General features: G+C 37.7%; 40 protein-coding genes (2 of these 40 running past the window's edge). 23 read left to right on the top strand and 17 right to left on the bottom strand.

The window, feature by feature from the left end; genetic code table 11:
- The 4 genes from ACST15_RS09835 to ACST15_RS09820 all read left to right on the top strand — a co-directional run.
- A protein-coding gene (locus tag ACST15_RS09835; RefSeq protein WP_459454485.1) for a SusC/RagA family TonB-linked outer membrane protein crosses the window boundary here: on the top strand, positions 1-3021 show its 3' portion. 159 nt of this gene lie to the left of the window's left edge; only the last 3021 of its 3180 coding nucleotides appear in the window; its start codon lies off the left edge, out of view; it ends in the stop codon at positions 3019-3021.
- A 4-nt stretch (positions 3022-3025) separates the two neighbouring features.
- Positions 3026-4579 (top strand): RagB/SusD family nutrient uptake outer membrane protein, encoded by a 1554-nt coding sequence (locus ACST15_RS09830; RefSeq protein WP_459454484.1) that lies wholly within the window; start codon positions 3026-3028, stop codon positions 4577-4579.
- 167 nt (positions 4580-4746) lie between these two features.
- Positions 4747-6087, top strand: a complete 1341-nt coding sequence (locus tag ACST15_RS09825; protein WP_459454483.1) for a sulfatase family protein — start codon at positions 4747-4749, stop codon at positions 6085-6087.
- A 12-nt stretch (positions 6088-6099) separates the two neighbouring features.
- On the top strand, positions 6100-7485 hold the full coding sequence (locus ACST15_RS09820; protein ID WP_459454482.1) for a sulfatase family protein: 1386 nt from the start codon (positions 6100-6102) through the stop codon (positions 7483-7485).
- 474 nt (positions 7486-7959) lie between these two features.
- Here the strand turns inward: ACST15_RS09820 and ACST15_RS09815 are convergent, their stop codons facing one another.
- Both ACST15_RS09815 and ACST15_RS09810 read right to left on the bottom strand, forming a co-directional pair.
- Positions 7960-8220 (bottom strand): 4a-hydroxytetrahydrobiopterin dehydratase, encoded by a 261-nt coding sequence (locus tag ACST15_RS09815; RefSeq protein WP_459454481.1) that lies wholly within the window; start codon positions 8218-8220, stop codon positions 7960-7962.
- Positions 8221-8278: 58 nt separating this feature from the next.
- Positions 8279-10213 carry a helix-turn-helix domain-containing protein gene (locus tag ACST15_RS09810; protein WP_459454480.1) on the bottom strand — a complete coding sequence of 645 codons (1935 nt, stop codon included), beginning with the start codon at positions 10211-10213 and terminating at the stop codon, positions 8279-8281.
- Between the two features lie 203 nt (positions 10214-10416).
- Between ACST15_RS09810 and ACST15_RS09805 the strand changes: the two genes are divergently transcribed.
- From ACST15_RS09805 to ACST15_RS09780, 6 genes are all read left to right on the top strand, one after another.
- A complete protein-coding gene (locus ACST15_RS09805) occupies positions 10417-13377 on the top strand; it encodes a SusC/RagA family TonB-linked outer membrane protein (protein ID WP_459454479.1) in 2961 nt (986 codons plus the stop codon).
- Positions 13378-13395: 18 nt separating this feature from the next.
- The gene (locus ACST15_RS09800) at positions 13396-14979 is read left to right on the top strand and encodes a RagB/SusD family nutrient uptake outer membrane protein (protein WP_459454478.1); all 1584 of its coding nucleotides are present in this window, start codon (positions 13396-13398) and stop codon (positions 14977-14979) included.
- A gap of 30 nt (positions 14980-15009) precedes the next feature.
- On the top strand, positions 15010-16326 hold the full coding sequence (locus ACST15_RS09795) for a SusE domain-containing protein (RefSeq protein ID WP_459454477.1): 1317 nt from the start codon (positions 15010-15012) through the stop codon (positions 16324-16326).
- Between the two features lie 216 nt (positions 16327-16542).
- Positions 16543-18387 (top strand): glycoside hydrolase family 13 protein, encoded by a 1845-nt coding sequence (locus tag ACST15_RS09790; RefSeq protein WP_459454476.1) that lies wholly within the window; start codon positions 16543-16545, stop codon positions 18385-18387.
- Positions 18387-21173 (top strand): alpha-amylase family glycosyl hydrolase, encoded by a 2787-nt coding sequence (locus tag ACST15_RS09785; RefSeq protein ID WP_459454475.1) that lies wholly within the window; start codon positions 18387-18389, stop codon positions 21171-21173. The genes ACST15_RS09790 and ACST15_RS09785 overlap by 1 nt, the downstream gene beginning before the upstream one ends.
- A gap of 157 nt (positions 21174-21330) precedes the next feature.
- Entirely contained in the window at positions 21331-23202 is a 1872-nt protein-coding gene (locus ACST15_RS09780; protein ID WP_459454474.1) for an FAD-dependent oxidoreductase, read from the top strand.
- A 109-nt stretch (positions 23203-23311) separates the two neighbouring features.
- Here ACST15_RS09780 and ACST15_RS09775 read toward each other — a convergent pair whose 3' ends face one another.
- From ACST15_RS09775 to ACST15_RS09755, 5 genes are all read right to left on the bottom strand, one after another.
- Positions 23312-25780 (bottom strand): hypothetical protein, encoded by a 2469-nt coding sequence (locus tag ACST15_RS09775; protein WP_459454473.1) that lies wholly within the window; start codon positions 25778-25780, stop codon positions 23312-23314.
- A gap of 65 nt (positions 25781-25845) precedes the next feature.
- Entirely contained in the window at positions 25846-27777 is a 1932-nt protein-coding gene (locus ACST15_RS09770) for an FAD-dependent oxidoreductase (RefSeq protein ID WP_459454472.1), read from the bottom strand.
- Between the two features lie 133 nt (positions 27778-27910).
- A complete protein-coding gene (locus ACST15_RS09765) occupies positions 27911-28861 on the bottom strand; it encodes an L-threonylcarbamoyladenylate synthase (RefSeq protein WP_459454471.1) in 951 nt (316 codons plus the stop codon).
- 2 nt (positions 28862-28863) lie between these two features.
- Complete coding sequence (locus ACST15_RS09760) at positions 28864-30783, bottom strand: alpha/beta hydrolase-fold protein (protein WP_459454470.1); 1920 nt, start codon at positions 30781-30783, stop codon at positions 28864-28866.
- A 203-nt stretch (positions 30784-30986) separates the two neighbouring features.
- Positions 30987-31499 (bottom strand): fasciclin domain-containing protein, encoded by a 513-nt coding sequence (locus tag ACST15_RS09755; protein WP_459454469.1) that lies wholly within the window; start codon positions 31497-31499, stop codon positions 30987-30989.
- Positions 31500-31706: 207 nt separating this feature from the next.
- Here ACST15_RS09755 and ACST15_RS09750 point away from each other — a divergent pair, with 207 nt between their 5' ends.
- The 5 genes from ACST15_RS09750 to ACST15_RS09730 all read left to right on the top strand — a co-directional run bounded on the left by ACST15_RS09750 (position 31707) and on the right by ACST15_RS09730 (position 37899).
- Positions 31707-32834, top strand: a complete 1128-nt coding sequence (locus tag ACST15_RS09750; RefSeq protein ID WP_459454468.1) for a lycopene cyclase family protein — start codon at positions 31707-31709, stop codon at positions 32832-32834.
- Entirely contained in the window at positions 32825-33688 is an 864-nt protein-coding gene (locus tag ACST15_RS09745) for a beta-carotene 15,15'-dioxygenase, Brp/Blh family (protein ID WP_459454467.1), read from the top strand. Before ACST15_RS09750 ends, ACST15_RS09745 begins: the two co-directional genes overlap by 10 nt.
- Positions 33689-33786: 98 nt before the next feature.
- Entirely contained in the window at positions 33787-34533 is a 747-nt protein-coding gene (locus ACST15_RS09740) for a bacteriorhodopsin-like (RefSeq protein WP_459454466.1), read from the top strand.
- A 183-nt stretch (positions 34534-34716) separates the two neighbouring features.
- Positions 34717-36258: an arylsulfatase gene (locus ACST15_RS09735; protein WP_459454465.1), complete on the top strand. Its 1542-nt coding sequence runs from the start codon at positions 34717-34719 to the stop codon at positions 36256-36258.
- Between the two features lie 159 nt (positions 36259-36417).
- A complete protein-coding gene (locus tag ACST15_RS09730) occupies positions 36418-37899 on the top strand; it encodes a cryptochrome/deoxyribodipyrimidine photo-lyase family protein (protein WP_459454464.1) in 1482 nt (493 codons plus the stop codon).
- A gap of 35 nt (positions 37900-37934) precedes the next feature.
- Here ACST15_RS09730 and ACST15_RS09725 read toward each other — a convergent pair whose 3' ends face one another.
- On the bottom strand, positions 37935-39653 hold the full coding sequence (locus ACST15_RS09725) for a GMC oxidoreductase (RefSeq protein WP_459454463.1): 1719 nt from the start codon (positions 39651-39653) through the stop codon (positions 37935-37937).
- Between the two features lie 110 nt (positions 39654-39763).
- Positions 39764-41224, bottom strand: a complete 1461-nt coding sequence (locus tag ACST15_RS09720) for a sulfatase (RefSeq protein WP_459454462.1) — start codon at positions 41222-41224, stop codon at positions 39764-39766.
- Between the two features lie 494 nt (positions 41225-41718).
- Between ACST15_RS09720 and ACST15_RS09715 the strand changes: the two genes are divergently transcribed.
- The gene (locus tag ACST15_RS09715; RefSeq protein ID WP_459454461.1) at positions 41719-42756 is read left to right on the top strand and encodes an endo-1,4-beta-xylanase; all 1038 of its coding nucleotides are present in this window, start codon (positions 41719-41721) and stop codon (positions 42754-42756) included.
- Between the two features lie 5 nt (positions 42757-42761).
- Positions 42762-42959 carry a hypothetical protein gene (locus tag ACST15_RS09710; protein ID WP_459454460.1) on the top strand — a complete coding sequence of 66 codons (198 nt, stop codon included), beginning with the start codon at positions 42762-42764 and terminating at the stop codon, positions 42957-42959.
- A 1-nt stretch (position 42960) separates the two neighbouring features.
- Here ACST15_RS09710 and ACST15_RS09705 read toward each other — a convergent pair whose 3' ends face one another.
- Positions 42961-44151, bottom strand: a complete 1191-nt coding sequence (locus ACST15_RS09705; protein ID WP_459454459.1) for a helix-turn-helix domain-containing protein — start codon at positions 44149-44151, stop codon at positions 42961-42963.
- 136 nt (positions 44152-44287) lie between these two features.
- Between ACST15_RS09705 and ACST15_RS09700 the strand changes: the two genes are divergently transcribed.
- The 3 genes from ACST15_RS09700 (at position 44288) to ACST15_RS09690 (ending at position 47188) form a co-directional block, all read left to right on the top strand.
- Positions 44288-44797: a hypothetical protein gene (locus ACST15_RS09700; RefSeq protein ID WP_459454458.1), complete on the top strand. Its 510-nt coding sequence runs from the start codon at positions 44288-44290 to the stop codon at positions 44795-44797.
- Between the two features lie 20 nt (positions 44798-44817).
- Entirely contained in the window at positions 44818-45543 is a 726-nt protein-coding gene (locus ACST15_RS09695; RefSeq protein ID WP_459454457.1) for a hypothetical protein, read from the top strand.
- Positions 45544-45691: 148 nt separating this feature from the next.
- Positions 45692-47188 carry a cryptochrome/photolyase family protein gene (locus ACST15_RS09690; protein ID WP_459454456.1) on the top strand — a complete coding sequence of 499 codons (1497 nt, stop codon included), beginning with the start codon at positions 45692-45694 and terminating at the stop codon, positions 47186-47188.
- On the opposite strand, the gene ACST15_RS09685 is transcribed toward ACST15_RS09690, so the two are convergent.
- The 4 genes from ACST15_RS09685 to ACST15_RS09670 are packed head-to-tail and all read right to left on the bottom strand — an operon-like array spanning position 47136 to position 49122.
- Complete coding sequence (locus ACST15_RS09685; RefSeq protein ID WP_459454455.1) at positions 47136-48221, bottom strand: FAD-binding domain-containing protein; 1086 nt, start codon at positions 48219-48221, stop codon at positions 47136-47138. The genes ACST15_RS09690 and ACST15_RS09685 overlap by 53 nt on opposite strands.
- Positions 48218-48469 carry a TIGR03643 family protein gene (locus tag ACST15_RS09680; protein WP_459454498.1) on the bottom strand — a complete coding sequence of 84 codons (252 nt, stop codon included), beginning with the start codon at positions 48467-48469 and terminating at the stop codon, positions 48218-48220. Before ACST15_RS09680 ends, ACST15_RS09685 begins: the two co-directional genes overlap by 4 nt.
- Before the next feature lie 16 nt (positions 48470-48485).
- Positions 48486-48623 carry a DUF2256 domain-containing protein gene (locus tag ACST15_RS09675; protein ID WP_459454454.1) on the bottom strand — a complete coding sequence of 46 codons (138 nt, stop codon included), beginning with the start codon at positions 48621-48623 and terminating at the stop codon, positions 48486-48488.
- A 55-nt stretch (positions 48624-48678) separates the two neighbouring features.
- The gene (locus ACST15_RS09670) at positions 48679-49122 is read right to left on the bottom strand and encodes a nuclear transport factor 2 family protein (protein ID WP_459454453.1); all 444 of its coding nucleotides are present in this window, start codon (positions 49120-49122) and stop codon (positions 48679-48681) included.
- A gap of 188 nt (positions 49123-49310) precedes the next feature.
- On the opposite strand from ACST15_RS09670, the gene ACST15_RS09665 reads away from it, so the two are divergent.
- From ACST15_RS09665 to ACST15_RS09655, 3 genes are all read left to right on the top strand, one after another.
- Positions 49311-50588 (top strand): alpha/beta hydrolase-fold protein, encoded by a 1278-nt coding sequence (locus ACST15_RS09665; RefSeq protein WP_459454452.1) that lies wholly within the window; start codon positions 49311-49313, stop codon positions 50586-50588.
- Between the two features lie 391 nt (positions 50589-50979).
- The gene (locus ACST15_RS09660) at positions 50980-52380 is read left to right on the top strand and encodes a S8 family peptidase (RefSeq protein WP_459454451.1); all 1401 of its coding nucleotides are present in this window, start codon (positions 50980-50982) and stop codon (positions 52378-52380) included.
- A 192-nt stretch (positions 52381-52572) separates the two neighbouring features.
- Positions 52573-55149 (top strand): zinc-dependent metalloprotease, encoded by a 2577-nt coding sequence (locus ACST15_RS09655; RefSeq protein WP_459454450.1) that lies wholly within the window; start codon positions 52573-52575, stop codon positions 55147-55149.
- 64 nt (positions 55150-55213) lie between these two features.
- Here the strand turns inward: ACST15_RS09655 and ACST15_RS09650 are convergent, their stop codons facing one another.
- The 3 genes from ACST15_RS09650 to ACST15_RS09640 form a co-directional block, all read right to left on the bottom strand.
- Positions 55214-56266, bottom strand: a complete 1053-nt coding sequence (locus ACST15_RS09650) for a DUF4407 domain-containing protein (RefSeq protein WP_459454449.1) — start codon at positions 56264-56266, stop codon at positions 55214-55216.
- Between the two features lie 4 nt (positions 56267-56270).
- Positions 56271-56828 (bottom strand): hypothetical protein, encoded by a 558-nt coding sequence (locus ACST15_RS09645; protein WP_459454448.1) that lies wholly within the window; start codon positions 56826-56828, stop codon positions 56271-56273.
- Between the two features lie 305 nt (positions 56829-57133).
- On the bottom strand, positions 57134-57671 hold the 3' portion of the coding sequence (locus ACST15_RS09640) for a PIG-L family deacetylase (protein WP_459454447.1). The gene runs 359 nt beyond the window's last position; 538 of the gene's 897 nt are visible here — the last part of the coding sequence; its start codon lies off the right edge, out of view; it ends in the stop codon at positions 57134-57136.

The following is a 57671-nucleotide window of genomic DNA, read 5'->3' as shown; positions in this document are numbered from 1 at the left end:
GTACAAGTTGATGAGAGAACCATATCTGGAAAGGTCAAAGATGAAACAGGCCTAGGAATGCCCGGCGTAAACATTAGCCTAAAAGGTACTACTAAAGGTACTCAAACGGATGGAAATGGAAATTTTAGCATTTCGGTTCCTAATGAAAATGCTGTTCTCTTGATTTCATTTGTAGGCTATGCTAGTCAAGAAATAGGCGTTAGGGATAAAAATCAAATTGAGATTTCGCTCAAGCCTGATGTGACAGCACTAGATGAAGTAGTAGTGGTAGGCTATGGAAGTACCCAAAAGGTTAACTTAACCGGCTCTATTTCAACTATAAAATTTGATGAAAAAATCAATAACAGACCTTTAACCAATTCTTCGCAAGCATTGGGAGGAACTGCTTCAGGAGTTTGGGTAAGTCAAAATTCAGGAAAACCAGGAAGTGATGGTTCTCAAATTAGAGTTCGCGGTTGGGGAACACTAAATAACGCCAATCCTTTAATCATTGTGGATGGCGTGGAAGGCACATTTGAACAATTGAACCCTTCGGATATTGAATCAATTTCTGTATTGAAAGATGCAGCTAGTGCTGCAATTTTTGGTTCAAAAGCTGCTAATGGTGTTGTTTTGATTACTACCAAAATGGGCAAAAATAATGAGAAAATGCAAGTCAATGTCAATTCTTATGTGGGTGTCCAGACTTTAGGTATGCGATATAAGACCATCAATAATAGTGCTGATAACATGGAATTGAGCAATAGAGCATTAGTTAATGACGGAGCAAGCCCATTATATTCAACTGATTTAATCAATGCGTTCAGGACTGGGACAGATAACTTTAAATATCCTAACACCAATTGGTTTTCAGAATTATTCAAACCTGCGAAAATTCAAGAACATAATGTGTCCGTTCGCGGTGGTTCTGCACAAACGTCCACTTTTTTATCATTCAACTATTTAAATCAAGAGGGAATGGTTGCCAATACCAACTCTCAGCGATTTAGTTTGAGAGCAAACCTAGATTCTAAAATAAATAATTGGTTGAAAATTAGTGGCCGAGTTAGTTACATTAACCGTCTATCCAAAGAGCCTTATGCGGATATCACCTATGGCTCATTGGGACGTGTTTTTGATATGTTGAGTGGAGCTGCCCCCTTTATTGCTCCCTTTACTAGAGATGGACGTTTTGGTTCTGTTCAAGCGACGGATAAGAATGGAGCTTTATTATATGACAATAGAAATCCTTTAATTGATGCAGCAAACGGACAAACATCGACTCAGGAGAATTTATTGTCAATCAATGCTACTGCCGAAGTGAATTTCACAAAACATTTATCTGTGAAAACAACCTTCGCGGCCAATGGCACCTGGAATTTAGTGGATCGCTACAATAAGAGTGTTTTTGGATACACAGATGCTGGAATAGAAACAATCACCAAAAATTTTAATAGAGAGGGATTAGAAATCAATCGAGGAACAATTTCTGGATTCAATACGAATCTTTTTACGACTATAAATTATAGTAATACTTTCAATAAAGTTCATGAAGTTTCAGCTATTGCAGGTACACAAATAGAATCAAATAAAATTCAAACTCTATATGCTAGAAGAAGCAGTCCACCCAAGGAGGGTTTAACCCAAGTAGATGCTGGGACCTCAGGTATTCAAGGATCAGGAAATATGAATGCATTACGAATTTTATCATACTTCGGTAGGGTAAACTATGCATTTAATCAAAAATATTTGTTTGAAGCTAATTTTAGAGCAGATGCTTCTTCTCGTTTCAAAGAAGGAAATCGCTGGGGATATTTTCCAGGTTTTTCAGCAGGTTGGAGGGTTTCTGACGAAGATTTCTTGAAAAATTCAGATGTCATTTCCAATTTAAAACTTAGGGCTTCTTGGGGAAGATTGGGTAACCAAAACATATCAGATTATTGGCCCTATCTAACCATCATCAACCAAAATAACGCTTTGAGTTATAATTATGGGGGCAAGTTGGCACCAGGTGCTGCAATCACCAATTTAATTGATGAAAACATTACTTGGGAAAAAACTGCTACGACAGATTTTGGTATTGAGATGTCATTTTTTAGAAATAAAATTTCGATTGAAGCAGATTATTTCAGAAAGAAAACAGATGACATCTTAGTTCAATTACCCATTCCGTTGGTATTAGGGGGATTGAATTCGCCATTTGAAAATAAAGGTGAAATGACTAATAATGGAGTTGAAGTTATCTTGAATTATAACAATCAAGTTTCTGACCCCAATAAACTAGGTTTTAGCATTGGATTAAATGCGACCTACATAGATAATATGGTTACTAAATTCGGCACCTCTAGGTCTCCCGATCAATTATACCTTATAAGAGAAGGATATTCTTTTAGAGAATTGTACGGATATAAAGTAGTTGGTATTTACCAATCTGATCGAGAAGCAACGGAGCATATGTTTGCTAATGGATTTAAACCTAAAGCGGGTAATTTGAAATTTGAGGATGTGAATAACGATGGCAAATTGGGCTTTGAAGATAAGCAGTCAATTGGAAATACCATTCCTAAGGTGACTTTCGGCATATCTCCTTCCTTTAAGTTTAAAGGATTTGATTTGAATATTTTGATGCAGGGAATTCTAGGCGTCAATATGTTTAATCAAAATAACTTCACCAATCTAACTTATGAAAATAGAGTTATTGGGGAAAGGTGGTTAAACTCATGGACTCCAACCAATACCAATACGAATATTCCTATGGCTAGATTTGATAACTCGTGGAATAGTTCTCAATCATCTTTTTGGGTAAATAAAGTAGATTTTGTCAAGCTGAAAAATATTCAGTTAGGATATAGTGTACCCGAAAAAATTTCAACTAAATATGGTTTGAAAAAAGCATATATATACGTCAATGCCCAAAACATGTATACCCTTGTGAACAATGATTTTGACGGCTATGATCCAGAAAAGAACACCTTTGATTCCAGTACCAATCAATATCCAGTTCCAAGAATTGTGACATTAGGCATTAATTTAAACTTCTAAGATCATGAAAAAAATATATAACTACCTATTCATATTTTTATTAAGCTTTTGTATTAGTTGTTCTGACCAGTATTTGGAGATTTTTCCGGAGGATAAAATTACTACTGCAAATTTTCCACAAAATGAAGCTGATATTAAGCTTGCATTAAATGGGGTATATTCTTTGCTAAGAGAGTCCTCTATTTACAATGAGGGTTTATTTGGCTTTGGAGTATTGGATGGAGCGACTCCCAATGCTTTTAATTGGGGAAATTTCCCCATCACTAAAATGGGTAACGGGCAACTGTCATCCACAGATGCCGACATTATTACTTTCCGATGGACTAGATGCTACGCCATTATTTTTAGAGCTAATTATTTATTGAAAGCTTTGGATCAAGTTAAATTATCGGATGCAGCTAAAAATACATATAAAGGTGAAGCTCATTTTTTAAGGGGCTTAGCTTATTCATTATTAGCTGATGCATATGGTGGAGTACCTATCGCGAACAGTGCCCTGACTACGGATGAGGCACGTGTTATTGCTAGAGCCTCCAAAGAAGCCACTTGGAACCAGGTGATTGCCGATTATGACGTAGCCATTCAAAATTTGGGCATCAAAGCTCCAGAGGTGGGCAGAGCAGATAAGGGTGCTGCCTTGGGGTTGAAGATGAGAGCTTATTTGTATCAAAATATGTATGATAAAGTTCTTGAAGTAGCACAGCAAATTGAAGCACTAAATAAGTACTCTTTATTTCCAAGCTATGAAGGACTTTTTAAGCAGGAAAATGAAAATAACTCGGAGGTAATATTTGATGTACAATATATTTCTGGTGAAAATTCTCAAGGTTCATTTCATGATCAATTTTGCGGAACAGGAACAGGTAGTTTTACCCGTGGTTCTCGATATGTTCCAACAGATAATTTAGTTGATGCTTATGAGACTATTGACGGAAGTCCGGTTAATCCAAATGATAAATTCAAAAATCGTGATCCTCGTTTGGAGTTTACAATCGTAATTCCTGGTTCATATATTTTAGGTTTTCGCTTCCCTAATTACATTTACCCGGGTGGGGCATTTAATCATCCAGGAAACAGATTAAAACACCTCAGCGCACGTAAATACAGAGAAAGCCAAATGGCCAACTTACCTACTTCAGGTCAATCTGCTATTAATAATATTGTCATGCGATACGCAGATGTTCTATTAGCCAAGGCTGAGGCAATGATTGAATTAAATAAAAATATTGATGAAGCTATAGCAATCATAAACAGAATCAGAACGGAAAGAAAAGATGTTAAAATCTCACTAATCCCAACAGGATTATCCCAACAAGAAGCCAGAATTAGATTAAGAAAAGAACGTAGAATTGAATTTGCTTTGGAGGGTCTGTATTGGTCCGATATTAGACGCTGGAATATTGGTAAAGATATTTATCCAGTAGTAGTTAAAGATCATTTGGGCGGTGTAATTGAAACTAAATTCCCAACGGGTTATTTAGATTATTACAACTTATTGCCTATACCTGTAAATGAGTTATCTCTAAATCCGAACTTAGTTCAAAATCCCAAATGGTAAAACATCAATCAGAAAAAATCTTATTATAAGTACAAGTTGATAGTTAAATTTATCGGGAGGAGTCAATCTGACCCTCCCGATTTTTGTTCAAATTTCTATGGTTTATTTTGAAGTACCATTAGAAACTATTTGATACAATCTGTTTTGTTTATTTAAATTTAAAACAAATGAAAAAGAGCGTTTTTACTGTTTTGGTTTGGTGTTTGAGTGGATGTTTGTTACTGGCACAAAATAAAAAGCCTAATATTTTAATTATACTAACTGACGACCTCGGTTATCATGATGTTTCTTATTACGACAATAAAGACGTAAAAACACCCAATATTGACAACTTAAGGAAAGACGGAATGAAGTTTGATTATTTCTATTCAAATTCTCCCGTTTGCGCTCCTACTAGAGCCTCACTTATGTCTGGTCGTTATCCAGATTTTGTTGGAGTGCCTGGCTTAATTAGATATAATAAAGAGAATAATTGGGGCTATTTGAATCCAAGTACGATATTACTACCTAAGGTTTTAAAAAAAGCAGGGTATCAGACCGCACACATTGGTAAGTGGAATTTAGGTTTAGAATCACCCAATCTACCCAATGAAAAAGGCTTTGATTATTTCCATGGCTGGTTAGAAGATATGATGGAAGATTATTGGACTCACCTTCGCCACGGTATAAACTTCATGCGTTTAAACAATAAAAAAATTGAACCTGAAGGACATGCAACAGATTTATTTACCCAATGGTCTGTAGAATATATTCAAAAACAAAGTCAAAGTAAAAATCCATTTTTCCTCTATCTTGCTTATAATGCTCCTCATTTTCCGGTACAACCATCTCAAGCATGGTTAGATAAAGTTATTGCAAGAAACCCTGGTATAAATGAAAAGAGAGCTAAGTTGGTTGCATTAATTGAACATTTGGATGATGGAATTGGCCAAGTAATTGATGCGCTTAAGAAATCAGGTCAATATGAAAACACCATCATTATTTTCACTTCTGACAATGGAGGACATCTACCAGATTTGGCCAATAACGGAGAATTAAGAGATGGAAAGCAGAGTATGTATGAAGGTGGAATCCGAGTACCGACAGTCATAACTTGGCCTAAAAAAATTGAAAAAGCTTCCAGTTCTGTTCAAGTAAATTTGACGATGGATATTTTTCCAACAATGTTAGAATTAGTAGGCATACCTATGCCCCATAAAGTCGAAGGAAGGAGTTTTGCTTCAGTTCTTTTAAATAAAGATGTAAAACAAACTGAGCGACCTTTATATTTCACGCGCAGAGAAGGTGGTATTCAATACGGTGGAAAAGCCTATCATGCTGTCAGATTGGGTGATTGGAAACTTTTACAAAATTCTCCTTTTCAACCTTATGAACTTTACCATCTAAAAAATGACCCACTGGAGAAAAACAATCTGGTTAATTCGAATCCAGAAATGGTCAAAAAATTAAACAATTTATTAATGACTTTCATTCAAGAAGGCGGAAGAGTCCCTTGGCAAAAACCTTAAAAATAACGTTTTATGAAACTTAAACTATTTTTTATACCCCTTGTTCTTTTGTTCACTTTTTTTCAATTGAACGCGCAGTCGTCAAAGAAAAGAAAACCCAACTTCATCGTTATTTATACGGATGATTTAGGTTATGGAGATTTAGGCACCTACGGAAATCCGGTAATTAAGACCCCAAATTTAGATAGAATGGCTTATGAAGGCCAAAAATGGACCAATTTTTACGTGGCTTCTAATGTTTGTACTCCGTCTAGAGCTGCATTGATGACAGGTAAACTACCTGTACGGATAGGGATGGAAAGTTATAAACGAAGGGTTTTATTTCCGGATTCAAAAGGTGGACTACCAGAGGCAGAATTAACCATTGCCGAAATTCTAAAAATGAATAATTACCAAACTGCATTGGTGGGTAAATGGCACTTGGGGCATCTAAAACAATTTGCTCCCAATAATAATGGATTTGATTACTATTTTGGGATACCTTATTCCAATGATATGGATCGAAAAGCTGGATCTACATTTGAAAAATTATTTACACCAGAAATTCAAGATTTCAATGTTCCTCTTATGCGTAATAATGAAATTATAGAAAGACCTGCAAACCAAAATACCATTACACAAAGATATACCGAGGAGTCTGTTGACTTCATTAAAAGAAATAAGGATAAATCTTTCTTTTTGTATTTAGCGCATTCAATGCCTCATATTCCTCTTTTTGCTGGAAAAAATTTCAAAGACAAAAGCATCAGAGGATTATATGGAGATGTTATTGAAGAATTAGATTGGAGCGTTGGACAAGTAATGAAAACGTTAAAAGAATTACACCTAGATGAAAATACCTATGTCATTTTTACTTCTGACAATGGCCCATGGAAATTATTCAAAGAGCAAGGAGGTTCTTCGGGTTTATTGTTCGGAGCTAAAGGTACCAGCTATGAAGGAGGTATGCGTGTGCCATTTATTGTTTGGGCTCCTAGCAATATTAAACCTAAAGTTGAAATGAAGATGGGAAGTACATTAGATATTTTACCTACTCTATGCAGTTTAGCGAAAATTGAAATACCTAATCAAGTTAAAACAGATGGCTACGACCTAAGTCCCTTAATGGTTCAGAATAAAGATGTCAATCCAAGAAATGAAATGTTTTTTTACCATGCTACTGATTTATTTGCGGCAAGATTGGGAGACTACAAATTATACTATTTAAAGAATAATCCCATTGGATATCCTGAAAAGATAGAAAAACTAGAAAAACCTCAATTATTCAATTTATCGATAGATCCCTCTGAGCAATATGACATTGCAAGTAAAAATGAGAAAAAAGTAGAGGAGATAAATGAATTAGTAAGAAAACATAAAGCAGGCATGATTCCTGTTAAGAGTAATTTAGAAGACTAATTATGAAGCAATATAGCCAAATTTTGTTTTTGATAGCCTCACTTAATACTTATCATGTTAAGTCATTCGGGGTTCAGCTTTGTCCAGATACTTCTAAAATAACATCGTGTAAGGTAACTATACCCAATAGACGATCGGGATTCATTCAAAAATCCAAAGAAGTTGAAGTTTCAAAAATAAATAAACACCTAAATAATGTGGCCCAATCTAAAAATTCTATGAAACTTAAATAATTTTCCCATTACAAAAAGTTTAATTAAAGGCTGTTCAGTATTCAAATCTGACCCCTAAACCTATCCCCATAAAAGTATAAGCCTGCAAAATAATTTTTGTAGGCTTATTATTTATTGAAAACATGAAAATTTCCTTAAAAAGTCTGATCCCTTGAGAATTCCATTATATACAGTCTACCTGTGCTAAATAGTTTATTTTCAAATATCCGCATGGTTAAATCAACCCAGACAAAGCATTTCTTTAATTCCCATTAGGTATAAACTGCTGGTACAAGCTATCTAAATACGCAGCTAAATCCCTGTCCTTTTGTGTTATTACATGACCTGCATCATGGCTAGTCAATGAAATCTGAATCTTGTTATAGGTGTTTGTCCAAGTTGGGTGATGATCTATTTGACCAATATACCCAGAAGCTAATTGCATGAAACGCAAGGCCTCCTCAAATGAATCAAACACAAAGGTTTTGATTAAAGCTTGATTTTCTTCTTGCCACGTAGACATACTGGTAGATTTTATAAGTTCAATAGACATTAGCGCAAAGATCACTTCATCCAAGCAGCTAAATCATATTTTCAGATTGGTTAATGCTTTGCAAATATTCACTTGGCGACTGCCCTGTTACCCGCTTAAAGGATCTATTAAAAGCAGTTTTGGAATTAAATCCAGCCTCAAAGGCCACCGCTAAAAAGGTGTAATTTTGAAACTTCGGATCATCTAATTTTTCCTTAAAAGCCTCTGTCCTATACGTATTAATGAAGTCAAAAAAGTTTTTCTGAAAGGAATCATTCAAGGTTTTTGACATCACATGTGGCGAAACATTCAACTGATTTGCCAAATCATTTAAGGTCAATTTGGGATTCAAATAAGGTTTTGATTGCACCATTATTTCAACAATTCTCTCGGCCAGTTCATCTTTAACAACTTCCTTATTACCCGGCACATAGGTATTTTCTCTTTGAATGGGTGTATTTAGGTCTATTTCACTTTCAGATCCTAAAATATTATGCTTCTGCGAAATTTTGAAAATCTCCGGCTGGTGTATGGCATAATAGCCCAAGAAGAATGGTAAAGAAGCAAATACCACCCAAATTAGATCCACAATCTGGCTACTTAATAAGGTTAAGTCCTCATCGATGACAAAGCCTAGCAAATATAAAATCAAGGCTAAAAAGCCTAAAATGATGCAGGCTAAATAGATGATTTGGGTAATACCTAAATAACTCAAATTCTCCTCAAAGGATGAACTTATTTTACTTTTTTCGAGGTAAATATCTAAGATCTTTCTGAATTTATTCCACTGAATCAAATTCCAAATAATCCCCGCTGACCCAATTAACAAAAATAGAATTTGGAAAGAGGGCTCATGGTTTAGTTGAGCATATCGGAACGTATTATAATCTAAATTAAAATAGGGTAAATAGATCAAAGCCTGAAGTAAACTTGGCAGGTAAATCCACCGCCATTTAATTTTAAAATCGCTCGATTTAAACAATAACTTTTCAATATATAAATGATATAAAGGAGCAAATGCAAAAACGATAAAATCAGGCAAAAGCAATAACTTGGGAAATTCTTGAGCTATATTTCGATCAGCCGACACAATTTTCAATAAGAGGGTAAGGGAAATGACGCCTATTAATGAAATCAACCAACGGTTAGCTAACCAGTTAGAATTTTGAATGGTTGGAATAGCAATCATCAATAAAATTCCACTAAAACTGGCAAACAATAAAAAAAGACTGTATAAGTCGAAAAAATTGAAGATCCCTGTGAGGTCTTCCCAGTTTTCCACCTCGATATTTATTTTATGCTCAATATCCCTAGGATTCCATTTTAACTTTTCTGCCCTTTCTATTTTCCTATTGGGCCGGGCTTTACCATTGCTATAACATTCCACAGAAGCCCAATTTCCCCGGGTAATTTTGTATTGAATTTCAGTCAACTCAGAAAGAACGGTAGTTCTATACGAACCATCCGCATGTTGAATTAATAGGTAATTTTCATCTTTAGGATTCCAATTATTGAAATTCCCCGTGACATACAATTTAGCATCAAACGGAGTAGCCGCTGGAATTTTATTTACGATAATGCGGTAGGTAGCTTTCTTCTCCCACCCTAATAATTGAATGATGTGAATTTTGGAGGTATCTTGAGACTTGATTTCAAACTTCCTATTGCCACTGACATTTCCGTCTTTGGTTCCTTCTACCAGATGCCAAGTCCCTTGGGTAATTTTATATTCAAAAGTACGTACACTATCAGGTATGCTTACTTCATAGTTTCCATTTGATTTTTTTTTGAATTGAAACCTAGGGTCTCCCGGGTCCCAATTATTAAAATCAGCCGCTAGGTAAAAGTCTCCTTTTGGTAATAATTTTTGTGTAGGGGCTATTAACTCCAACTTATGCTGGGCCAAGGTCATGTGACATAGGACCATCAGTAAAGGAAGCAAGGTGAACCTAAGCAAAGCGTATTTAAATGGAGAGCCTATCATGGCAAATTTATTATCGGGTGCCTTTTTATTGTTGTTCCACTTTATAAAATGATTCGTACAATTAATTGTAATTTATTCATTTACAGACAATTGTACTAATTCATTATTTTTTATTAGGAATTAAAGTGGGGCGAATCTAATGCTTTAGTCCTTTAATTTTGAGTTTTTAAAAAAATATTTTTTAACAAATTTTAATCATGTCTATGAAAGCTAAATTTACTAGCTGGATCGAGGGATTTAACCAAGGGAAAGGAAAGAGTATTTTCTTGACTTTATCATTGGTTATTTTTTCCGTTTTTTCGGTCATTGCTCAGCAGACCATTAGTGGTACTGTTAATTCCAAGGAAGGCCCCATACCCGGAGCTTCAGTTGCGGTTAAAGGCACCAGCAAAGGTGTTTCAGCTGATGCAAAGGGTCAGTTCACTCTAGCAAATGTTTCCTCCAACAATGTGTTGATTATCTCCTCCATAGGATACATCACTAAAGAGGTAAGCGTTGGAAACCAAACTTCTTTTAGCATCCAGTTGGAATCTGATTCACAATCCCTGAACGAGGTGGTGGTGATTGGTTATGGATCTCAGAAAAAGAAAGATTTGACGGGTTCTGTGGTTTCAATTTCCTCCGTTGATTTTCAAAAAGGAAATATTGTTTCCCCTGACCAATTAGTAGCTGGTAAAGTAGCCGGAGTTCAAATTACCTCCAATGGCGGTGCACCGGGTGCAGGTTCAACCATCCGAATTCGTGGTGGTTCTTCTTTAAATGCCAATAATGACCCTTTAATTGTTATCGATGGTGTACCTCTTGACAATAACGGTATCTCTGGTGCAGCTAATGCCTTGTCATTCATCAACCCGAATGACATTGAGTCTTTCAACGTACTGAAAGATGCTTCTGCCACCGCTATCTATGGATCAAGAGCCTCCAATGGTGTCATTTTAATCACGACCAAAAAAGGTAAAAAAGGAGATGACATTAAGGTTTCAGTAAGCTCAGTAGCCTCATCAGCACAAGTTCGTTCTTACCTAGATGTGTTATCTGCCGCTGATTTCACCTCGATGATTTCGGCAAAAGGAAGCGCTGCTCAAAAGGCTTTGTTAGGCAAGTCATCTACGGATTGGCAAAAAGAAATATACCGCAACGCCATCTCGATCGATAATAATGTGAGCATTACTGGTTCCATTAAAAATATGCCGGTTCGTGCATCGGTGGGTTATTTGAACCAAAACGGTATCTTAAAAACATCCAACATGGACCGTATTTCTACGGCCATAGGTTTAAGTCCTAGCTTTTTTAATAACTCGTTGAAGGTTGATTTAAATCTAAAGTCATCTATCATCAATAATATTTTTGCTAATCAAGGAGCTATCGGAACGGCTGTAGGATTTGATCCTACTCAATCCATTCAAGGCTCAGAATTTGGTGGATATTTTGAATGGTTAGATCCTGCCACCAAGAAACCTAACTCTTTGGCTCCGAAAAACCCGGTAGCTCTATTAGAACTACAAAATGACAAATCGACCGTTAAGAGAACGATTGCCAATGCCGTTTTTGATTATAAAATGCCTTTTCTACCTGAATTAAGAGCCAATGCCAACCTGGCGATTGATAAGTCTTCTTCAGAAGGAAGCATTTTTGTTCCTGCCGGAATCGCTAATTCCTATGACCGTGGTGGAAAAAATGGCACCTATTCTCAAACCAAGGATAATAAAACCTTTGAGTTTTATTTAAACTATGTGAAAAGCATTGGTATGCATAAAATAGATGTCATGGGTGGTTATTCTTACCAAGATTTCTTACGAGACAATACGGATTTGGATAAGAATATTGCTGGAACGGTTTATAATAATACCTACTATAAAACACAAAATACGCTAGTTTCTTTTTATGGTAGAGCTAACTATTCATTAAACGACAAGTATTTATTAACCTTTACCTTGCGTAATGATGGTTCATCAAGATTCTCTCCAGAAAATCGTTGGGGTGTTTTCCCAAGTGCAGCCGCTGCCTGGAAAATCTCAGAGGAATTTAAAAATTCAGAGCTTATTTCCGATTTAAAATTACGTTTGGGTTGGGGTGTAACGGGTCAGCAAGATGTATTTAGTGATTATCCTTATTTGGCTCGCTATACTATTTCTGAACCTAATGCTCAGTACCAATTAGGAAGCACATTTTCAAATACCTTGAGACCTGAGGGATATGATGCCAATATTAAATGGGAACAAACTACCACCAAAAACATTGGCTTGGATTTTGGATTCAAAAAGATTGGAATCACTGGTTCGATCGATGTATATCAGAAAGACACCAAAGATTTATTGTCTGTCATACCAGTACCTGCTGGCTCTAACTTAACCAACCAAATCTTAACCAATGTGGGTAATTTAGAAAATAAGGGAGTTGAAGTGACCTTAAATTTCAACCCAATTCATACAGCTACGGTAAATTGGGATTTTGGTGTTAATGCCACCTACAATCAGAGTAACATCACCAATTTAACGAAAGTTCCAGATCCTAGCTACCAAGGTATATTAGTTGGTGGAATTTCAGGCGGGGTTGGTAACACCATTCAGATTCACTCCTTGGGATATGCGCCTTATACATTTTATGTGTACCAGCAGGTGTATGATCCTAGTGGAAAGCCCCTTGAAGGACTTTATGTAGACCGTAATAATGATGGCAAAATCTCTTCAGATGACCGTTATCGCTTTGAATCCCCTAATTCCAAGTATTTCTTAGGAGCTTCGTCCAATCTACAAATTAAGGACTTTTCATTTGGCTTTGTATTGAGAGCCAATATTGGAAATTACATGTACAACAACATTAATTCCAATAATGGTATTTATCGTGCGGCTACAGGAGGTAATAACTTTTTATCGAACCTAGTACCCAATGTTTATGAAACAAACTTCAATAACACGCAATACTTCTCCGATTATTACATTCAAAATGCTTCATTTTTACGTGTAGATAATATCAACTTTGGTTATAATTTGAACAGACTTTTACAGGCTAAAAAATTCAACGCAAATTTGTCTTTGAATATTCAAAATGCGTTTATCCTGACAAAATATAAAGGCCTAGACCCTGAAGTTGGAGGTGGAATCGATAACAACATGTATCCAAGACCACGCACTGTTTCATTGGGCTTACAAGTGAATTTTTAATCGTTAAATCGTACAAAAATGAAATCAACATACATCACATTTGCTAAAGGCTTGAGCTTAAGTATCATCTTAAGTATCATGGCCTCTTGTACGGGAGATCTCAACAGAGTCCCATTCATTGAGGTAACCTCAGCTACCGTATTCAAAGATCCAGCTAATTACAAACCTTTATTGGCCAAATTATATGCAGGATTGGCTGTTTCGGGTCAACAAGGTCCCGCTGGAAAACCAGATATTTCTGGAATTGACGAAGGTTTTTCAACCTATTTACGTCAATATTTTAAGGCTCAAGAATTACCAACTGACGAAGCAGTTATTGGTTGGAATGACGGAAGTTTACCGAGTTACCATACCATGACCTGGACTTCTGGAAATGAGTTTATCACCGCGATGTACAACCGTATTTATTACCAAATTGGAATTTGCAATGAATACATCCGCGAAACTTCAGATGAGAAATTAGCTTCTAGAGGAATTACTTCTCCAGAAATTAAAATGTACCGTGCAGAAGCTCGTTTTTTAAGAGCCTTAAGCTATTATCATGCATTAGACATGTTTGGTTCTGTACCATTTGTAACGGAGAAAGATGCCGTAGGTTCATTTTTACCAAAACAAATTTCAAAAGCTGATTTGTTTGCTTACATCGAATCAGAACTGAAGGCCATCGAAGGCGATTTGGCAGAGCCAAGAAAGAATGAATATGCCCGTGCTGATAAAGCAGCTGCTTGGACCTTATTAACCAAGCTATATTTAAATGCCGAAGTATACATCAATTCAGGAAAATATACGGAGGCCATTACCTCAGCAAAGAAGGTAATTAGCGCAGGTTATGCCCTAGAATCAAAATACCAAAATTTGTTTTTAGCAGACAATCATAAATCGGCAGAAATCATTTTCCCGATTGCTTTTGATGGAACAAAGACAAAAACTTGGGGTGGTATGACCTTCATCGTGCATGCTCCCGTAGGTGGTAAAATGAACCCTGCCGAATTTGGTATCAATGGTGGCTGGGGTGGTTTAAGAACTACGCAGCAATTTGTAGATCATTTTGATGACAAAACAGGAAAAACAGATACTAGAGCTATGTTTTTTACCGATGGACAAAACAAGGAGGTAGCGGATATTTCATCATTCAATGATGGATATGCCATCACAAAATACAAAAATGTGACTTCTTCAGGTGTTAAAGGTTCTGATTCAGAAGGAAACTTCCCGGATACCGACTTCCCAATGTTCCGTTTGGCAGATGTCTATTTGATGTATGCTGAAGCCGTTTTACGTGGTGGATCGGGTGGAGATTTGACAAGCGCTTTACAATATGTGAATGCTTTACGTAATCGTGCCTACAATGGTACTGGTGGCAATGTAAGCACCTTAAACTTAGATTTAATCATCAAGGAAAGAGGAAGAGAATTGTATTGGGAATGTCACAGAAGAACGGATTTAATTCGCTTTAAAATGTTTACTGGCTCAAGTTACCTTTGGGCATGGAAAGGTGGATCTAAATCGGGTGCAGGAGTTTCAGATAATCTGAAATTGTTCCCTATTCCATCTTCTGATATCGTGGCGAATCCGAATTTAGTTCAAAATGCAGGCTATTAATTAGGGCTTTACTCATAAAAAAATACAATTATGAAAAAATCATTGTTCAAACTATTTTCACTTCTAGTCTTCAGCTTAGGCTTGTTGTCTTGTGAAAAAGAATTCATTCAACCTATTTTGACCGCTACTGCCGGTCCAAATATCACCTTGTCTAAATCATCCATTGTTTTGATTAAAGAGCAAGTTGCGAATGAGGCGGTAACCATCAGCTGGCCAAAGCCAGACTACGGTTTTAATGCCGCAGCTACTTACACCATTTTAATTGATAAAAAAGGTGGCGATTTTTCTAAATCTGTGGCGATTGCCGTAGGTGGTGATTTGAAAAAAACGTTCAAAGTGGGCGAATTAAACCCCATTTTATTACAGCTAGGACTTAAAGCGGGTGTTGCGTCTGGAGTTGATTTCAAACTTCAATCGGTAATTGGACCAACAACTTCATTTATCTCTCCAGTAGCTAGTATTACCATTACTCCGTTTTTGGATAAGTTAGACCTAACTACCAATTGGGGCGTTGTGGGAAGTGCCACTCCAGGCGGCTGGAATGGGCCAGATTTGCCATTTTACAAGACCGACATAGCGAATGTATTTGTGGCTTATGTGGATCTAGCGGTTGGTGAAATTAAATTCAGAACTGATAATAAATGGGACTATAATATTGGAGATGGTGGTTCAGGTACATTGAAAGTTAATGGCGACAATATTAAGGTTAATGCCGCTGGCACTTACAAAGTAACCATAGATTTGACTAAGAACACCTTCACCATGGTTCCATATACTTGGGGTATCGTGGGTTCGGGGACTCCAAATGGCTGGGGTGGACCAGATGTGCCTTTCTGGTATGATCCTGCCACTGACCAATGGAGAGCCATTGCCAAATTAGTGAAGGGTGAAATCAAAATTCGATTTAATAATGACTGGGGGCTAAATTATGGAGATGATGGAGCGAATGGTTCATTAGAATCAGGTGGTGCTAATATAGCCATTGCGGTGGATGGATTTTATTTGGTGACTTTCAACCAAAAAGAGTTGAAGGTAAAAATTGAAACCTTCAAAGTTTGGGGTATTGTTGGAAGTGCCACAGCCAGCGGCTGGGGTGGACCCGACATGAAATTTAGACCTGATTTTGGTACAGAAGGCCTTTGGTATCTAAATAACATCTCATTAAGCGCCGGTGAAGTTAAATTCAGATTGAATGATGACTGGGGTGTGAATTACGGAGATGATGGTGCCAATGGATCATTAGAGTCTGGCGGAGCTAACATAGCTGTAGGTTCAGCGGGTGTATACAATGTTAAGTTGGACTTCAGAAATCCAGCCGCCCCTACCTATACGTTGATTAAAAACTAAAATGGTTTTCAAAAAATCAAATGTATTTCATAAGTAAAAACCAATAAACATTTGGGCCTGTGGCATTTCACAGGCCTAAATGCTGGTTTTCTCTTCCTTCGTTAAAAAATGCATTTCAAAACTTCAACTCAATTAGCGGCTAATTGACTAGTATTTTATTGAAAAAAAATAGCTGAAATCCTAGGTAATCTTTCCTATTTGAAAACGATTTAACCCATGAAAAACTTCTTATATCTACTTTTACTTACTCTTCATTTTACTTCGTTTTCCCAAGAGAAATCGATACAAATAGAACCAATGAATTGGTGGGTAGGAATGAAAAATCCTAATCTTCAATTGGTTTTAAGAGGACCTCAAATTAAGGGGGCTCAGGTGAAATCCTTACGACCTGGTTTTAAAGTGGTGAAAACCCATGTGGCAGATAGCGACAATTACCTATTTGTGGATTTTCTGATAGAAAAATCAGCCAAGCCAGGTGAGTATCCGCTTCAAATCATGAAAGAGGGTAAAGTACTAGCTACTATCCCCTATTCCCTACAATCTCGTGTGGCTGGTAGCCAAAACCGAGAAAGTTTTAGTTCCAAAGATGTTATATACCTGATTACCCCAGACCGCTTTGCCAATGGAGATAAAAGTAATGATACCCATTCTGCCCTACTGGAGAAGGATGTGGACCGTTCCAAATTATTTACTCGACATGGAGGCGATATACAGGGGATTATTGACCGTTTGGACTACATTAAAAAAATGGGATATACCGCTATTTGGAATATGCCCTTATTGGAAAATGATCAACAAGTTCAAAGCTATCATGGGTATTCCATTACCAATCATTATAAAATAGATCCTCGATTTGGAAGTAATGAGAAATTCAAAGAATTATGTACCGAGGCAAATAAGCGTGGAATCAAAATCATATCTGATATCGTATTGAATCATATTGGTAGCGGACATTATTGGATGAAGGATTTACCGTTCAAAGATTGGATTAATCATGGTGCTACATTTACCTCTACGAATCATCACCGTGAGGCACAACAAGACCCTCACCGTTCTTTAGCAGATACAAAAGGTTTAGTGGATGGTTGGTTTGTACCCACGATGCCTGACATGAATCAAAATAACCCATTCTTAGCCAAATATATCATTCAGAACACCATTTGGTGGATTGAGTACGCAGGCTTAGGAGGATTACGAATAGACACCTATCCCTATTCAGAAAAGAGCTTTTCGAATGCTTGGACTTTAGCTATTTCCAATGAATACCCTAAGTTTAATATGGTGGGTGAAGAATGGTCCCTAAATCCCATCATCCCATCCTATTGGCAAAAAGGTAAAATCAATCCAGATGGCTACCGTTCTGGCTTACCTAGTTTAATGGATTTCCCGCTACAAAATGCCATTTTTGAGGCTTTAACAGAACCTGAATCATGGAATCAAGGCTTATTAAAACTATATTCTGTGTTATCGTATGACCTGATTTATGCCAACCCATATAACCTAGTTATCTTCTTGGATAACCATGATATGAGTCGTTTTTATACGCAAGTCAAAGAAGATACCGATTTATATAAAATAGGCCTTTCTTTAATTAGTACCTTAAGAGGTATTCCACAGATTTATTACGGGGCAGAAATCAATTTCGCCAATCCAAAGAGTAATGAACATGGTGAAATTAGAGGAGATTTTTTAGGTGGCTGGCCGGGTGACACTCGCGATGCCGTATCGGGAAATCAACTCAATTCCAAGGAAAAGAACACGCAAGAATTTCTGGCTAAATTACTGAATTGGAGAAAAGGCAATGAGGCAGTAACCCAAGGTAAAATGTTGCATTTTGCACCTAAAAATGGCATTTACACCTATTTTCGATATACCGAAAAATCAAAAGTCATGGTTATTGTCAATAAAAATGCACAGGAGAGTCAGGTTGATCCAGGATTGTATAAAGAAATCTTACCAGCCAATGCTCAGCTAAAGAATGTAATTAATGGACAAATTTCTAAATTAGGGAATTACATCAAGGTAGATCCTAAATCAGCCCTCATTGTGGAGGTCCTATAATGATGCCATTCAAAAAGCAATTCTTCTTTTTATTTCTTTTTTTAGTGCAGCTAAAAGCTCTTGGTCAAGTTTCGACCCAAGAGCTTTTTCCTAGTTCAGAGAGTGAAATCAACATCCTGGTAGACCTAAAAAAAGCCAAAGATGCCAGAGCTAGTGGACTATTAGGAAAAACATCTGATGTGTATTTATGGTCTGGTGCAGGATCTAGCGAAACAGGAAGTGCTTTCCAATTTCAACCCAATGGTCAAAGTAATTTCTCTCTACCCTTTGAAAAGGGTAAAATGACCCCACTGGGAAACGATGTGTGGTCGATTAAACTCACTCCAAGAAGCTATTATGGCGTACCTGTGGGTACCCCCATTGTAAAATTAGGACTCCTTTTAAAAAGTGGTGACGGCAAAAGTCAAACCGAAGATTTTGTCTTAAACCTCTATACCGGTTCATTAGCCGTTAAATGGTTAAGTCCAACTGAAAAATTCACGCTAAGTGAAGCCAACAAAACTGTCCAAATTCGGGCTCAATTTTCTGCGAAATCAAAAGCTGAATTGAAGGTAGGCTCCACGCTTATTTGGAGTCAGAGCGCTGCTGATTCCGTCAATATTAGCTATACCTTGAGTGCAGAACAGGGGAAATCGTATCAATTTGTCATTAGTCTAGAGGCGGGAAATAGCAGTACCAAGGATTCCATTCAAGTATTAACTAAGCCCCAAGTGACCATTAAGGATCGTCCAGCCGGACTTAAAGATGGTATCACCGTGGTCAACGATCATGTTTATTTAAGCTTATATGCTCCTTTGAAAAGTTTTGTATATGCCATCGGAGAATTTTCCAATTGGAAGGTAGATCCTAGCTATTTGATGTATCGAACAAGCGATGGAAACCGCTATTGGATGGATTTGGGTAGCATACCTCCTGACCAAGAAATTGCCTACCAATATTACATTGATGGAAATTTAACGGTAGCCGATCCTTTAGCTGACAAAATATTAGATCCCAATAACGATGGGTATATTTCGGCAAAGACGTACCCAAACCTAAAAAAATATCCGAGTGGTAGCAGTGGCATCGTATCGGTGTTATCCAGAGAACAAAGCGAGTATCCATGGAAAGTAAAGAACTTTGTCAGACCTGATCAGCGAAATTTACATATTTATGAATTGTTAGTTCGCGATTTTATTGCGGACAAACGATATGTGACAGTAGCAGATTCCTTACCCTATCTCAAGAAATTAGGTATTAATGCCTTGGAATTAATGCCCATCATGGAGTTTACAGGAAATGATTCCTGGGGTTATAATCCCATTTTTTACTTAGCTCCTGACAAAGCCTATGGCACCAAAAATGATTTAAAATATTTAATTGACAAATGCCATGAAAATGGGATTGCCGTGATTTTAGATATGGTGTTAAATCAAGCAGACTTAGAAAACCCTTACGTCAAAATGTATTGGGATGGATCTAAACCTACGGCCAATAGCCCCTTTTTTAATGTAACAGCCACACATCCTTTTAGCGTGTTTTTTGATTTTAATCATGAAAGCCCACATACCCAATGGTTGGTCGATACGGTCTGTCAGTATTGGTTGACAGAATTCAAAATGGATGGCTTTCGATTTGATTTATCCAAAGGATTTACCCAAACCAACTCAGGTACGAATGTTGATTTATGGGGCAAATATGACGCCAGCCGAGTTAAAATATGGAAAAGAATATTTAATAAAATTCGATCTTATGATAGCAATGCCTATGTCATATTAGAACATTTTGCGGAAAATGCAGAAGAGAAAGAATTGAGTGATGATGGAATGATGCTTTGGGCCAATTCGAAATTTGATATGGCTAAAATTTTACAAGCCTACCCTACCAATTATGATTGGATATCGTACAAGAAAAGGGGATTTGCTAAGCCACATTTAGTGAATTATATCGAAAGCCATGATGAAGAGCGTTTGATGGTTGAAATGGCCAGTACTGCCGCTAGGAAGGTATTCACAAACAGTGAAAAACTGGAACGAATGAAAATGGCTGCTGCTTTGTTTTATACCATTCCAGGCCCTAAAATGATCTGGCAATTTGGCGAATTGGCTTATGATGTGTCTATCAATACCAATGGCCGGACAGGAGCAAAACCCCTTCTTTGGAATTATTTACAAGATACTGAGCGGGTAAAATTATTGGGTGTATACCAACAATTTGGGAATTTAAAGTTGACTAAACCCATTTTCCAAACAACAGATTTCACCCTAGATGTAGCCAATGAAGTAAAGCAAATCCAGTTGAGCCAAGGAAACTCTCAAGTCGCCCTGGTAGCAAATTCGAGTCCCGATACCCAAACAGTCTTATTTACTTTTCCCGTGACAGGTAAGTGGTATGATTACTTCAGTGGTAAATCATTTGACGTCACCAATAAAACCCTACCTATTAAATTAGCCAGTGGGGAGTTTCACCTATTTGTGAACGAGGCTTGGAATAATAAAAATCTACAACTAGTTCCGTGGGATGTTCCAAGTTTTCAAATTTTAGCCATAGAAAAGGAAAAGACGAAGTCATTACACCTATACCCAAATCCAACTCAAGACAGGGTTCACTTAACATGGGAGGCTGGGGCAGCCTCGGAAGTGGAACTGAAAATCATGGATAATTTAGGCAGATTAATCCTGAGCAAGACCATCCAACAAATACCCAATAGCGAAAACGTGTATGAATTCTCCAAAATGAATGTATTGAATACGGGCATTTACTTGATTCAACTTGGAAATTCTATGGCCAAGTTAATCGTTGAATAAGGAGGATTGGGGATACTGAACTAACAACTGAGCCGATAACATAGTAAATGTTGGCTACTTATTTTTATATTTCAGGATTAATTATTTAATCTTAGCATGCCCTGCCCAAGGACAAAGCCATAAGGCAAGAAAACTGAGGCAGATGTCATTTTGAATTATGAGACTAAAAATAGGGCTATCATTTTTACTTCTTTCGATTATAACCCAAAGCTTTTCCCAAGGTAAAAACCAATTCATCACCACCGATGTCTTGGTGGTAGGTGGTACTGCCAGTGGAATATGCGCCGGCATTCAATCTGCTCGCTTGGGTGTCAAAACCTTAGTGGTGGAAAATACGAGCTGGTTAGGTGGTATGTTAACTTCTGCTGGGGTCTCAGCTTTTGACGGGAACCAACATTTACCTTCCGGACTATTTGGGGAATTTAGACAAAAAATCTATGAGCACTATGGAGGGACTAAGGCCGTATCCACTGGTTGGGTAAGTAATGTGCTGTTTGAACCCCATGTAGGAGATGCTATTTTCAAACAAATGGCAAATAAGGAAAGGCATTTAAGCATTCTGTATCACTACGAATTTAAAGAAGTTCTGAAAAAAGGAAACAAGATTACAGGCGCCCTTTTTTACCATAAAAAAAATCATAGTTTGTTACGTGTGCAGGCAAAGCGGGTCATTGATGCCACAGAACTTGGAGATGTCCTATACTCAGCCAAGCTACCCTATGATGTGGGAATGGAATCCAATGACAAGACGGGAGAACAAGTCAATTTTTCAGGCCAAAGCGATATCATCCAAGACCTCACCTATGTTGGTATTCTAAAAGATTATGGAAAACCCCAAAAACTTATTCCAAGACCAATCCATTATGATCCAACGGAATTTGATGGTAGCAATACCGATTTTTACCATGATTTAAGTAGAAAAAAGCCCAGTGTCAATGCAAAAAAAATGCTGGAATACGGGAAATTGCCCAATAATAAATACATGTTGAATTGGCCTATTTATGGTAATGACATTTACCTTCAAATCATTGATAAATCTCCAGAAGAACGAGCTAAGATGATAGAACAAGCCAAACAACAAACCTTGCGGTTTATTTATTTCATCCAAAAGGACCTAGGTTTCACTCATCTTTCTTTAGCAGATGATGAATTCCCGACAGATGATAAGTTGGCTTTATATCCTTATTACCGCGAATCTAGGAGAGTACATGGGATGGTAAGAATGCTGGTTCAACACATCTCCAAGCCTTTCGATACACCTCAACCTTTATATACGACTGGTATTGCCGTGGGAGATTATCCCGTGGACCATCACCATAAAAAGAATTTAGCGGCTCCACAGCACCTAGAATTTTTCCCTGTCCCTTCATTTAATATTCCTCTGGGGACTTTGATACCCAAAAACAACGACCAAGTCATCATTGCGGAAAAATCCATCAGTGTGTCCAATATAGTCAATGGAACCACTCGCTTACAACCTTGCGTCATGCAAATAGGACAAGCGGCAGGCGTTTTAGCTGCTTTAAGCATACAGCAAGGAATAGCGCCTAAAGACATATCCATACGGAAATTGCAACAAACACTCCTTGATGCCCAAGCCTATATCATGCCTTACAAAGACGTGAGCCTTCAAGAAAAGTATTTTAAATCGGTTCAAAAAATCGGGGCGATAGGATTAATTAGAGGAACTGGCGTATCAGAAGGTTGGAGTAATGCTACCTATTTTAAACCAAATGAACCCGTAGATCTGGCTATCTTTTTACAAAAATGGACAGAAAAATTTGCCAACCCGATTTCGGAAAATAATCCACACATGAAAGTGGAAGATGCCTTGAAATTAGCAAGCCTCCTTAAAAATGTTAGCCATCAAAAAATGATGGACGACTTTCAGAGCAATTGGAAAAGAAAAGGACTGGCTAATTTCGACTTGAATCGACCAATTTTGAGGTATGAATTAGCAGAAATTTTAGACTGCTACGATGTCTTTCAACGATTTGAAGTGGACATGTATGGCTTTACCAAAAAATGATGGAAGGTTTGACAAAGCGATTATTAATTGCTTTGTTGGGTAAAACACCTACTGCCATCACTTTCAAATAAGTTGCCACTTAGCTCATGTTGAGATACCCCGAATGAATTTACTTATAGGTCAACCATGAAGTAGCTACACAATCCTTATTGGCACTAAATCGAATCCACCGAGCTTGAAAATCAGGGGCGAAGGTATAGGTAAAGGTTTCCTTGGGTTTCAGCTCCACTTCTTTAAAAAGTAGCCAAGGCCCATGGCCAATTGGTTCTATTTCAATTTTAAAGCGTATTGTCTCATTGGATTCATGTGAAATCACCAATTCTTTCTTATCATAAAAGCCGATTAGGTATGGATCTGAGACAATATTGGCCTTGACAGATGTATTTTTCCATGGTCCTCCTTGACCGCTAGGCTTACCTAATTTCCAAAGATCATCTATCGTTCCAGCCCACACTCTAGCCTTACCATCTTTCGAAGTGATGATATGTTCATTCCCTTCAGTTTGTTTATCAATTCCAGTCATCACTAACAAGCCACGATAAGATGTATAATCATGTATCGAAAAGGAATGAGAAGCCACAGGTCTGATTTTGGCATATCCATCTGCATTTTCTGCTGGGAGTTCATAAAATGTACCATGGGCATTCATTAAGTCACGCTCCGTAGCTACTTCCCTACAAATACGCATCGAAGCTGCATGGGTTTTAGCCGTAAAGGCCTCTTGGCCCTTGGGCAAACGCCATCTTCTACCTGCATCATCAATTACTAACACAGAGGCCTCATCGACAGTAATGGCATCCTTTGAAATAACGAATTTAGATCGAATGAAATCAGCTGTTTTAAGGTCTTCTTTTCTGCTTAAATTCATGGCACTATCCAATTCATAATAACCTGATTCACTGAACTTCCCATTGGAAAAATCACCAGCTAAAAGACCTAATTTTCGACGTTTATCCCCTAGGGAATACAATAGTCCACCCTGGTAATCCTGTTGACCAACAGGACTTAGTCCTTTGAAATTTGGCTTAGTTCCTGCCACCCAACGAGTAGCATCGGTATAATTGAAATTAACTGTTGCTGTGGTGTTTTTATTGGTTTTTACCCGAATCCATTCACCTTTTTCTGTGGGTAGAAATGAAATATGGCTTGACATACCTGCTTTCACTAGAACTGAACGGAATGTTTTCCAATTTCCTTTCCCGGTTATATCCAGCTCAAAACTGAAGGTTACATCTTCCTGACCTGCATTTTGGATCCATGCCATGCGTTTTTCCCAACCAGCAAATAAGAAAGGCTCCGAGCTGACATTCGCCTCTATATTTTCAGATAACCAAACCGCACCTTGTGCTGTATTGGGACCTAATTGGTCGGGCATTTGCACCGAAGTGAACCATAAATTTGAATTGGATTCGCCGGGACCTTCTATATTTCCCTTGGCTTTACGTTTGTTTAAAAATTCCTTTTGAGCCGAATCATCGCATCCAAAAACCAGGACATCTTGCCAACGGGTAAAATCACCGATGACCTTCAAATATGCAGATCGGGGACGAAGTCCTGCCGTATTCAGGGAGCTGAATGTGGATGGAAAATGCCAAAACATCCCATGCATAGTCATCAAATAATCTGGCTTTTCTGGAGTACCCACATCCCGAATTCTAGGCCATTCTGTATTCCAACCATGTGCTCCATCATAACTATGGCTAGCTTTGGGAAGTCTAAAAAATGTCCAAGTTGAATGATCTCTGACACCCAATATGACCGATTTATGGTCCCAGCCTGTTACCCAAATAGGGTCTGTTTCTGGGTGCTTATTACCATGAATTCCGCCAGGGCCTGTAACTTCAACAAATTGATTTCGACGGATAATCTTCCAATCTCGACCGTTCCATTCAGCTAATACGCCAGATTCTATATCAAATTGTTTTAAGGCTTTTTCACCAGACTCTCCGTTATTAGAATAAACCATGACACCTTGACCCGAATAAAGTCCTTTTCCATGGGCGCCAGGCAATAAAGAACTACTCGAGTTATTGGCAGTGTTCGATTTTTTGACTTTCAAGTTGCCATCCTCATAGAGCATTTGGGTACTCAGATTTTTAACATCTAATTCATAAAACCCTTCTTCCATAGTACCCAAAAGCAATTTATTTTGAGGGTCTACCAGCGACCTGGCTAAGCCCGTATACCTTCCAGGTGCCTGTGTATATGGAATTGTTCGTACACCACCTTGGGCATTGATGGCATAAGGGCCTATGAATAATTGATTGCTTTCCCGGTGAATCATCCGATTAGCCGGGGTTCCCCCAATACTCTCAGGTCTTATTTTCCGATGAAGTTGGGGACTGATTTCATATAATTTATCCGTTGAACCAAAAGGTAAATGCGGCCCATAAGTTACCACCCAAAGTCGACCTGCCCAAGGCACCACTGCACCAGTACCGCATTCGCCTTCACCATTGTAATAAGCCAAATGTGGGTAAATCCCACTGAATTGACGGTAATCTGATTTAATTTGAGCAGTAAGATCACAGCATAAAAAGACCCAACATGTGATCAAAGCTGAATTAACTATTTTCATTGGGGTTGTAATTATTTCTTATGGACAAGCCTCTTGAACCTGGTTTATTGGAATATGCTAGCCTGTTAAGCTCGCTCGGTTCCTGGCTTTCTCATTAAATCATGTAATTGACTTAAATAATGGGTATACACACCCCTTGGGTCAGTCGATTTTTTTATGCAAATGGAGGCTGCCTTTCCAACAATTTCACCCATCATACCACAGGTTTTCATAACACGTACAGGACCAAGGCCAGATTTTGATACACTGATACAGCGACCAGCCATGAAAAGATTTTTGATGTTTCTACTGTATAGAGTTCGATACGGAGCCCAATAAACCTCTCCATATTGGTATTCTACTCCGCGGGTATAATCAGCCACAAATTCATTGTTTTCAAAACCGGATTGAAATTCCTTTTTAGGAGAGTGTAAATCCACATGCCAAGAGCAAGGGAAAGCAGGATCTTCAAATTTTCTTTGTTTTTTGAAGTCCTCGGCATCTAAAATTATATCACCCATCAATCGCCTGGACTCTCTTTTTCCAGCGATAAAAGCCGACCAACCCAGTCGGTGTTTGGGATACATTTTATCCACATTTTTGATCACATCCCAGGCACCGTACATGGCTCTAAAATTATGGTCACGTATCAATTCGATTTGATTTACCTGATCTTTATTGAAGCCACTCTCCCAATACCACATATTGGCAAAAGACTGCAATCCTTCCTTACCGAAAGTCTTCACTCCTTTTCTACCTGGAAATGGTTTGTCGGATAAATCAAGGGCCCAAGGGCAACGCGGAAATGGTTGATTATAATCTCCTACATCACATTTTAGCGCTAGAGCACTTTTATCTTTACATTCACAAGCCAGTACTTCCTCCTTGTTGGTGGCATCTAATACATTGAATAAATTAGTGCTTCCCATCAAGTTTTCCACCTTGTACTCAAAGTCTGCACCTGCCTTAAAACCGATGGAGGCATCACCCGTACAATCGGCAAATAGCTTACCTGTCAAACGATATTGTCGAGATGTAAGCGTACTTTGAATAAGCAATGATCGAATAGCATCAGCCTCTGTTTCTACTTTAATTACCCGATGATTCAGCAATAAAGTTATGTTAGGCTCTGATTTGACAACCTTCAGTTTACGAGCGTCATCATAATAATTGGCTGCCACCCCATTAAATACTTGTCCATTCCCTTTGACAATAGGAGGCAAAATTTCATTAACGATATCACCTACATGAGGGAATAAATCTTTGTTGGTATGCCCCTCTGGCCAAACCCGAACTTCTGAACTTCCATTTCCACCCAGGACAGGTCTATCTTGCACCAAAGCCACCTTAACTCCATTTCTAGCCGCTGCAATGGCCGCACAGGTTCCAGCCAATCCTCCTCCAGATACGATTAAATCAAATTGACCCCCATCTTCTGGATTTTCAGGTAAACCCAATAATTGGCGACGAAATTTCGTCAAAGCCTCTACGTCATTACTTGGTTTAAACTGAGAATCTTTACAGAACAAAATGGCCTCACAGCGGCCTTCAAAACCTGTTAAATCATGCAAGGCAAGATTGGCTTTGGTTCCCACATTCACGATTCCTCCATCATGCCAATGCCAAGTGGCACTTTTCGTACCAAAAGTTTCTTTGAGCGCCTTTCCGTTAATCTTTAATTGGAACTTTCCGGGAGCTCCGGGAGCATTCCATGGCGCTACCCAGTCCCTAGTTCTAACCCAAACCCGGTACTTACCCGCACTTGGAAATGTAATATCCGTAGTAGCATCTTGAACTGGAATTCCAAGGCCATGAGCTAATAAATAGGGGGATCCCATTTGCTCCATGGATTGCTGATCTAATTCCCAGCCACCGTGATGAGCAAATTGCTCTGCCTCCACAAATACAAATTCTTGAGAAACAGATTTAGATTTATTGGGGGCAGCTAATGACCAATGACTAGCCAATAAGGCAAGGCTTGTATTGCCCATAAAGCCCATAAACTCTCTCCTTTTCATATTTTCAAATTCAATAAAACCGATGCTAAATGATTTAAAGTAAAATTATTTCAAAATATACTTGGAAAGATGATATAATAAAAGAGGTCTAGGCACTTATCTTAGTTTTTAGCAGGTGGACAGCAGGGTATTTTCATTTTGCTGCGGCACGTTCAAAACGGTCATTGATGGTCCTACCAAGTCCCTGATTGGGCAATCTTTCCACGATGATCAAATCAACCCCTTCTTTTTCCAATTGATGTAAACTATCATACATATTGGCCGCTGCTTCTTTAAATGTTCCTGAAGGAGCAAGTACTTTATTGACACTCACTTTGGGGCTATCAATTTTCACTTGATTAAACCAGAGCATTCCTACCTTCTTATGTTGAACAGCGCTCAACACAAATAAAGGTTCATAACTAATGATTAAATCACATAAAGGGGAATAATGCTTTTTACTTCTACCGGGTGATATGTGCGTGGAATCAAAGGCCGTACGATCTGAAATCCTTCCTACAAGCGCTTCAATCTCCTCAATGGAAATTGCACCATGTCTTAACAAGAGCACATTATCCCCCTCAAAAGATAGTATGGTAGATTCTACTCCGGCAGTACAATGACCTCCTTCCAATATGGCCATTTGTGGAAAATAATTCTCCACATGTGACGAGCGAGTTGGACTTATACGATTATAAGGATTGGCACTTGGGGCAGCTATTGGAAAATCAAGCATATTCAAAAGCTCCAAGGCTTTTTCATGGTTTGGTATCCTTATTGCTACGGTGGGTTGATTTGAACTTACTTTATCAGAAACTAGCTTATTTTTGGGCAAAATAAGTGTCAAAGGTCCTGGCCAAAAACGACTTGCTAAGAGCTCCGCTTTTTTAGGAAAATCCAACACCAGGCTCTTGGCTAGTTCGATGGACTTCACATGAACAATTAATGGATTCGAATTGGGTCTTTTTTTAGTCGAAAAAATTTTATCGATAGCTTGTTCATCAAAAATGTTGGCGGCTATTCCGTACACGGTTTCAGTGGGAATTCCTACGACCTCTCCTTGCTCTAGCTGCTGTTTAATTAATGTTAAATCTGTTGTAATCATTCCTATTTAAATAACAATTGCGCAAAGTTAAACAGATTATTTCTCCAAACCGGCCATGTATGCCCACCAGGATATTCGCTATAGCTATATTTTATTTTTAGTTCGTCAAAATGCCCCATCATTAACTGGCAGTTTTTAAAGGCAATATCTTCCTTTCCGCCCATTGAAATCCAAAATTGTTTTAGATTATTATTGACCAAAAGCGCATTGTTTTTTAAAAACTCATATTGATTATTCGCTATTTCATTTTGCATAGGATTAATCCATCCTGAGCTGAAAACGCCCAGATATGAAAATTTATCGGTATGCTTTATGCCCGAATACAAGGTATGAATGCCCCCCATGGATAAACCAGCCAATGCCCGATGAGAGGATGAAGTATTTATTCGATAATTTTTCTCAACAAAGGGAATGATGGCATGCTGTAATTCCAATTCAAATTTTTTCAATCCTGACTCATCCATGGCGTTTGCTCCCACATTGGCGTCAGGCATTACTACCAACATAGGTTTCGCTTGTTGGGACGCTATTAAATTATCCAAAATCAAATCTGTTTTACCTTGCATACTCCAGCCTGATTCATCTTCACCGCCTCCATGAAGTAGGTACAATACCGGATAGGTCTCCTGCAAGTTGACATCATATCCCGGAGGGGTATAGATGTACATTTGCCTCCAAGAATTGGTCACTTTAGAAAAATATTTTTTTATGCGGATTTCCCCATGTGGGACATCCCTAAGGGCATAATAAGCCCCTCCCGAGAAAGGAATTTCTATGCCACTGGCCATTCGACCCATGCCATAAAAGGTTTTGCTTCCTGGATCGGAAATGGATAAGCCGTCCATGATGAGTGAATAATAATGAAAACCCGGGCCAATCGAATCGGTGGTCACTGTCCAGAAACCTTCATCGTCTTTCAGCATGTCATATTTCTTTCCCAAATTCACTTGAAGTTTGTTAGCTTCCGGAGCTTTAACTTTAAAAATCACTTGATGATTTGGAAGTATTTGAGGGTAATTCGCATTGCGGACATTACTTGTAGCGGTGGCACCTACCACAGGATATTTAGGGAAAGAGGTCTCATCTACTGGTTTAAAAATTAGTTGGGAAAACATAAATAAGCCATTCTTCCAAACCTTAAAATCATGAACTCCTGGCTCAATGAAGTAAATATGAGGTAGGGATTTTTTATTCAAATAATCATGTAAACGATAAGTAAATGAAATCAATCCATCGTTTGCCCCGCAGGAAAGAAACAAAAGTTTAACCTTATTTTTGAAATCAGCAGGATTCGGAACTAATACCTCCGGGCTTTTGGTATTTGGGGCAGAAGAAAAACCTCCGATCCAGGAAAATCGATCTAAATTTCCCAATCCAAAATTCAAAGATTGCCCCCCGCCCATCGATAAGCCAGCAATAGCCCGGTGCTCTCTATCTTTTAAAACGGAATAGGATTTTTCAATAAAGGGGATCAAATCATTCAGTAAATCTTGTTCAAAATGAGCAAATGCTTGGACTTTATCTGGCGCCATGATATTCCCCACAGCTCGATCGTCCTTCATGGCTCTTCCATTCGGCATTACCACAATCATGGGCTCAATTTTACCCTCAGCGTATAAATTATCCAAAATATGCTGTGGGCTAGCTCCATTTAACCATTCTTTTTCATCTCCTCCTATGCCATGCAATAAATACAAAACTGGGTATTTCTTATTTTTCACATAACCCGGTGGAGTGTAGATGATGGCCTTCCTAGGATTACCAACTGTTTTAGAAGGATATGAAATAGAATCCAATTTTCCATGGGGAATTTTTTCACGAAAAACATCAAATCCGGCATGGGCGGGCTTGATTATCTCCTGGGCATGGGCAGAGAAAGCCAAAAGTAAAAAGCTCAAAAAAGAAATGAATGTTTTTTTCATGATGGATAAGTACTTGAATCTAGGTGTAAATGGAGTATTACTTAAGAAATATAGTAAGTAGTATCTAAGGATACGATTTATTCAGAAATAGTAATATTTCCAAATTGAAAATTTCTATCTAGGATTTTTAACAGTTTGGGTAGCTAAAAAAGAAAAGACCACCCTGCATAGGGTGGTCTTTTAATATTCCATTTATTCTAATCTTACTTAGGCAATACTACTGAATCAATAACGTGTATTACACCATTACTTGCAGTTAAATCAGTAGCAACTACCGTGGCGGTTGAACCATTCTCATCTGTCAATATCACTTTTCCATTGTTCAAGGAAACCTTTAAGGTAGCTCCACTAACAGTTTTAATACTCAAAGATCCTTTGGCATCGCTAATAGCTTTTACTACAGCAGCAGCATTCAAATTACCTGCCACTACGTGGTAAGTAAGAATTTTAGCTAATGTAGGCTTGTTTTCTGCTTTTAATAATGTTTCAACAGTTCCTTTTGGCAACTTAGCGAAGGCATCATTTGTTGGAGCAAATACAGTAAACGGACCAGCACTTTGTAAAGTAGAAACTAAATCAGCAGCTTTAACTGCAGCTACTAGTGTTGTGTGGTCTTTTGATCCGATGGCTAAATCAACTACTGTTTTTTGAGCAGATGCTGAGATAATAGTAAATACAAAGGCGGCAATGGTTGAGGCAATAATTTTAAATTTCATGGTAAGTTTGTTTAAGTACCCTCTTATAACATCAATAAATAGTAATTGTTTTTAAATCGATGGAAATGACTGTTTACTATTTAAATGATGGCATATTTACTTCCATCATTATTTATATATTTTATCTAATCCATTAAATCTAGAAAGCGACTAAACAATTTGTTCAAAAAAATGTTAACAAAATACAATATTTAACAACAGAACAAATTGAAAGCACCAGTAACATACGATTTAGTGATTATTGGTGCTGGGGCTGCTGGTCTTCAATTGCTTTATGAAACAGTGATTTCAAGTAGCCATAATCCTATACATATTTTACTAATTGATTCAGGAGATCGCTCGTCTAAAAGCTGGTGTTTTTGGCAAAATAAACTTGCCGTCAGCTTTCCATTTTTAGTTGAAAAATCATGGAGCAAAGTCGCCTATCGTTATCAAAACGGGCATTCAAAAAGTCAATTGATAAACCCATTAAGCTATAATTACATTTCCTCTGAAACCTTTTTTTCCTTTTTCTTTGAGGAATTTATCCCCAAGCATAGCAACATTTCGCATCAGATTACCCAAGTTACTGATGTTGAGAAAATGGAGGATTATTTTCTCATTCATACCCTAAATGGTCAAATTTTCAAGGCATTAAAAATTGCTGATTCTAGGAATACAACGAATGGAAACCATGCTATACAACAGCAGTTTTATGGTAAGTTTATCCAATTTGATGAAGATATTTTAGATGATTCTACAGCTACTTTAATGGATTTTAGTCTACCTACAACCCAAAAAAGATTAACTGTATTTCATTACCTTTTACCATTTTCCTCCAACAGAGCTTTAGTGGAAACTACTGCCTTCAGTCTTGACCCCTTTGACCGTCCATTTTTTGAGGAAACTTGGAATACTTATATGAAGCAAAATTTCGCGGGTCGTTCATATCAAGTACAAAATATTGAAATTGGACAAATACCCATGAGCCTTCATGACTCTTTGGATCAAGAGGATAAGTGGTTCAAAATTGGAATAGCTGGAGGCAAGATTAAATCAACCACTGGATACGCATTTACCAAAATGCATCAAGATGCGATCAGCCGTAATGCCAATCAAAAAATAAAAAGTAATTCTCGATTTCAATTTTATGATGCCATTTTATTACATATCATACAAAATGATATTAATCAAATTCCATCCATCATGGATCAATTATTTAAGAGTAATTCATTTTTGAAAATTTTGACTTTCCTAGATGAAAAAACTAGCCTCTGGGATGAGGTAAAAATATTTGCTAGGTTAGATATCTTTTTATTCTTGAAACATTTTCTAAAATCACGAAAATGGACATAATGTGGCGATTTTCTGGGGTTATATTGGTTAGCATTTACTCTCTTTTAATGCTTCTATTTGGAAAACTTCCTATGGAGTTTGATTATTTTTTTAGCATTACACTACTTTGCTTGCTGGGAGTTTCCCATGGTGCTGGAGACCATTTGATTGCTCAAAAACTGTCTACTATTTTAGGATATACATTCCATTTAAAGTTATTTATCATGTATTATGTAGGAATCATGATCCTATACCTAATTGGGTGGTTAGTATTTCCTTATCTATGTTTTTTAATTTTTATAGGAATTTCCATTTTTCATTTTGGGGAATTGGAACATCATTCCCCTTCTGCCAATCAGACAGATAGCCTACCTAAAATTCTTGAATTTTTACGAACAATAAGCCTGGGAACAGGGATTTTGTTATGGATTTTAATGAGTCATCAAGACGAAATATCAAGCATTCTAGTAGAAATGAAAATTCCTTTGGATAGGATTCATTTCATTCATCCAGCTTGGTCATTAATTTTCTTGGCCCTTGGATTTTCCAAAACGCACATTCAATCCTATTTAAACACATGCATTACTTTGTTTATAGGTACATATATTCCATTAATACCTGCATTTATATGTTATTTTTCTGGTTGTCATGCTATATATAGTCTTCGATCCATGTCAAAATTTTTAGAACTTCCCATTCTCCTACTTTTGAAGAAATTAATTCCATTTAGTTTGACAGCCCTACTTTTAGGTGCAGTTTTTGTTTTCTTCTTCATGAAGCAGGTATTGTTTGGACCCATATTTATTTTTTTATCTGTATTAACCCTTCCTCATTTTATACTCATGCATATGCTTGTAAAGGCTCCAAATGCATAAAATTGTAACTTTTTAATTTTTTTTTTAAATATTTTTACTCAATCCAAAACAATTAATTGATTATCAATGTTTTAAGTGAGAATTTAAAAAAAATACTTATGGAAACTTTAAACATTTTATTGAATGGCACACTAGCTGCCGGCGATTACATTGGATTTACGTTTTTTACTGGTTACATGTCCATGTTAGCTGCCTCCATTTTCTTCATCGTGGAGAGAGGTACTGTAGATGACAAGTGGAAAACGTCTTTATTAATTTCAGCCCTAATCACGTTCATTGCGGCAGTACATTATTACTACATGCGTGGAGTTTGGTTAGAGCAAGGAGTTTCTCCAACTCAATTTCGTTACATTGACTGGACATTAACTGTACCATTAATGTGTATTGAGTATTACTTAATTCTTAAGCCAGCTGGTGCTAAATCTGGCATGTTATCTCGTTTGATCTTAGGATCTATTGTGATGTTAGTGGCTGGATACATTGGTGAAGCAGTGGTACCAGAGCAAAACATTCTTTGGGGACTAATTTCTACACTTGGATGGGCTTTAATCATCTATGAAATTTACATGGGTGAGGCATCTAAATTAGCTGCAAGTTCAACCAATGACCATGTAAAATCTGGTTACAAAGTAATGCGTTGGTTTACATTAGTAGGTTGGGCTATCTATCCAATCGGATACATGATGTTGCCTGGCAACTTATTAGCAGGTTTTGCAGAAGGAGCCGATTTAGCCAAATCTTCTCCTGTAGATTTAGCCTACAATATTGCTGATGCCGTGAATAAAATCGGTTTTGGATTGGTTGTTTACTCGATAGCTAAAGGAGCAACAGCGAGTGCAAAATAATTAATTTCACACAAACTTGATAGTTCTAAATTATCTAGCATTGAAAACTCAAAACCCCATCATACGATGGGGTTTTTGCATATAAATACATTCTTGAAATCTAGGTTTAAATACCCAGTAATTCCAAGACTTTCATAGATTCATGATTTCTATTTAAATTTCAGCCTTGAACCTAAAAAACCTATGAAAAAATATTACCTAATTTTCCTCTTAATCTTTGGGTTTCAGTTCCTTCTAATCGCTCAAAAATCACGCCCTAATGTCATCATTATTTTGGTCGATGACATGGGATACAGTGATATTGGAATCTTTGGGTCGGAAATCAAAACACCCAACATTGATTTATTAGGCAAAAAAGGGGCTGTTTTTACGCATTTTTACAATGCAGGTAGATGCTGCCCTAGTAGAGCTTCCTTACTGACTGGCATGTATCCACATCAAGCTGGGATGGGTGGCATGGTGATTACGGGTGATTATGATCGAAATAAAACAGGGTCATATCAAGGATTTTTGAATGTCAATACACCCACCATAGCCGAGGAATTAAAAAAGAATGGATATGCCACTTACATGGCAGGGAAATGGCATGTTGGGGAGAAAAAACCTGACTGGCCTAATCAACGAGGTTTTGATCATTTTTATGGTTTAATTTCTGGAGCCAATAGTTATTACGAATTATTACCCAAACGCCAGCTCATTGAAGACAATGAGGCTTTTGCTCCACAAGGCAATTACTATTTTACCGATGCTATTTCAAACAAATCAGTATCCTACCTTCAAAAAAACAAAACCACCGGAAAACCCTTCTTTCTTTACGTCGCCTATACGGCGCCACACTGGCCCATTCATGCCCCTCAAGACTTGATAGATTCGTATAAATCGCTTTATACCCGTGGATGGGAAGCTCTACGTCAACAACGTTTTGAGAAACAAAAAAAACTTGGGCTCAACTTTAGCCAAGGAGAATTACCTGCCTCTGACCCGACTCTAGTATCCTTTGAGAAGGAAGCCGATAAAAATAGTTGGATAGAAAAAATGGCGACCTATGCTGCCATGGTCGATAAAATGGATCAAGGAATTGGTAAAATTATTCAGGAGTTAAAAGCTAGCGGCACTTTTGACAATACCCTTATCTTTTTCTTATCAGATAATGGTGCTTGTCATGAAACATTGGATGATCGCTCATCTAAAGACCTTGGCACAGCAAAATACAATGCCTCATTGACAGCAAAAATTGGTGCACCGGGTAGTTATACCACCTACGGAAAAGAATGGGCTTATGCAAGTAATACTCCTTTTCGCATGTATAAACATTGGATGCACGAAGGTGGAATAGCTACTCCTCTCCTAGTTTCTTACCCCAAGGAAATTAAAAAAAGCCTCCAAACCGACCAATTAGGCCATATCATGGATATTTTTCCTACCATCATGGATATTACCAAAACCAAAACCTCCCTAAACGTAGAGGGGAAAAGTTTAGCCCCCATTTTTAGACATCAGAAACGAGATGCTCAACCCTACCTAGCATGGGAACATTTTGGAAATAGGGCCATTAGAGAAGGTGATTGGAAGTTAGTTTGGGACAATGAAATTAAAGAATGGGAATTGTATAATATCCGTAAGGATCGAATAGAAACGAAGAATTTGGCTAAGTCAAATCCAGAAAAATACCAACACCTCCTAAGCAAATATGCGGAATGGGCTAGTAAAATGCAGGTGAAATAATAAAAACAAGAAGGCACTTTGTTGTATTTCTATCTCCCAAAAACCCAATTCCTCAGCTAGGTTCCTTTAAAACCAACGATTCTTTTTTCATTTTAATAGGATCCCCCCAGGTATAAAACATGTAGCATCAATTTTGGTTAATTAAGTAAAAGCCAAACTTTGGGTAAAGAGCGCATTAATGTTTTATGGTTTAAAAGGGATTTAAGGTTCACCGACCATGAACCACTATACCGTGCATTAGACCAAAAATATCCTGTCTTACTCGTATATTTTTTTGAACCCTCCCTGATTCAATATCCCGATAGCGATTTACGACATTGGCGATTTATCCATGAATCCTTAGTGGAAATGCAAGGCCGATTGGAGGACAGAAATGGACAATTATATATTTTTCATCAAGAGGTGATCCCTGTTTTTCAAGAATTACTTCAGCATTACTCCATTGAAAACCTTTATTCACATGAGGAGAGCGGAAACGCCTTAAGTTACCAGCGCGACAAAGAAATGAAGGTATTTTGTCAGTCGGCAGGTATAAATTGGCAAGAAACGCCAAACAATGGGGTAATTCGCCGATTAAAATCAAGAAAAAATTGGCAAGCTCGCTGGGAGAAAAGTATGACTCAAAGGCCTTTTTTGGTACGAGAAGATCATTGGAACTTGGTAAAATTACCCTCCGAACTTTATGAAAGTCTCCGAGGAGAGGACCTTCCACAAGAATTTAAAATAAGAAATACCCATTTTCAAGAAGGGGGAGAATATTGGGCTTGGAAATATTTAAAGAGTTTTGTGCAATCTAGACATTATGGGTACTGTCAATCCATCAGTAAACCTGAGGCCAGCAGACGTGCATGTAGTCGAATATCTCCCTACCTCAGTTACGGCAATTTAAGTATGCGCATGGTTTATACCTTTACTAGGCAACATAGCAAAGACCCTAGCAGCAATAAGCGATCCCTACAAAATTTCATTTCTAGATTACACTGGCACTGCCATTTTATTCAAAAATTCGAAGATGAATGTCGCATGGAATTTGAGGCCATCAATTTGGCCTATAATCAAATAGACAAACCCATCCGCTTAGATTATATACAGGCTTGGCAAGAAGGGAAGACGGGAATTCCTTTAATAGATGCTTGCATGCGCTGTGTGGTAGCGACAGGCTATTTAAATTTTCGCATGCGCGCCATGGTAGTTTCCTTTTTCGTATTTAACCTTTGGCAAGACTGGCTTCATTTAGCGCACTTTTTGGCAAGGCAATTTCTAGATTACGAACCTGGCATTCATTATCCCCAAATTCAAATGCAAGCCGGGATTACAGGAATTAATACGGTTAGAATTTACAACCCCATTAAAAACTCATATCAGCATGACACAGAGGGTATATTTATAAAAAAATGGCTTCCTGAATTAAAAAATATCCCGAACGAATTCATTCATGAACCTTGGAAACTCAGTGAACTGGATCAAGCTTTGTATCAGGTTAAGATTGGGGTTGATTATCCATATCCCATAGTTGATGTAGAAAGTTCAAGGAAATTAGCCGCAGATAAAATTTGGGGAATACGAAAGACAAAACTTTCCAAAGAGGAAGGTAGCAGAATACTCAGAAAACATGTCAATAAGTCCTCAAAAGACAGTTAATTCACACAAACTATCCTTAGCCAGTTCATCATTTATCAGGAAATAAGAGAAAGCAATACCCCTATCCAAATCAAATTCAACTTCTTTAACTCACTTATCGCGTATTTGGCTGCTCTAGCAGTCAAGGCCATGAAGGTCAAGGAAGGATTTTGGTTACCCACACTGGTCATAGATGCACCATCGGTGACAAAAACATTTTTACAAGCATGTAATTGATTGTGCTTATTCAATAAGGAAGTCTTGGGGTCCAATCCCATTCTAACCCCGCCCATTTCATGAATGTCTAAACCGGGATTTTGATGGGTATCCCAAGTTCTAATATTTTTAGCTCCCGCAAGATCTAAGATTTCATGGGCCTGCTTTTGAAAATCTAATTGCATTTTCTCATCATTATCCGTGTAGGCTACTGAAGTTATTAATTGAGGTATACCCCAAGCGTCTTTCTTTTCAGGATGTAAACGTACATGGTTCTCCCAAATAGGTATATTTTCACCTTGCATCATCATGAAAATATGCCAAGGACCAGGTTGTGCAACTGAATTTTTATAATCTTCACCAAAAGATAAGCTAGAAACTCCACGATTCCAGCCTCCTCGCGATGCAGAAAAAGCCATCATATATCCACCCAAAAAATCCGAATCTCTTTTCTCTACATTTCGGAAAGAAGGAATAAATGCCGAAGTAGGTCTTCTTCCACGATAATAACTTTCTTCAAATCCTTCTATGCTGGCACTGGCATTTCCCCGGTAATTATGAAAGGAAATATAATGACCTAATATGCCCGAATCATTACTCAAACCAGTGGGGAATCGATTGGATTTAGAATTCAACAGAATTAAATTGGTATTTAGACAGGAGGCATTGACAAAAATAATTTTTGCTTTAAACTCAATCACTTCCTGGCTAATAGCATCAATAACCCGAACACCGATAGCTTTTTGCTTCTTCTCATCGTAAAGGATGGATTCTACTACTGAGTTGGGGCGTAGGGTTAATTTTCCTGTTTTAGCAGCCCAAGGTAAAGTAGAGGAGTTGGAACTAAAATATGCTCCATAAGGACAACCTCGATAGCATAAATGGCGGGCTTGACATTGGGCCCTGCCCTGTTCAAGATGTATTTTTTTAGGTTCTGTCAAATGAGCACATCGACCAATAATGACATGGCGGTCTTGGTATTTTTCTTTGACTTTTCTTTGAATTTCTTTCTCCACACAATTCAATTCCCAAGGAGGCAAAAATTCCCCATCGGGAAGTCCTTTCAGTCCATCTTTGTTGCCGCTAATACCTACAAATTTTTCAACGTGCGAATAGTAGGGCTCTATATCTTGATAATTGATTGGCCATTCAACGGCATAGCCATCTCGTTTTGGGCTTGAAAATTCAAATGAAGACCAACGCTGCGTTTGCCTCGCCCAAATTAACGATTTGCCACCTACTTGATAGCCTCGAATCCAATCAAATGGCTTTTCTTGTACGTAGGGATGTTCTTTATCCTTGACAAAAAAATGTGAAGTAGATTCATCAAAAGCATAACATTTCTTAACAATGGAATTTTCTGATGGATCTGGGTTTTTGCCGTGATGAGTAAAATCCCAAGGATTTTTCATAGCCGTGGGGTAATCTTCTTGGTGTTTTACGTCCCTACCCCGCTCCAAAACCAAGGTACGGAGACCACCTTCACATAATTCTTTAGCTGCCCAGCCCCCAGAGATCCCAGAGCCGATAACGATGGCATCAAATGTATTTTTATTCATTAGCTAAAATTAATCCCTTCAGGATTTGATTAGGTTCAAAGTACACAAAAACGATTGTATCTCGTAAATACCATTCAAGGAAGGCAAAGATTAAACATAATACATATGCTTTAAAGTACCTCTACCAGCTTTCCCGTTTTCTTATCCACGGGCATAGGTGCTTGGTTTTTAAGTAAATAATCCTTTAAAAGCTTCGTAAGTTCATTTGTTTTGTTGGGCTCTTTTTCAGCTAAATCCATTTGTTCGCCCAGGTCATTGGACAAATGGTATAATTCTTTTTTACCTGTCCTTAGGTCATAAATTAATTTATAGTTTCCCTTCCGTATAGCTGATTTATAATTAATACCAGGTCCATCTTGATCAATCCATTTGTTGGGATAATGCCAAACTAACACACGCGATGAATCCAATAAATTAGGTTCTTTAACAAAGGGAACAAAGCTCTTGCCATCTATGGATTGGGATATTTTACTATTCGACAAATTAGCCATGCTCAGTATACTTGGAAATAAATCTTCTGCGATAATATATTGCGCTGATACCTGATTGGCCTTTCCTATTCCAGGCCATTTGACAATCATGGGAATTCGAATACCCCCTTCATATACGGAACCCTTACCTGCCCGAAGAGGCAAGTTTTGTATATGCGCTTTCTTTCCTCGAGCAGGGGCTGTCGACAAGCCTCCATTATCACTTAAAAATAGAATTATGGTTTGATCGGCCACCTTCTTTTCTTCTAAATATTTCATGATATCACCCAAACTCTTGTCTACCCCTTCGACCAAGCTAGCGTATTTAGCCTCAGCAGAATCAAGCCCAGCTGTTAAATACTTCTGGAAAAATCGGGGATCGGGTTGAATGGGCGTATGTACACCGTAATGAGATAAATTCAAATAAAATGCTTGTCGGTTCCTTATGGGCGCATCCAAGGTTTTAATGGCCTCTAAGGATAAAGCCTCAGTTAAAAAAATGGAGGAACCGTGGTATTCCTGCAAATCAGGAACAGCTTGAGGGCTAAGTTTTCCGGGTATGTTACCATAATTCTCCTTCCCATAATAACTCTGAGGATGCCCTGCAGCATGGCCAGCAATATTTACTTGAAAACCTAAATTATATGGATTAGCCTGTGGAGTTCCGGCGGCACCCCAATGTGCCTTCCCAACATGGATGGTAAAGTATCCCGCCTCCTTCAACAATTGAGGATAAGCGATATATGAACGAGGATCCAAGCCATTCATTTTCCAAGCACTAGGACTGAACTGTTGATCTTCTGCATCGCTATTTTTATCCTTCATGGGGGATGTCCAATTGGTCACACCATGATGAGCAGCATTCATACCCGATATAAAACTTGTTCGGGATGGAGTACAAACCGGCGTGGCATAGGCGTTGGTAAATCTTAGGCCTTGCTTCATCAATAGGGCAATATTAGGTGTATGATATTTAGGATTAATAATATCTGTCCAACCCATGTCATCTACCATGAATGTGATGATATTGGGCTTTTTTTGTTTTTGCGCAAAAGCATTAATACTGACTATTATTAGAAATAAAACTGAAATTTTCTTCATCCCTGACTTATTGAATTGAATGGATAATTTAGGCAAAAAATTTATTTTTTTACCGCTTATTTATTTGATAACAGATTTTGAATCCTTAGCGATGAGAATTTGTATTGACAAATGTTTCACCAATTTCCAGACAAAGATTTTAATCTCGGGATACATAAATAATGAAATAAAACCTAGACCGAGATTTTAATCTCGGGTTACATAAATAATGAGATAAAATCCCAGACCGAGATTTTAATCTCGGGTTACATAAATAATGAAATAAAACCCAGACCAAGATTTTAATCTCGGGATTCATAAATAATGAAATAAAAACCCAGACCAAGATTTTAATCTCGGGATACATAAATAATGAAATAAAAACCCAGACCGAGATTTTAATCTCGGGCAAGAATTATCTTAATTGCTATCCTTCAAAACACGGTTCTATAAATTTTCACAAAAAAGGAAAGCCATTTTACTAAAATTATTACCTTGTAAAAAAACCTATACCCATGAAAAAGTTAATTACCCTAATTTTTTTAGGCCTTCACACTTTCATTCAAGCGCAATCAAATGCTCAAAATGAATATATAAAGCAGTTTCTTCGTTTCCCATTGGGTGCCGCGGTAAATCCAAAATATTTGTCAGAAAAACCCCTTTACCGAAGCCTAGTAGCTTCTGAATTTTCCAGCATTACGGCCGAAAATCACATGAAAATGGTCAATATCCATCCCGAAAAGGATAGATTTGATTTTTCTAAAGGAGACGAAATTATTGGCTTTGCTCAATCCACAAAAAGCCGAGTGCACGGACACACCTTGGTTTGGCATAATCAAACCGCCACCTGGATGAAGGAATTTCAAGGTGATCAACAGGCCTGGGAAAATATGTTGAAAAACCATATTCAAACAGTAGTTAAACATTATCAAGGACAAATTGCCGGGTGGGATGTTGTGAACGAGGCCTTTTTAGATGATGGTACCCTAAGACCCAGTATATGGTCCGAGCACATCCCAGATTATATCGCCAAAAGTTTCGTTTGGGCACATGAGGCTGATCCCCGTGCTTTGCTATTTTATAATGACTATGGACAAGACGGAAAACCTAAAAAAATGGAGGCTATTTTAAACATGGTTCAGGAATTCAAGAAACGACAAATCCCTATTCACGGTTTAGGTTTGCAAATGCACATTTCCATCCAATCAAAAAATGAAGAAATCAAGGAAGTCATTCAGCAATCAGCCGCTACGGGCCTAAGCATACATTTTTCAGAAGTAGATGTGGCTGTAAATCCTAAAAACAATCCCGATTTTGTCTTGGATGACCAAGTTAATTTAAAGCAAATTGAAAAATTTAAATTACTTTTTTCCTCCTTTGCCCAATTACCAGCCTCCCAACAATATGGCATCACTTTTTGGAATGTAGGTGATCAGGATTCATGGCTTAGAGGTTTTTTCAAAAGACCCAAGGAATATCCCTTACTGTTTAATGAAGCCTACCAAAGAAAAGCTGCATATCAAGAAGTAATGGATTTGTTAAAAAAGAAATAAGACCTATGAACAATAAATCAACCAAAAGATGGCTGATTCAATCGGTAAGCGGACTATTACTTACAGGATCTGGATTATCCATGGCCATAGATGCCGGAATTAGTAAGATGCAAGGAAATGATTGGTTTTGGTATGGGACTGCATCCTTAATCGTTTTTCAAGCAGGTTTATGCCTCTTGATAGATTCACTTAGGTTTAAATAGCCTATTTCTGTAAACCAAGCATTTTTTTATTTCCGTTTATTTCCTTGATATAAAAACTGGGATTTACTCCTACGTATTTCTTAAATGCCACATAAAACGTAGAGCGATTAGTGAAACCACTTTGATATATATACGTTTCCAAAGTAAACTGATCAAAATGATCAAAATGGACCAAAAAATAATGAATCTTCAAGCGATTCAACAACTCGACAAAACTAATCCCATAATAGTTTTTAATAAGTTTTGAGAACTTTTGTGGCGACTGTTCTACTTTTTGGGCCACTTGACTTAGGTCACAAGATGGCTCTAAATAAAAATAAGATTCTTTTATAATTCTATCCAATTCATTGGCATATTTATCCGTCAAAAATTCGGGCAATAAGGAAGGACAAATTTCTTCAACCGAAGGTAAATTAGGCCCCTGATCTTCATAGCTTGGTATAATACAACCATCCATATTTTCTTGAATGTTAGGACTAGTCATAAAATAAGCAAACAGGGAAATCGCTACTGCACATTTAAACAATTGAGAAGGAGGATCAAAAGAATAACCTAGAAGAAGGGTTGAATATTGATAAAATTGAAGTAAAAAATAACAGCTTACCGCCCCAGAAAGCAATTGAAGCCAGATCAATGTTTGCCTATTTATAAAGTTAAATGTAGCGCCCAAGTGCTTTTTTGCCCGATAAATTAACCTCAGACATAAAAAACTGTAACATATCCCCACTACTATTGAAACGGGCTGAACAACACCTGGTGGTATCCAACCTGCAGGTTTCACCAAGAGGTAATTATTCTTTTGGTAATACCCATCTAATATAGCCACCTTTTCACTGGCAGATAATAAAACATCAGGCATAACACCTATCGTAATGACACAAGGAAATAAAAAATGCCAATACTGATACTTTCTAATAGGATGCTTGGGATTCAGCATGGTCCAAACATAAAAATAAAGCAGAATAGGTATAAATGCCCTAACTATATTGGGTATACGTAACAAGAAAAGCATTTGATAAATATGCTTAGAAGTCAGTGCAAATATGTAAAACTCTAAAAATACCAAGGAAAAAATAATACAAATCAGCCAATAGACCTTGGGATAGGACCTGAAACGGGCGAATAAATAACACATAAATAATACCCCTATACCACTTGTCAAAAACGACAAATAGGGCACAAAATCAAACATATTTTTTAGCTAAAAAAGGATATGAATAAAAATATGGACAAAAAACAGGAAAAACAAGACAAAATTGATTAGGTATTTGCCAGCCAAAGTAAGTTCAGTCCTATAATTTGCCAACCTAAACCAAAATCAAAAAACAATGAAAAAAACACTCTTTTTCTTATGGGCGGTTTCCATCCTACTTTCATGCGCTAAAAAAGAAGACGCACCGAGCCTCAAAATGCCTAACCAAAACGGTTATACCATGGCTAAATCGGAAAACATCGAATTAGTCAAAAAATTCAATGATTTTGCTTTTGCCTTTGACACTGCATCCATGAAAGCCATGTATGCCAGCCCTCAGGATACCATCCATGACAATTTGATGAATATCACAGTAGCTCAAAGTATGCAAAACCTAACTAAAATGAAGACTGCTCAAATTAAACCCACTTTAAAAAGATATGGAGCTCTTTGGGAAACAGTTAATGATGAAGCCAATGCTAAAGGAGTTAAAAACTTTGTTATAGCCTATATCATAATGAACATTAGTAATAGTAAAGGCTCCAAAGATGTCTTACTACAACAAGTATGTGCCATCAAAGATGGGAAAATTGTGGAGGAATGGGATGTTTACGATACCAAGCCTTTCGAAGAATTAATGAAATAAATGAACCTCAAACTATAAAAATGAAAAAGATCATTCTATTGTCGGTTCTGTGTTTAGCGACTTTATTTAGCTTTGGCCAAGCGAACACAGCAAATTACATGTATTACAAAGTAAAAATTGGTCAACGCACAGCATTCAACGAAGCGTTGAAAACTCATGTAGCCAAATACCGAAAAGCTGATAGTAATTATGCTTGGGCAGTATATAACCTAGTTGGAGGAAGTCATCATAATGAGGTCATGGCACTTTATAATATCGGGAAATCATGGGCTCAACGCGATGAATTGAGTAATCTGCCCACCAATACCGAGGCAGCAAATGATTTCTATCTAAAAGTGGCCCCATTTATTGAGGGAGTTACTGGAGGAGATATCATAACCTACCAAGCAGACTATAGCAACTCAAGTCCTAAAGATCGTTCCTCTAAAATCCGATCTAATATTTTGACCTTGAAATATGTTCCTGCACAAGAGTTCTGGGATGTACTAAAACGCTTGCCCAAAGCATGGGACAAGGCTGGTATAAAAGTAGCTACTTATCAAACCTCAGGAATTAATCGCATCATTTTCTCTCGCAGGTTCCCAAATGGATGGAAAGAACTAGATGAAGGAGCTAAATTAAAAAGTGCTTATGATGAGGTATACGGAAAAGGTGCCTATGAAAAAGATATAGCCATCATGCGCAATTACGTGGTAGAGAATGAAACGGTCTTCATGACCTTTCATTCTGATTTATCATCCAAATAATCAAACCTATGTTCTATCCTAAACCTCATCGAAAGATGAGGTTTTTGTGTTTATTTGACACAAAATAAATGCTAACTAATTAACCTTGCTTTCAAAACATCTTGATTGAAACATAAGTTAAGTAATCACATCATGTTGATTACTAATTATGAAAGCTTTTCTACTTTTTCCGCATCAACTTTTTGAAGAAGTTTGGGAGCAGCCAAAAGATCAACTATTTTTTCTCATAGAATCAGACCTCTATTTTAAACAATATAACTTCCACCAACAGAAACTACTATTCCATCGGGCTTCCCTTCGTTATTTTGCCGACTCATTGAGGGAAAAGGGATTTCAGGTCAAGTATGTTGAGGCCAATGATTCAAATTCAGATATTTCCAAACTCATAACTTACTTACAATCAGAGGGATTTCATACATTCACCTATTACGATACCCATGATTATTTACTTGAAAGACGTATTGCCCGCTCTTGTAAGGTAAAAATTCATCAACTTGCCAGCCCCAATTTCTTAAATCAAGAAATTAGCCTATTAGGTAAAAGAAAGCCCTATTTTCAAACGGCCTTTTACATTCAACAAAGAAAAAGCCGACAAATCTTATTGGACGATGAACAAAATCCTTTGGGTGGGCAATGGTCATTTGATGCAGATAATCGGAAAAAAATACCTAAAAACACCCCGATTCCCAGGCCATTTCCCAAGCTTGAAATAAACCCATACATACAAGAGGCTATCAATTACGTAGCTACTCATTTCCCTAATAATATAGGAAGTTCAGACGCTCCTTGGCAGGGAATATATTATCCTTGTACACATGAAGATGCTAAAAGGGCTTTGCAACTTTTCATTGAAGAGCGCCTATCCCAGTTTGGAGCCTATGAAGATGCCATGCTGGCCCAAGAATCTACCCTATTTCACAGTGTACTGAGTCCGCTTATCAATGTAGGCTTGTTGAATCCCAAGCAAATAGTCCATCAAATTGCTCTTTCAAATGCCCCATTAAATAGCTTGGAAGGCTTTATTAGGCAAATCATGGGTTGGAGAGAATTTGTTCAATTACTCTATCAAAAAATCGGAACTCAACAAAGAACCACGAATTACTGGCAATTTACCCATGACATGCCAGCGGCCTTTTATACCGCCAGCACAGGAATCGAGCCCGTGGATAGCTGCATTCAAAAACTTTTAAAAACAGGTTATTCACACCACATAGAGCGACTCATGGTCTTGGGTAATTTCATGCTCCTATGTGAAATTAAACCAGATGCGGTGTATCAATGGTTTATGGAAATGTACATTGATGCCTACGACTGGGTGATGGTACCAAACGTGTATGGCATGTCACAATTTAGCGACGGAGGCCTCATGACCACCAAACCTTATATCTGTGGGTCCAATTACATTTTAAAAATGAGTGATTATAAAAAAGGGCCCTGGCAAGCCATTTGGGATGGACTATTTTGGCGTTTTTTAGACAAACAAAGAGCTACCTTTTCCAAGAATCCCAGATGGGCAATGCTTATTAGCACTTGGGATAAAATGCCTGCCGAAAAAAAAGAGGCTCATTTACTTCAAGCCGAAACCTTCCTAGCTAAGCTTTTTCCAAAAACTTCTTCAAGCGATTCCAATAGGAAAAAAAACTAGGGAAATCTCCCTTTAAATCGGGATTTAAAAATGGATATGGCTCCCTAATTCCTTGAAAATGAGCATTGATTGGGTGATCCCTAAAAATTCCTTCGATACCTAAATCGCTATACTCGCCCCAATAAACTTGAATTCCCGGAATTTGAGCAGCTAAATCCAAGATAAATTGTATGGATTTGGGCGACATCGGGAATTGATCAAAATGAGAAGGTTCAAGTACCAATATCCGATTTCCTTGCTCCCCTGCATGAAACTGAGGATCGAGGGTATAATGCGTGTAAACGAAAGTAGGAATATCCGTATTTATTGACAGATTTGGTGAGACTCTTTTGAAGAACTGCGGAATGAATGCTGCCTCTTCCTTCAATACCTCAGGTACTGGCAAATTGGGCAATTCTTCATAACTATAATCCAGCGGGGTATTCCTTTGAACACTTTTAGTGTAATGATTGATGTTCTCTTGATTGGCATAATAGGGCTTATTGCTAAATGTAGCTGCGCACCATTGCCAACTCAGTGCATTACTGGCTAAATCCCCATCCAACAAATGGTAATACATCCAAGTAGCTGGCGACGACCAATGGTAATGTCCCACATTACAGGTCAATGATGCTAGGTACATACGGATGTGATTATGTAAATAACCGGTTTTAGGGAATTGGGCTAGCTGTAAATCCAGGGCTTGTATGCCTGTTTGTGCTTTCAAAAGACTTGCAGGTATACGATTAGACAAAACATCCGCTTGTGGGTGGCGAATATCTTGAAAGATGCCATCCCCTAATTTGAACCATGTTCTGGTGTAAAACTCCCTCCAGGCTAATTCCTGAACAAATTTTTCAAGTTCAGGAAAACTAAAACCTCTATTTTTCAATCGAAAATACACTTCAGGAACACTGATAAATCCTCGAGATAAATAGGGTGACAGGTAGGAAACTCCCCCATCAATAAAATTCCTGCTGCGCGCATAATGAACAGGATCAAAATGATCTAGGCGCTGGTATACTGCAGCTAGATTGGTTGGGAAGTCAATCAACGTTTACTGATTTTATTGAGGCTAATACTCCGTTGAAGGGAGCATTTAAACCTAGGATCTACACTCACTCTTTTTTGAATGTGCTTGGTAATACGACCAGTCATCCTTTTTCTCCACATTTGAAAGCTTGATTTCTTACTATTCAAACGCATGAATTCAATCACCTCTTTTTCTTTGAGTCCAAACTGAAATTCAATAGCTTCAAATGGCGTTCGGTCTTCCCAAGCCATTTGAATGATTCGATCCATATCTTCTTCTGAAAAACTATTTACTTCTTCTACACCTTTCACTACAATAAACGATTTGGTCCCAATCACGCTCCCACTTTTTACGCCAAGAAAATGGCTTTGTACAAATTGGGCATATTTTGAAAGGGAGATGTTGTTTTTTTACGCCTTGCATTCAAATGATATAACAAGAGATAAACTAAAGGCTGGTAAAAAAGTTTTCGTTCTACTTAGCGCATCGGAGTAGAATGCATCATCCTAATTTTCCATCTTCCAGCCTGTCGGACTAAAACCACACTTTCTAGCCAACGAACATTCCTGACTTTATCTTCCCTTCGGATAATAGCTTGATTCCAATATGAAACCCATGCCATATCTCCCTTTTGCTCCGTTTTCAAAAATGTAAAAGTATTTTTTCGCTCAAAATTGGCACTAGGATTCCCTTTAATTTTTAGTGCTAAGGTATCGTTGGTCCAAATCATGCCCGCTTCATACAGCACAAAATCTGGGGTGGTATTCTCTCGGAACAAACTTTCCTTTACTTGAGAAAACCCATCAAAAAATCGAATGATCGGTTGATGAAGGCTATCTAATGAAGCCTGGGCTTGAACATTCCTTGTTCCTGTAAGTACTGTGACCAAAATAATGCCGGTAATAAGTAGTCGATGATTCATGTGTGAAAGCCTATTTTTTTTCAAATGTAGAAGTAAATCTTTCATAATGGAATGACATTTTTAGGTTTTACTATTAATTCATCCCCCTTAAAATCAATCGATACTTGTACCTCATACCTATTTAGGATGATTTAAAGGTGAAGAAATTTCCAAATTTTAGCTACATTGATAAAAAAATACCTAAAATAATGAAGAAAACACTTTACCTAATAGCACTTTTAGTAACGACTTTAACCTGTAATCTGACTGCCAAACCTACTGGATCCTACAAACTGGTAGTAGAAGGTTTTGACTGGGGAGCAGGTGTTAACAAGGTTATTTTATCCTTATCCGATACCACGTCTCAAGTTCGCGCGGCAGATTATACGGTTTTCGCATCGAGAAAATCGGCCGCAGGACCTATTGCTGATGAACAATCCTCTGGAAAAAGAGAGGTGATTGGAGCTTATGTCTCCGATGAAAAAGGGAACCGAGTGAAAACGGGCAAAAACATTACTTTGGTTTTATCCGTGGGCCCACAATTAGCCATTAGCTCTCCCATTCAATATTTTCGTAGCAAAGGAAATGTGTGGGTTGATTACCAATTGACCATCATTGACTCAAAATCTCAACAAGTTTGGGATACTAATTTGGGAAAAATCATGCCTTTGATTGATCAATTTGATTTAAATGGGAAATTTAAGTTCAATGATCAATTAACTATGTCCTATGCGACCTTTAGTCCGACAGTCAAAAAGGATAAAGCCCCACTGATTATATGGTTACATGGAGGTGGAGAAGGAGGTTTTGACCCCACCATACCTTTATTGGGCAATAAAGCAGCCAATTATGCCTCAGAATCCATTCAATCCATCTTTGAAGGTGCCTATGTTTTATCGCCACAATGTCCAGGTGCTTGGATGCATAATGCTCAAAAAGTAAGTACACAGGGTAAGGAAAATGATGTGTATAATGAAGGTTTAATGGCCTTGATTAAGGATTATGTTAAGTCCAACCCCAACATAGACCCTAGTAGAATCTATGTAGGAGGATGTTCCAATGGAGGATATATGGCATTGAAACTGATATTACTTTATCCAGATTATTTTGCGGCAGGCTACATTAGTGCCTTAGCCTATCGTTCAGAATACATCAGCGATGCTGATATTCAAAAAATCAAGCAAGTACCCATTTGGTTTGTTCATTCCAAAGACGATGCCACCACGCAACCGGATTTAACCGTCGTACCTGTATTTAAGAGATTACAAGCGGCAGGAGCTAAAAATGTACATTTCACCTATTATGACCATGTACATGATATTACCAATTTTTATGGTGGAAAAGGATTTACCTACAATGGCCATTGGTCATGGGTGTATTTACATGAGAATTTACCGAGAACAGATTTTGATGGATCATTGGTCAAATGGAATGGTAAACCCGTCAGCATCATGGAATGGATGGCGGCCCAGAAAAAAGGTAAATAAAATAAGCTAATTTGTAAAAAACAGAGCCTCCTGTGACATGCATGGGAGGCTTTTTTTATTCTTCAGTAGGATTAAAAAAAATACGGAATTTGTGAAAGCTTTATTATTAGATAATCGTATAAATATAAAACGATTTTGTTTAGATAATTAGATATAAATCTAAATTTATTTGAAAAAAAATACCTAAAAAACCATTTAATTTTTGAACAAAATTGATGGTATATATCAAAAAAATGGCTTTTTAAGCAAAAAAATGGTAAAAATTTAAGATAATTTAGATTTAAATATGAAAATAATTCAATCTAATTATTACATTTACCACGTGTTCGAAATTTTTTAAGAAGTGTTCTAGATAAAAATATGAAACTTAAAACCTTTAAAAAATCGAATAATGAAATCGAAAATTGCTCTTGTGCTTTTGGCTGCAGTTACTTTTTCCTGCCAAATGCAAATGGATGATTTAGCTTTATCTCCTAATGGAAATAACGGTAATTCATCTGCTCTAGGATTAACACAAAATTCAAATGTTGGAATAATCAGTTCCAACGAAGTTCTAATTAAATTCAAAAGTGGAACCTCCGAAGCAGGAAAACTTAATGCTTTGAAGGCAATCACTGGTACCATCAAAGAACAAATCGTCACCCAAGAAATGAAAAATGAAGGGGACGAAGGATTCTATGTAGTCAAAACGAATATCAATGCCATTGAGGCCATTAACCGCGCTGCTGGAAATTCTTTGATTGAGATAGCTGAACCCAATCAATTATATACCCACCAACAAACCACTACTACTCCTAATGACTTATATTATGGAACTGGACAATTGTGGGGATTAAATGGTACCTATGGAAGTAATGCAAACGTAGCTTGGGCCAATAATAATACAGGACGTTCAACCGTATACATCGGCGTAATTGACGAAGGTGTCATGTTCAATCACCCCGATTTAATAGACAATATATGGATCAATCCTAATGAGATTGTTGATGGTCTTGACAATGACAGAAACGGGTTTATCGATGATGTTCGTGGATGGGATTTTGCCAATAATGACGCTAGCGTTTATGACGGACTCTCCACCAACGATATAGATTCTCATGGGACTCACGTTTCTGGAACCATCGGAGGATTAGGTAATAATTCAATCGGAGTAGTAGGTATGAATTGGAACGTAAAAATTATACCTTCTAAATTTCTAGGAGCAACAGGAGGGTCTACATCTAATGCCATTAAAGCCATTGATTATTTGACAAACTTGAAAAAAAGTAAAGGTATCAATATAGTTGCCAGTAATAATTCCTGGGGTGGCGGTGGCTATTCCAAGTTATTATTATCTGCCATCCAGCGTGCTGATAAAGCAGGAATCTTATTTATTGCAGCAGCTGGAAATGCCGGATCAAATATTGATAATGTTAAATCATACCCTGCCAGCTATGCTTCACCCAACGTGATTGCTGTTTCAGCCATTGATGCAAATGGACTAGTACCTTCTTGGTCAAATTTTGGTGTAAAAACAGTAGCTTTAGGTGCTCCCGGTGCCAATATAATCTCAACTGTGCCTGGACCAAATGGAGTTGGTTATGCAGCATACAATGGTACATCTATGGCAACGCCACATGTTAGTGCCGCAGTAGCACTATATGCAGCTAAAAATTTCCCTTCTAGCACCACACAAATAAACTCTCAGGCCATTAAAAAAGCCATTCTAAATAATACCATTCCTACCCCTTCTTTAAGTGGTAAAACCATTACTGGTGGTCGATTAAATGTGGGAGTAGTAGGATTTTATTAATTTCTGATTGTTACCCATTAACCCGTGTTTTAAAAGCCTCTCCATTCGTGAGAGGCTTTTTTTATAACAATTTTAAAGTAAGGCAGTTAATTTAAAATGGCTTGATTTAAAATCCTCGCCGTTAAATTACCTAGTAGCTTATTTCTCTGAAATTGAGGGATAGGTATCATACCTTATAAACAACCAACATACATGAAAAAATTACAACTAAAATTGCTTGTAGCGGCCATGTTATTGAGTCAAACTCCCTCAGCATTCGCACAAAGCAATAAAAAAGTAGAACCACTAAAGGCTCCCGTAGCCGCCACTCCAAAAGCAGAAGCCCCCAAAGCTGATGCCAAAAAAGGACCTAAACCCTATAATAAAGTAGTTGACAGCACCGCGGTCACCCAAAAAGGATTAATAGACGTCCATAAAATGGATCAAAAATACCTTTTTGAAATACCTGCCACTTTAATTGAACAGGAAATCATGACCATCACGCGCTTTTCCAAAACACCGGCTGGCGGTAGTATTTTTGGGGGCGAAGAAGTAAACCGACAAGTCATTCAATTTGAAAAAGGTAATAACCAAAATTTATTACTTCGTTCCATTAGTTATGTCATTATGTCGCCCGATGAAGGAAAGCCCTTAGCTCAAGCCGTTAAAAACTCCTCTGCTAACCCAATCATTGGCATATATGACATTCTTGCTATCAAGAAAGATTCTAGCGGCAAAAAGGATTTATCCTACGTCATCGACATGACGAGCACCTTTGATTCCGACATTCAGACATTTTCCTTAGATCCAGTTAGAAAACAAACACTGAGCTTACAGGCATTTCAAAAGGACAAGTCATTCATTCAAAAAATAAGCACTTATCCTATTAATACAGAAATCAGGTCGGTAAAAACCTATTCTACGGTCCCTGCTTTGATTTCTTTAAGTCCAGTACCTAGAATTGGCACCAATTTACCCGCTGGATTGGATGCAGGTTTAGTGACTTTGGAATTAAACACTTCCATGATAGCTCTTCCTAAAAAACCCATGCGAAAAAGAAGCTTTGATGCACGCGTAGGATATTTTGCCAATCAATATGGGGTATTTGAAGATGAATCACAAAAAGCAGAAACCGATGTATTTGCGGTTAGATGGAGACTGGAGCCTAAATCAAAAGAAGATGCTGAAAAGCAGAAAAAAGGTGAATTGATTGAACCAGCTAAACCCATTGTTTATTATATCGATCCAGCTACTCCTGATAAATGGAAAAAATACATTAAAGCGGGTATAGATGACTGGAAAGTGGCATTCGAACATGCTGGTTGGAAAAATGCTATTCGCGGTGAATATTGGCCTGAAAATGACCCGAGCATGAGTTTAGAAGATGCTCGCTTCTCGGTAGTACGTTATTTTGCTGCCGATATTCAAAATGCGTACGGCCCCAATGTTCATGATCCAAGAACCGGCGAAATCCTAGAAAGCCATATCGGTTGGTACCATAACATTATGTCACTTTTACGTAATTGGTATATGGTTCAAACCGGAGCTGTAGACCCAAATGCCCGCAAAAAACAATTTGATGATGCCCTGATGGGCGAGTTAATCCGTTTTGTGTCTTCTCATGAAGTGGGTCATACCTTAGGTTTACGTCATAACATGGGAGCAAGCTCAGCCACACCCGTGGAAAAATTAAGGGATAAAGATTTTCAAGAGAAAAATGGACATACTTCCTCCATCATGGATTATGCCCGTTTTAACTATGTAGCTCAACCCGAAGATGGAGTAAAACATCTATTCCCAAAAATTGGTGATTATGACAAATGGGCTATCAAATGGGGATATTCTTATTTTGAAGATGCCAAAAGCGAAAAAGAAGAAAAAGCCATTCTGAATGAATTAACCAAAGAGGCTTACAAAAACCGTAGACTTTGGTTTGGAACTGAAGTTAGTCCTTATGACCCTCGTTACCAAACAGAAGATATAGGAGACAATGCCATGCTTGCCTCTACTTACGGAATTAAAAACCTACAGCGAATCCTGCCAAACTTGATAGATTGGACCAAAGAAAATGGAGAAAGTTATTCAGAGCTAGATGAATTATACAGCAATGTAACTGGTCAATTTAGAAGGTACCTAGGTCATGTTACCAAAAATGTAGGAGGTATTTATGATACTCCCAAAACATATGATATGGCTGGGAATCAATTTGAAATAGTTCCCAAAAACCTACAAAAAGATGCTGTAGCTTTCTTAAATAAACAATTGTTTGCTACACCAACTTGGTTACTGGATCAAAATATTTTAGCAAAAATCAATCCAGAAAATGGACTTGAATCCATAAAATCCATGCAAGATGCGACCTTGACAAATTTATTGATGGGCGATCGCATGGTTCGTTTAATGGAAGCTTCTTCTATCAACAAAAACAATTATTCTGTTGATGAACTAATGAGCGATTTACGTTTAGGTATTTTTGCCGAATTAAAGAGCCAAGCTTCGATCGATATTTTCAGAAGAAATCTTCAGAAATTATTCATTGATAAAGTAGCCGCTTTATTGAATCCAGGTTCCGCTCAAGTTAGATCTGTTCCCGTAGGTGTCACCTACGGCTACAAGACAAGAGTCGTTAATCTAAACCAAACCGATTTGCCTTCCATCGCCAGAGGTCAATTACTTAGTTTAAAAGATAGCTTAAAAGCCGCATCTGCTGGCTCAGCTGACCGCTTAAGTAAATTGCATCTTTTAGATTTAATGGCTCGAATCGACAAAGCTTTAGATCCAAAGAAATAATAGAAATGGTTTTAAATAAAAAGCCTCCTGATTTTTCAGGAGGCTTTTTTATGAGCAATGAAGATTATTTAGGTAGATTATGGATTAAATTAGATGATGAGCTAATCATTGAATTAGAACCTAAAGCAGCGTTGCGCTGATCTTCTAAAGCCATTAATCGACGAATACGAATATGTTGCTGGTAGTCTACCACCTTCTCGTAATCATTTTCATGGTGATTACTTTTAATAATTAAGACCAAAGATTCTATGAGCAAGAAAAAGAAGAACCAAATCAAATAAAAGATTAATGCGGTAGGATATGGATCAAACTCCAACAAGTAATTAATCAAGGCATTTAATTCATCCAAAAATCCGGGTTTTCGGCTTAAAATTTCCTTTGCTTTATTTTTAACTTCCGCGGCATATTGTTGCCCTTTCTGCATCTTCTCATTTTCCAACACACTAATTTTGGAGGCAATGGCTGCCTGAAAGGTTCGCAAATTAGATATCTCCGGATTAGGAATCCGACTACTTTGCTGCTCACTGATCAAATTACCTGCAGAATCATATTTCTTTCCGCCTCCGCCCCCAGCCAAGGTAGCAGGTAATCGCAAAATCTGGCTTTGTAATTTTTGAAAGTTCAATTTCTCCACCAGAATTGTGCTGTCCAACTGCGCTACCGCTGTTTGATAGGAATTCCTGGCTATGTTGCTTTCCTTTAAGGCCTTGGCCTCCACAGATGCCTGAGCAATTTTCTCAATATCATTGGCAAAAAGGTATTGGTCAATGATACTGGCCCCAATCACGGCGACGATGATTCCCAACAAGACACGGAAAAACTTAGCCCAATGATTCAGTTTGGCCGAAAGTATGATTTGTCGCTCAATTTGTACAATCAACACCGCCATAAAAAGCGAACCAAAAAGAGAAAACCAAGGACCAAAATTGAGGTACTTATTGGAAAAAATATATCCAATAATGGACCAGATTAAGGTGATGATGACCAAGGCGGAAGTGATTTTCTTTTGATCACGTTTACTAGCTTCAGAGCATTCCGACAGTATCTGGTAATTATGTCCTGAAAGGAAACAACCAAAACGAAGCCATAAATCGGAAGGCGTATTTTTCTTTTCCATAGTATTATACATGACGGTTGATGATATTAGCCATAGAAAGAGCGGCTAAACCCTTGTTAAAGCCTCGCTTGTAGGCTAAAATAATCCGAAAAGAGGTGCCTGTATTATTGGCAACATCGCTCTTAATTTCTTCCATGACTTTAAGTCGATCCAAACAAATTTCTCGCCTGGACTCGAGCTCTTCCACTAAATCATGTAAATCAGCTTTTCTACGAGAATTAATATGAAATTCTATTTCTTTTACGTATTCTTTGATGGCAATTTCAGCCTCATGTATATCCGCTTGTAAGTCTAATTGAATGATTGAAATATTATCATCGCGGTATTTATTATCGGCAGTAGTTAAGGCATCTTGATAGCCCTCCATTTCATAATCATGCCGAATTCGATCAAAAATCCGTTGCCAAGTAGATTCCGACCTACCGCCAAATTGAGGCTTTCTCTCAGCAAAATTAGGGTGTAAACGATGATCCAATTCATTGGCCTTTTCCTCCAATGAATCGGTAAGAATAAGCCTCTCCTCAGGTTTATTCCTTCCAAATAAATTATTCCAAATTCCCATTATGATTTGTTTTAAAGCGTCTGGTTAATTTTCCCACCCTTCTTAGATTTCTATCTAGTTAGGCTGATTGAGTTGGTAGAAAAATAATACCATAGGCATGAAGCACATCAAATTCAGATATTTTTTTTGAATTCCTCAAAAATTAGTACCAACGGCATTTTCAATAGCTAAACCTGAATTTTTTTGGTTTTGCCAGAAAGAAATTAGCAGCGGAATACAATGCATGAGCTTGTATGCAAACGAAGGCTTTGGCCAATGGATTATGTGCTATGGCCTATTTTTTTTCAAGAAAGGAATTCAAAAAATTAATGGGGAGCCGCAAAACCACTATTGGCTAATTGCTTGAATAGACTTTGCACTTGGGGGATACCCTGGGAATCATTGATATCAAAATAGCGATAATGCTCAAAATCCGTTTTGTGGATACCATTTTCTTGAATGGCCCCTTGCGATTTATAGGCTGCTATGACCCAATCGGCCACAATCTTATAACTCACTTTGTCATTCTCTTTAAAACGAAATACCCGATTTAGTGTAAATGTAGGCGCATTGGCTTTAATCTTAGTTTCAGGAAAGCCCTCTAACATGGTAAATTCAATCGGTTTGGCATTTGCTGACAAAGGACTTCCCGCGATAATAATTGGCTTATGAGCTCCTTTAAAACGTTGCACTGCTCGCAGTGCCATTAAAACTGCTGTTTTATGGTGACCATGCTGACCCGCATGCGGCAACATCGTAATAATAAAATCGTATTGCCGCTCTGCCAATATCAAATCCAATCGCTTTTCAATGAAAGGAATATCCCAATTTTTACATGAAATATAAGGTGTTGGATCTAGTGTA

Source organism: Aquirufa sp. Wall-65K1, assembly GCF_054558475.1.
This window is presented reverse-complemented; position numbering and strand designations above follow the sequence as displayed.

Bases quoted from the DNA above. Each gene is read 5' to 3' on its own strand.
- ACST15_RS09830 (WP_459454484.1), top strand. From the start codon at position 3,026: ATGAAAAAAATATATAACTACCTATTCATATTTTTATTAAGCTTTTGT.
- ACST15_RS09825 (WP_459454483.1), top strand. From the start codon at position 4,747: ATGAAAAAGAGCGTTTTTACTGTTTTGGTTTGGTGTTTGAGTGGATGT.
- ACST15_RS09820 (WP_459454482.1), top strand. From the start codon at position 6,100: ATGAAACTTAAACTATTTTTTATACCCCTTGTTCTTTTGTTCACTTTT.
- ACST15_RS09815 (WP_459454481.1), bottom strand. From the start codon at position 8,220: ATGTCTACGTGGCAAGAAGAAAATCAAGCTTTAATCAAAACCTTTGTG.
- ACST15_RS09810 (WP_459454480.1), bottom strand. From the start codon at position 10,213: ATGATAGGCTCTCCATTTAAATACGCTTTGCTTAGGTTCACCTTGCTT.
- ACST15_RS09805 (WP_459454479.1), top strand. From the start codon at position 10,417: ATGAAAGCTAAATTTACTAGCTGGATCGAGGGATTTAACCAAGGGAAA.
- ACST15_RS09800 (WP_459454478.1), top strand. From the start codon at position 13,396: ATGAAATCAACATACATCACATTTGCTAAAGGCTTGAGCTTAAGTATC.
- ACST15_RS09795 (WP_459454477.1), top strand. From the start codon at position 15,010: ATGAAAAAATCATTGTTCAAACTATTTTCACTTCTAGTCTTCAGCTTA.
- ACST15_RS09790 (WP_459454476.1), top strand. From the start codon at position 16,543: ATGAAAAACTTCTTATATCTACTTTTACTTACTCTTCATTTTACTTCG.
- ACST15_RS09785 (WP_459454475.1), top strand. From the start codon at position 18,387: ATGATGCCATTCAAAAAGCAATTCTTCTTTTTATTTCTTTTTTTAGTG.
- ACST15_RS09780 (WP_459454474.1), top strand. From the start codon at position 21,331: ATGAGACTAAAAATAGGGCTATCATTTTTACTTCTTTCGATTATAACC.
- ACST15_RS09775 (WP_459454473.1), bottom strand. From the start codon at position 25,780: ATGAAAATAGTTAATTCAGCTTTGATCACATGTTGGGTCTTTTTATGC.
- ACST15_RS09770 (WP_459454472.1), bottom strand. From the start codon at position 27,777: ATGAAAAGGAGAGAGTTTATGGGCTTTATGGGCAATACAAGCCTTGCC.
- ACST15_RS09765 (WP_459454471.1), bottom strand. From the start codon at position 28,861: ATGATTACAACAGATTTAACATTAATTAAACAGCAGCTAGAGCAAGGA.
- ACST15_RS09760 (WP_459454470.1), bottom strand. From the start codon at position 30,783: ATGAAAAAAACATTCATTTCTTTTTTGAGCTTTTTACTTTTGGCTTTC.
- ACST15_RS09755 (WP_459454469.1), bottom strand. From the start codon at position 31,499: ATGAAATTTAAAATTATTGCCTCAACCATTGCCGCCTTTGTATTTACT.
- ACST15_RS09745 (WP_459454467.1), top strand. From the start codon at position 32,825: ATGGACATAATGTGGCGATTTTCTGGGGTTATATTGGTTAGCATTTAC.
- ACST15_RS09740 (WP_459454466.1), top strand. From the start codon at position 33,787: ATGGAAACTTTAAACATTTTATTGAATGGCACACTAGCTGCCGGCGAT.
- ACST15_RS09735 (WP_459454465.1), top strand. From the start codon at position 34,717: ATGAAAAAATATTACCTAATTTTCCTCTTAATCTTTGGGTTTCAGTTC.
- ACST15_RS09725 (WP_459454463.1), bottom strand. From the start codon at position 39,653: ATGAATAAAAATACATTTGATGCCATCGTTATCGGCTCTGGGATCTCT.
- ACST15_RS09720 (WP_459454462.1), bottom strand. From the start codon at position 41,224: ATGAAGAAAATTTCAGTTTTATTTCTAATAATAGTCAGTATTAATGCT.
- ACST15_RS09715 (WP_459454461.1), top strand. From the start codon at position 41,719: ATGAAAAAGTTAATTACCCTAATTTTTTTAGGCCTTCACACTTTCATT.
- ACST15_RS09710 (WP_459454460.1), top strand. From the start codon at position 42,762: ATGAACAATAAATCAACCAAAAGATGGCTGATTCAATCGGTAAGCGGA.
- ACST15_RS09705 (WP_459454459.1), bottom strand. From the start codon at position 44,151: ATGTTTGATTTTGTGCCCTATTTGTCGTTTTTGACAAGTGGTATAGGG.
- ACST15_RS09700 (WP_459454458.1), top strand. From the start codon at position 44,288: ATGAAAAAAACACTCTTTTTCTTATGGGCGGTTTCCATCCTACTTTCA.
- ACST15_RS09695 (WP_459454457.1), top strand. From the start codon at position 44,818: ATGAAAAAGATCATTCTATTGTCGGTTCTGTGTTTAGCGACTTTATTT.
- ACST15_RS09690 (WP_459454456.1), top strand. From the start codon at position 45,692: ATGAAAGCTTTTCTACTTTTTCCGCATCAACTTTTTGAAGAAGTTTGG.
- ACST15_RS09680 (WP_459454498.1), bottom strand. From the start codon at position 48,469: ATGGATCGAATCATTCAAATGGCTTGGGAAGACCGAACGCCATTTGAA.
- ACST15_RS09675 (WP_459454454.1), bottom strand. From the start codon at position 48,623: ATGCAAGGCGTAAAAAAACAACATCTCCCTTTCAAAATATGCCCAATT.
- ACST15_RS09670 (WP_459454453.1), bottom strand. From the start codon at position 49,122: ATGAATCATCGACTACTTATTACCGGCATTATTTTGGTCACAGTACTT.
- ACST15_RS09665 (WP_459454452.1), top strand. From the start codon at position 49,311: ATGAAGAAAACACTTTACCTAATAGCACTTTTAGTAACGACTTTAACC.
- ACST15_RS09660 (WP_459454451.1), top strand. From the start codon at position 50,980: ATGAAATCGAAAATTGCTCTTGTGCTTTTGGCTGCAGTTACTTTTTCC.
- ACST15_RS09655 (WP_459454450.1), top strand. From the start codon at position 52,573: ATGAAAAAATTACAACTAAAATTGCTTGTAGCGGCCATGTTATTGAGT.
- ACST15_RS09650 (WP_459454449.1), bottom strand. From the start codon at position 56,266: ATGGAAAAGAAAAATACGCCTTCCGATTTATGGCTTCGTTTTGGTTGT.
- ACST15_RS09645 (WP_459454448.1), bottom strand. From the start codon at position 56,828: ATGGGAATTTGGAATAATTTATTTGGAAGGAATAAACCTGAGGAGAGG.